This is a genomic window from Chryseobacterium tructae (assembly GCF_030409875.1).
Classification (GTDB): domain Bacteria; phylum Bacteroidota; class Bacteroidia; order Flavobacteriales; family Weeksellaceae; genus Chryseobacterium; species Chryseobacterium tructae.
In genome coordinates, this window is sequence record NZ_JAUFQR010000001.1 from 1,903,160 (window position 1) to 1,960,830 (window position 57,671).

The window sequence follows — 57,671 nt, forward strand, 5'->3', positions numbered from 1 at the left end:
CACCAGATAATCAGTAGCTCCTGTTTCGAATCCGTCCAAAGCAAAATCTCTGTGAGCCGTAATGAAAATAATAACCGGTGGATTTTCCAACGTCTTGACCAAATCCAAACCATTGATTTTTGGCATCTGAATATCACTAAAAATAATATCCACAGAATTATTTTGAAGAAACATAAGCGCTTCCACAGAATCTCCAAAAGAATCAGTTAATTCCAGGAATGGAATTTCCTTAACGAAATTCTCAATAATTTCTCTTCCAATCGGTTCGTCATCCAATACGACACAACGTAATTTTTCCATCGTTATAAGTTAATTTTTAGTTCAATTCTGAAGCTGTTTTCCAAAGTTTGGATATTCAGAATATGTTGGTTCGGGTAGAGTAGTTGTAATCTCTTTTTGATGTTTTTCAGCCCGATTCCCCCAAACTCTTTTTTGATTTCTGCTGGGTCAATATCATTTTCCAAAACAAAATAAAATAGGCCATTTCTGATTTCGATTTCTTGTTTGATGAACTGATTTTGAGAGCTTCGTAAACCATATTTAAAAGCATTTTCTATAAAAGTAAAAGTCATTAGAGGCGCAATATAAAGTCCGGAAATTTCATCTTCTCCAGAGATTTCCAACTGAATGTTTTTATCTTTTGGATAACGCATTTTTTCGAGTTCAAAATAATTTTTGATGAAATCGATTTCCTTTTCCAGCGCTACTTTTTCAGAATTAGATTCATAAAGGGTGTAGCTCATGATGTCGGAAAGGTTAAGGATCACTTCTGGTGCAAGGTCATCTTTCTTGACACTAAGACCATAAAGGTTATTCAACGTATTGAAGAGAAAATGCGGGTTCAATTGCGATTTCAGAAAGTCTTTTTCTATATTGATATTCTGGATTTCAACTTCTAATTTTTGTTGTTGTAATTCCGTAGTTCTGTTATAAATTTTGATGATTTCCAACAAAATCTTAACGAAGAAAAATGGCAGCATTGAAAAGATGACAAGAACTGAATTGGCGACAACTGCCTTTACATTTATGGCTTCCATCAAGCTTCTGGAACCATTTCGCTTGATGATGTCTTTATAAACCGGAAAATTGATTTCGAAGCCTAAATGATAGTAAATTTTAAATATAAAATGATTGACTGTCACCCAAATGTAAATCAAAACCGGTATACTAAGAATCAGTAAGACAACAGATACCTTTCTGTTTAACAGAAGTATTTTCGGAACTAATAAGTAAAAGAAGGCGTAGAAAACAACCATATTGTTTACTGCATTTCTTATGGTCAAAATAACGCTGTCAAAAACAGGCAATTTGAGTTCCCAATAATAATTAAGATATAGCAAAACCGAAAATACAAACCACATCAGAAAATGGAAAATTATTTTGGGACTTTTGTTATAGAATTTCTCAAAATCCACTAAGAAATTTTGATTAGCAATAATTTCGATCTGTTTCTGTTCTGTGTGCATTTTTCTTTTGTTGAAAGGCATTTCAAAAATAAGCTTTTGAGATTAGAATTAATAACCGGATTGAGATTATTCTACAAAATATCACCCACTTCAATTACATTAAAATTTTCATCATTTTCAAAAAATTCTTTGAAGATGGCAGCATGTCCGGTGCCGACCAGAACAAAAATATTCTTAGCTTTAGGTTCCAGCTGATTCTGAATATTAGCATACATGATCAGGTTTCTTTTGTACCAATCTGCAACCAGATTTGAACCGAAATATTTACCGTCAGAATTGATTTTGTTAGCCATAGAAATATAAAAACCTTTATTCCTAGCCAGATCTTCTTTTTCATTGAAGCAAATGAAAACATCCCTTAATGATTTTTTTTCCATACATCTATTACTTGATTGGGTCATTTTGGCTAGTTCTTTTTCAAAAAGTACCTTTGTTTCATTCTTTGAATACATTTCTTTCTTAAGGATATCCAATCTCATTTCTATAAGGCTGTCGATTGGGTAAATCTGTTTGATATGGGCTCTTTTTGCTAATCTGAAAGCCAGTTGAGAGGTTTCTCCTTCTATATAATATCGCTTATACCGTGGTTTTTTTACAGTGTCTGTAAACTTGCTGTATTGATTATTGAGATACAGTTGATACTGGTTGTTTAAATCATCTTTTTTATTAAAATTACTTTCCACAAATATCTGATCCGGTTTGAATTTTGAAATAATAGATTGAGTGATTTGATCCAGATCTTTCTGGTTTTCTGGAGTTAAAATATTGCGTTCAGCATTTTTGACGGCATCACTTCCCGGATTGTTAAAATGATAGGTTCCTAATAACAGAACATTGATTTTTTCCTGAGAAAAACTAAAGCTGAAAACGAATAAAACAATAAGTAGTGAAACTTTTTTGAGTGTGATAAGCATAATTATATATTTTTAAAATTAAAGAATTCTGATAATAGCGTTCATTAGGTTGATTACATTGTGACCCACAACAGGGTAGATAAGATTTCCGGCGAATTTTCTAAGAATTCCAACGCTTAAAGATGAGATCAAGGTGAGGTAAACAATCGTGATAATATCGAACTTGAATTGATGATCCGAAGTCAAAACAATGCCATGAGCAACTCCGAAAAGCACTGTCACAATAACAAATGACCAACCGAATTGGATTCCTTTGAAATTCCAATGGGGTAAAAAGACTTTGTCAAAAATCCATAGATAGATTCCACGGAATAATAATTCTTCCGTCAAACCTGGCATTGTGGCTTGAAAAACAAATGTTTCCCAATCAAATTCCCCGCCTTTTGGAAATAGAATGAGTTTGAAAATAAAATCGAAAATCAAGAATCCCAGAAAAACGAAAATTCCGTATTTGATTTGACTTTTTGAAGTAGTGGAAGTCGTGAATCCAATTTCTTTTCTGTCATTTTTATTCACGAAATTGATGACCGATAAAGACAAGATTAAACTTAGAAGTTTTCCAACCCAGGCGAACTTTAATCCTAAAAAAGGAGGAATCAATTCTTTGCTGAATATCTGTAAATAATTATCAGCTAAAAATAGAGCTAAGAATAACAAAAGAAATTTCAGGTTTCCTTTTTTAGATTTGAAGAAAGCTAGAATGAAAATTGGCGATATGAGCAGAAGCCAAATGAACGGAGTAAATAAAGACATAGTGATCGTTTTAATTTCTGATTCAAAAGTAGAATGGAGAGAAACGAATTCAAATCAAAATCGGTGAAAGAGAAATTTTATCGGTTAGAATTTTATTTTCTTCCGATGAAAGAAATTTTATTTTCTAATGATTCACATTTTCTCAGCAAGGATCAATGTTAGATTGTGATGACGTAAATAATAATGTAAACTGTGGTAACATTTTGTCTGCAAGCTATACTAGAGAAGCTTGGATCCATTGTCTATAAGGCAATAGGTTAGTCAAATAGTGTAAACTAAGACTAAAACAAACTATATTTTGGTATTTCAAGAACTGGAAATTGATTAAAAATATCTTTAAAAAAATAGCGCCACTTGTTTTAAAGTGGCGCTTTCTAGCTTTTTATAAAATTAAATTTCTGTCGATAATAGCTTAAAAAAATCTAAATACTCTCCTGCAAACTGAGTGCTTTTAGTTGTAGTTTTAAGATTTCTATCTTTTTTTGTATTACAAGATATTGACTAGTATATTCTTCAAAAATTTCTTCTACAGAAACATCCAACAATCTGGCAATATCTACCCATTCTTGATCTGAAATTTTAATTTTTCCTGTTTCTCTTTTTTGATATTGAGTCTGGCTTATTTTAAGGTAAGTTGCAATATCTGCCTGCGTCATTTTTTTTGCTTTTCTTACAGCAATTAGCTTTCTATTCATGGTTTCGTGAAAAGTTTAGTAAAACGAAAGTATACAATTTTTTTTAAACACAAAATAATAGGCTATAAAAAGCTATAATTTTTACTTTTTTGTGTGAATTATGTGTAATACATTTGAAAAATCTGATACGGAGAAATATCTTTTTGTATGTGTACAGTGCAGAAAGATAAACGCTGATCAGTAACCCATATCAGGGTTTGTATGACAAAATTATTATTAAAATCTTAAAAATTATTTTATGAAAAAGAAGTTAGAAAGCTTAAAGCTTAAAAAATTCAAAATGCAAACAGTAAAAGGAGGAGGAAGAGAACCAGAATTACCAGATGCTGAAGATTCTTATAAAGCTGAAAATAGCTATACCGGAACTCAGTATGTTAATGACACTGTTAAATATGACTAGAATCCAAGGTAAAAACTAAAATAGGCTATTTGTATTTTTATATACAAATAGCCTAATTTTAAGATTGACATTATGATAATTATTTTTAGTAAAAATTACGGTGAGAATACAACAGATAATGTTTTAAATTGGTTGTATCATCATAAACAAGACAATGAAGTAGTAGTTAGAATAAATGGTGATGATTTACTAAATAAAGACTTTTATATTGATATTTCCAATTCCGAATTTAATTTTAATAATCAAAAAATAGATAATCAAATTGTAAATACGATTTGGTTTAGACGCACTTTTGATGAAGATTTTTTAAATATTGAACCTAAAATTTTTAATGAATTTCATAATAATAAAACTCTTGAAAATCATTTATTCTCCGAATTAAGAACTATATATAATTTTCTAGAATCGTTTTTAGAAAGTTCAGTCTGGATCAATAAATACAGTCAAAGTTTAAATAAGTTGAAAACGCTTAAACTTGCTGAAAAACATGGTCTCAATATTCCAGAAACCTATATAACTAATAGAATAGAGATTATTAACAAATTAGCAATAGAAAAAAATCTAATTACAAAGCCTATAAGTGATGCTGTAATGCTTTTTGATAATGATTCTCATTATATGATGTATACAAGTGAAGTAAGTGAAATTAAAAATGAAGGCCACATTTTTCCTACCAAAGTTCAAAGTAAAATAGATAAAAAATTTGAACTTAGAATATTCTATATAGATGATGTTTTTTATTCTATGGCAATATTTTCTCAAAATGATAAGAAAACTAAGGTAGATTTTAGAAATTATAATTATAAGAAAAGTAACAGAAGTGTTCCCTATAAACTACCGATAAAGATAGAATCAAGTTTAAAAGAATTGGTTAAAGAATTAGATCTGAAAACTTGCTCGATAGATATGATCGTTTCAAAAGATGAAGAGTACTATTTTCTTGAAATAAATCCTGTAGGACAGTTTGGAATGGTTTCCCACCCATGTAATTATCATTTAGAAGAACAAATGTCATTATATATATTAAAAAATCATGAAAAAAATAACAACGAAATTAAAAAATAAAAAACTTCCTCTTTGTTATTGGAATATACAAAAAGAATTATCAGATAAAAAATTGGGTGATATACCGGCAATGATGTTTTCTAATTCAGATTTTTATCAGACAAGAGGTTATACTGTTGAAAGGTCTAGAATAGTTATCTCTAAAATTATCGGTTAATTGTGAAAAATAATATTTTTTTATTGCAAACTTTTTGTTTAAAAAACCAGTAACACAAAATTAATTTTAGAAAAGAAATATTGGAAGATATTTCAAAAGCCTATCCTTAAGATAATATGCTTATCTGATAGATAGACAACTATATGGATGAAAATATGAAATGAAAATTTGGCAAACAGCTATAATGTAAAGCTGATACAAAAAAATAAGGGTCATATCCAATAGAAGACATGAAAAATACAGATTCTATAAGATATGAATATTATTTGCCAAATAAAATATGTTAATACAATAAGATGACTTATTTCAATAGATTTGCTTGTTGCTTGGTGAGTTACGGGCATACAAGAAGCATAATTTGCGATACACAAAGAAATAATTACTACCTAATTCCAAATTCTCTCTATACTTTACTTATTGAAGAGTTCCCCAATTTTTCCATTGAAGAAATTTATGACAGTTATGGAAAAGAAAATGAAAAATACTTAAAAGATTATATAAATTTTTTATTAGCCAATGAAATAGGGTTTATAGATAGCAGAATCATAGAAGAACTCATTCCTCTAAACTTAAATTATAAGGTTGCTGAACCCATTTCCAGTATAATAATTGATGTAAGTAAAGAATCTTTTTTTCTTGAAGATTCCGTTCACATTGCACAATTTATCGATACCAATAGAGTAAAACAATTACAAATTAGATGTTATGATGTCATTGATTTAAATATGTTTTTTAAATTTTTGAATAATCTATCCAGAACTACTCTAAAAGGTATTGAAATCATTCTGCCTTATGGGATAAAATTAGGAAATAGGTTGCTCAATAAAAACATGATTAAGTCAAATGATAAAATTAATAGACTGATTTATTTTGGATGTGGTAAATATAAGCAGGAGAAATATATGAATAGAATCATAACTTATGTTGAAGATAAAATTATAAATCAAAAAAGTTGTGGATTGATTTCTTCAAAATATTTTAATTCTAATCTCGAAACATATACTTTATCCAATAGCCACAACTCCTGTCTCTACAAAAAAATTTCCATAGATTCTGAAGGTAACATTAGAAACTGCCCTTCCATGCCTCAAAGTTTCGGGAATATTAAAGATATTACCTTAGATGAAGCAGTATCCCATCCTGATTTCAAAAAATACTGGAACCTGACCAAAGACAACATAGAAGTTTGTAAAGATTGTGAATTTCGATATATCTGTACAGATTGTAGAGCTTATACGGAAAGAACTCATACTAATTCCGGAGGTTTAGATACTTCAAAACCTTTAAAATGCGGATATAACCCATACACCAGTGAATGGGAAGAATGGAGTACCAATCCTCTTAAAGAAAAAGCAATCAATTATTACGAAATGCAAGAATTGGTAAAGGAAATATAATACAACCATTGAGGGGAAAATTTCCCCATTTTACAACAATCCGATGCCAAAAAGTGCTGTTCTATTTGTTGATGTGGAAACAATCAATGCTCTATCATTGTATTTTTAAAAATCTTCTCTATGTCTAGGGCTATTTTTCTTGCCCCATAACTTGTTGAATAAATAGAGTTTGCTGTAAACACATCTCCCTGAACAATTGAACCGTTTGCATATAATGGAATATCATTTCTCAGACGATGAGTCCATTCATCAATTTGCACACCACCATTACCATTGAACGTAAGTAAGTTCTTCTTTGAAAGACTCGATAAAAGTACATCGTTCTCTGCGGATTGAAGTCCTGTTGCATTGACTACAACATCGTATTTATTTATATCAGCTGTCAAAAGCTCGCCTGAACTTAGCATCATTAATTGGTTATTGTGAAATAATTTCAAAACAGTGACAGCATTACCCAACGGCATCGAGTGAGCTATCCGGCCAAACCAGGGATTAACCTCTCTATTAAATCTTGTTTTATCTTCTGATGGTAATGATGGCCAGACATAATTGAGTCCGTCAATAAGATCCATCAATATATTTTCCCAGATGTTACGGTTTTCCTGGCAATTCCGGATATCCTGCTCCAGTTGTGTACCACCACTATTCCCATAAACAGCAATTATATCTCTTAATACCATTCCTTTTTTTGAAAGATAATCTTTAAACATCTCTAAAAAACAAGTTATTCGGGAGTAATTATTTGGAAGATTTTCAACAGCCTGTTGATATTGTTCTAAAAAAAAACGTTCACTTGGTTTTATCACATGATGTCGAACGGAAGGGAACAACTGGCTCTGGGAGTACACATCTATACGCCCTTTGTGGCCACTTTTTTCCAGATGAACCAATGTATCGACAGCGGATAACCGGCTGCCAAGTATCAGAACTGAAGACGTTTTGTCAATTTTGGTTAAGTTCGTGGCGGGGTAAGGTGAAATGATATTTTTGTGACGCACTATTACTGGAGGAGGAGAAAACTGCAAACCAGTAGTGATAATCACGCTATCATAGCAGATAGTCCGTTTATTGTAAGTAACACATAATTGTCCTGAATGATTTATGCTAATATCATTAACTGTCTCTTTATAAAAATTAACGTTGGCACCATTCTTTTTTGCAAGTGTAAATTCGGATTCTAAAAAATAAACAGCCAGGTCACGGGAAACCACATCACCCGGCTGAACCTGTACTTTCTTATTTTTATTTATATAATCAATAAATCCATCAGGGTTGTCCGGATCAATAAAACTAACCCCCACGCTTGTATTTAATAACATGTTCCCTGAGTGAGTGTTAAAAGATCTTCCACGAAATGGAGTTCCGAAGTCATAAAGATCTATAGATAAAAGTTTATCCTTTACTTTGTTACAAATAGCAGTAGCGGTAATAACACCAGCAGGGCCGGCACCAATGATTGCAATGTTCATATTAATAATTTTGTTTTTGATTTAGTCTATTAAAGATAAAGCTATATTTTTTAATTATAAATTATTTTATTGCGTGTTTAGTCAGATAATGGAATACGCATATGACACTGTGCCTACTGTTTTTTTACTGCCTCCAAAGCCATTTACATTTGATCAGTCTTGGCTTTCTGCTGTTAATGATTTCTTTTTTCTCCTTTACTTTCTTTCTTAGTTATAGTTTGGGGCGAAATATAAAACTGCGAACTGAACTGCCTGATCTTTCTTTGGACTTGAATCAAGCATTTTCAAAAATATTATTAAAGAAAAGTAACCGAAAAACTAATAAGAAAAATGAATTTCATTGATAAAAATGTTTCAGTTGAGCAAGCAATTATTCTTCTTGCCAAGAATGGAATTCAGGTAAATGAGAAGGAAGCTAAAATTATATTGGAATTACTATATTTAGTATCAAAAATTTATAATAAGCCAAAAGAGAAAAAACACTAGAACCTTAATGGGATTTCAAACCAAGCGTCAATGCCGAGGATATTTCTGCTATATTACTTTTAGACTATTTATTTCAGATTGATTAAGGGTTTTGTATCAAAGAAATCAAACCATAAACATTAAGGTGATAGACGAATTTGACAAAAATATTGAAGAGTATTTTAAGAAGAATGAAAATTTGACCGGATTACCTTCGGTAGCTTATTTTGCCCAGAAAAGTTTCCTTTCTCCCAACTATTTTGGGGACCTGATCAAGCATTTTACAGGAAAAGCACCTATTGATCACATTCATGACTATGTTATATTACAAGCAAAGGATAAATTAAAGGAAACCAATAATTCAATAAGTGAAATATCTTATAGTTTGGGATTTGATTATCCCAATTACTTTGCTCGCTTTTTCCGTAAAAAAAAACCGAGCTTTCACCCAAAATATTCAGAAATCAATCCATTATCAATGAAAGCAACTCATAATCTCATCATTTATTTTTCACACTCCGGCAATACACAAAGGATTGCGGAACTTATTGAAAACAATATAGGAGCTGATATGCTGGTTATAGAAGCTGTACAGCCTTATCCTGAAGGATTTCAGGCAGCAGTTGATGAAATGTCACGCCAAAACAAAGGAAAAATACTTCCGGATTTCAAACAAGTGAATATTGATCCCCAACAATATAATCGGATTTTTTTTGGATATCCTGTATGGGACAGCAGGCTTCCTCCTATAGTAAGAACATTTTTGAGAGACCATAATTTCAACGGATGTACAATTATTCCCTTCAATACCCATAAGGGATTTGGTACCGGGAAAAGTGTTAATGAAATTAAGGAATTTGCCGCAGGAGCAAAGGTTAAGGATGCGTTATCCATTAATGAAAAAGAGATTGAATCTGCAGCATCTATAGTAAAAACGTGGCTTAAAGAAATCAATAAATAAAAGACTATCCGGAATACCTTTTAAGTCAGATTTTTTTTAGAGATAAAAATGTTAAAGATTCTTAATCTGTAAAATGTCTCTTTTATTGAGTAAAATGTCTCCTTTTAAAAGACTCTTCTCTTTTTACCTTTGACCTATCAAAAAGAACAATAATTAGTATAATACATAAAATTTAGAAATCATGTCACAAGAAAAAATCACTATCAAAAATGGTAACGGGCAAGGAATTATCTTATCAGCAATAATCAACTTTCCTGAAGGATTTGATCAAAACAAAAAATACCCGGCAGTAGTAGTATCTCACCCAGGGGGAGGTGTTAAGGAGCAGACTGCAGGTTTATACGCAGGAAAACTAGCAGAAAATGGATTTGTTACCATTGCTTATGATGCCTCTTACCAGGGAGAAAGTACAGGAGAACCACGTCAGCTTGAAAATCCTTATGTAAGAACAGAAGATGTAAGTGCTGTCGTAGATTACCTGACAACACTTCCTTATATAGATACAGACAATATCGGAGCAATGGGTATTTGTGCAGGAGCAGGTTATACAGCCAATGCAGCGATCAATGATCATAGAATCAAAGCTGTAGGTATGGTAAGTGCTGTGAATATCGGGTCTATGTTCAGAAACGGTTGGGAAAACAACGTAAAAGATGCAGATGCACTTCCTTATCTTGTAGCAGGTTCCAATGCCAGAACTGCAGATGCAAAAGAAGGAATCCAGAGCATTCCTTTGGCACCAATGAAAGAAGAAGATGCTCCTAACGAAGAATTGAGAGAAGCATGGGAATATTACCATACAGACCGTTGTCAGTATCCTACAGCTCCAGGATTTGCTACAGCAAGAAGCTTAACTCAAATTATCTCTTATGATGCCTATAACAAAGCAGAGGCTTTCTTTACGCAACCTTTATTAGCTATTGTAGGAAGTGTAGCAGGAAGCGCATGGATGAGTGATGATTTACTTAAAATTGCAGCTACTGCTGATAAGAGAAAATATATTGTTGAAGGAGCCAATCACATGTCATTATACGACAGAGAAAATTATGTGAACGAAGCCGTTTCACAATTGGCGCCTTTCTTTACTGAAAAATTAGCTTAATAAGAAAAAATTCCGAGATTTTCTTACCAAATAAAGGTCTAGATTAAATAGTAACAAAATGTATCCCGCGTAGATACAGGTAGTCTAGCACTGAATCTAAAATTTTTTAAAAAAATAAAACATTATGAAAAAAGTAACTTTCAAAAACATAGCTTGGGATAATGCTGCAATACTGCAATTCCCGGCAGATTTCGATCAGAATAAAAAATATCCGACAATTGTAACCATGCACCCGATTGGTAGTTGTAAAGAACAGACAGCAGGAAATGTTTATGGGAAAGCACTAGCTGAAGCCGGTTTTGTTGTCTTGACATTTGATGCTTCCTTCCAGGGAGAGAGTGGAGGTGCGCCAAGATACATTGAGAATCCATTCCATCGTACAGATGATGTGCGCTACGCAATTGATTACTTAGAAACATTACCTTATGTAGATACCGATAAAATCGGAATTTTGGGAGTTTGTGGTGGCGGTGCTTATTCTTTGAACATTGCGATGACAGAACGCCGTATCAAAGCAGTAGTTTCCATTACAGGAGTCAACTTTGGACGTTTATTACGGGATGGTTTTGCAGGAGGAAGTCCGATGGAAGTATTGAATAATGTCGCTGGGCAACGTTCTACGGAAGCGAAAGGAGGAGATTTATTGACCATCAATATGTTACCGGAATCTGTTGAAGCAGGAAAAGCAGCTGGAATTGAAGACATAGATGTACTGGAAGCAACAGATTATTACAAAACGTCCAGAGGACAGACAACAGGTGGAGCCACCAGCGCCGTATACTCAAGGATGGGAGTAGGAATGGGATGGGATGCTTTTTACTTATCTGAAACCTTACTAACACAGCCTATTCTGGTAGTAATTGGTGACAAACCTGGTGGTTTCGGAGCTTATAGAGATGGATATGAAATCATTCGTCGTGCGGCATCTGATAAAAAAGAATTACTTGTTGTAGAAGGATATTCGCATTATGATCTTTATGACCAGCCTGAGCCCGTAAGACAGGCTTTGGAAAAAGCGATCCCTTTCTTTAAAGAAAATTTAGCATAAAAAGGGAAATGAAAACATTTTCAGAAGAAGAAATTGAAGAAATGGGTTTTATCCCGGCTCCCAATGAATATTTTACAGGTAAAGCCTGGTTGAAAAATTATGTTTTTCCGGATGATAAAACCGATGCTTATGTGGGAGAAGTATTGTTTGCGCCAGGTACCCGTAACAATTGGCATACCCATGGTAGCAATCAGATTTACTGATTCGTGAGGGAGTATGTTATTATCAGCAGGAAGGCAGTTCCGTTCAAAAAATTGAAGCCGGAGGTTTTATCAATATTTTACCAGGTATTAAGCATTGGCATGGAGCCTCACCAGATGGCTTTATGATCCATACTGCCATCGGAATCAATGCGGAAAAAGGTTTGGTAAACTGGATGGAACCAGTATCGGATGAAGATTATAATGAAAAGTAGAATTTTTCGCAATATACCGAGATCCGTTTGCGGTTAATTAGATTGATCTATAATGATGAAGAGGCTGTTTCAATATTGTTGAAACAGCCTTTTTACAAGCTGCTGTTTTTACAATAAGTAAAATGTATCCTTTTTAATGTAATCTGTTTCATGAACAATTATAGCTCTCCTGTTATTTTTGTCTAACAGAAAATAGAGTAAAATAATAAATAGTAATAAAAGATAAGACTGATGAAATCAAAAATAAAAGTAATCATAACAGGAGCTACCGGCATGGTAGGAGAAGGCATTTTACAGGAATGTATTTCCAATGATAAGGTAGAGAAAATTTTACTGATCAATCGTAAGTCAAGTGGTTATGCTCATACTAAGATTGAAGAAATCCTGCATGATAATCTAAGTGATATTTCTTTATTTTCCGATAAGGTAAAAGGGTATGATGCCTGTTATTTTTGTTTGGGAGTTTCAGCAGTAGGAATGACTGAAGAGGCTTATACGAAGGTGACCTACGATCTTACCATGGGATTTGCAGGAACATTGGCCAGAGTCAATCCTGGAATGACTTTCTGTTATGTTTCAGGCGGAGGTACAGACAGCAGCGAAAAAGGAAAGCAGATGTGGGCAAGGGTCAAAGGGAAAACGGAAAATAATCTGATGAAGTTGCCTCTGGATGTATATAATTTTCGTCCAGCATTTATGAAACCTTCTCCCGGAGCAAGAAATGTGAAAGGATTTTATAAGATTATTAATATGGTATTTCCCTTTTTAAGAATATTTAGTAAAACTTATTTTCTAACGCTCAAAGAAGTAGCAGAAGCAATGATCAATGTGTCATTAAACGGATATCAGAAACGTATTCTGGAAGTGAAAGACATTTCTGAGCTTGTAAAAGGATGATAATACTAAAATAAATACAATATGCACACAGGAAAACGTTACACCCCTCTTGAGTTTTTTACATGGAGCTTACGCGATACACTCTGGTTATTAGGTATTGCTACCGTTCCTACTGTTCTATATGCCTTAGGTTGGTACTTTCTTTCCTTACCATGGCAACCGATAGCTATCCTGGGGACAGCTTTGGCTTTTGTTGTAGGGTTTAAGAACAATGCCAGTTACGGTAGATTATGGGAAGCCAGACAAATCTATGGAGCTGTAATCAATGATAGCCGCAGCTTTGCATTTACACTTCGTGATGCTCTTAACGGAAAGAAAGATGAAACAGTCCGAAAAATGATTTACAGGCATTTGGCATGGCTTACAGCTCTTCGATTTCAGCTAAGGGAAAAACGTTCCTGGGAGAATACACAGAGAAGAACAAACCAGCAGTTTTTAAAAGGAAGATATGTCATTCCTGAATGGGAGGGTAAGTTGGATGATGAACTTTCCAAATATCTTTCAGAGGACGAACTAACCTATATTTTAGACAAAAAGAACAGAGCGACTCAACTTATTGCATTGCAATCGGAAGATCTTGGTAAGCTGAGAAAAGAAGGCGTAATTACTGATATCCAATGGGCTGAGCTTCAGCAAAGCCTCACCAGATTGATTGATGATCAGGGTAAGGCAGAAAGGATCAAGAATTTTCCGTACCCACGAAATTTTGCTTCAGTAACCACTTATCTCATGTTTGTTTTTATCTTTCTGTTGCCTTTCGGTTTGCTAAAGGAATATAGTGTACTGGGTAACGGAACTTTTTTGGAAGGATATACCATTTGGTTCAACATCCCTTTTTCAGCATTAGTGGCTTGGGCATTTCACATCTTAGATACGATTGGTGAAAGTTCCGTTAATCCATTTGAAGGAAGTGCAAATGATATTCCGATTACCCAGATCAGTCGGATGCTCGAAATAGATCTCAAAGATATGCTGGATGAAAAGGAACTTCCTAATCCCATTACACCCATTCATAATATTTTAATGTAATTCTTAATAGAATCATTTTTACTAAAATCATTTTATTTTTTAGATAAACAAATTACAGCACTATAAGATACCATCTATAGTGCTTTTTTGTGATGTTTATTGGACTTCGGCTGCATCTGGATTTAACGAGTTTTAATCCAAAAATCCGTAAAAAGTATCCTTAATAAGGTAATTTGTCTCCAATTTTTTGCTTCTGAGTCCGGTAAATTTGTTAACACAAACAAAATAACATTAAAATCATAAGAAATGAAATTATTACTTGAAAATAAAACCGCTGTTATTACAGGAGGGAGCAGTGGAATAGGTTTAGCAACAGCAAAATTATTCGCTCAGGAAGGAGCAAACGTAGTGCTGACAAGTATCAATAAAGAAGAACTGGAAAAGGTTGTGCAGGAGATAACAGAAACAGGAGGAAAAGCTATAGGGCTTGTTGCAGACTCAGCAGATCCTAAAGCACCTAAAGAAGTTTTTGCTAAGGCTATAGAAACATTTGGCCAGGTGGACATCATGGTCAATAATGCAGGATATGGTGATATGTACTCTATTGAAGAAACTACCGATGAACATTTTGAAAAGGTAGCCCAGATCAACTACTTTGGTATTTTCAGGTACTGCCGTGAAGCAGTCCAGCATTTTATGCCAAGAAATGAAGGGGTGATTGTTAATGTAACCTCAGTAAACGGCTCACTTCCTGTTTGTGGAGTAGCGTATACTTCCACAAAAGGAGCAGTTAATATCATGACAAAAAATATAGCAATTCGTTTTTCAGGAACGGGAATCCGTTGTAATGCAGTGGCTCCCGGGCATACAGATACCCCTATGGCTAGAGCATGGGCAGCAGGAGATTTAGCGGGCGGAGATAAAATGCTGAAGTATAACTCTCTGTATGTGAATACCGAGGTGCCGCCTACCCAACCTGACGACCAGGCCAATGCAATTCTATATCTTGCAAGTGATATGAGTAAAGCGGTAACAGGAAGGGTTCTTACAGTAGATAATGGAGCTTATATGTATTAAGTGTTTTTATTTTAAATATGAAGTATTGAGTTGATTGTAAAAATCTCTTCACATGGTGGAGGGGTTTTTACTTTTTTAAGATCAAACAGATACAGATATCAATAAGAAAAAATCCGTAAAAAGTATCCTTAATTAGGTAATCTGTTTCCCATTGAAAGGAATGGCGTGATGTAAATTTGTATAATAAAAATTTAAAAAAATGGCAACAAAAGTTTTAGTGCTGGGTGCAAGTGGAGCAATTGCACAGCACGTTATAGAAGATCTTAAAGATGATGAAAATATTGTACTGACCCTGTTTGCAAGAAATATCAATGGTTTACAGGAGCAAGCCCCTAATGCTGCAATTATTAAAGGAGACGTATTGAACAAAGAAGATTTGCAGGCGGCTCTAAAAGGGCAGGATATCGTTTACGCTAATCTCATAGGCCAGATAGATAAAATGGCTGGTGAAATTGTAAAAACAATGGAAGCAGAAAAAGTTCAACGGTTAATTTTTATTACTTCTTTGGGAATTTATCATGAAATTCCCGGAAAATTCGGGCAGTGGAATGATAGGATGATTGGTTCCGATCTGGTGCGTTACCGTCATGCAGCGGATATTATTGAAGGATCGGCATTAAATTATACGGTAATTCGTCCATCATGGCTTACCGATAAAAATGAAACAGATTTCGAGACTACTCAGAAAGGAGAGCCTTTTACCGGTACAGAAGTATCCCGTAAGGCAGTAGCAATGTATATCGTTAGCCTTCTGAAAAATCCGGGAAAAGATAATTATTCCAGTGTTGGTGTTCAAAAGCCCGGATCACAGGGTGATAAGCCCTCTTTCTATTAAAATTACCTGAGTTCAGAATAAAGATTTCTGAATTAATAAGGTTTGAAGCTAGGTGCAGGAAGCTGAAAATTAGGAAGGTCATAAAGAATAACGATTCATCTATTTTATCTGCATTAAACTAAAATGAATAATGTCGTCGGTTGTCTGTAATGATAGCTGAAAGTAACTTCCATCCTGTTGCCCTTAAATTCTTTCACCCGAACTCAAATTAAAATATCATAAAAATGACAAAGAAAATTATAATCATTGGTGCTAATGGAAGAATCTCAAAGCATTTAATTGACTTCTTAAAAGATACTGAAAAATACAAGCTGACTTTATTTTCCAGAAATACAAAAGAGTTGGCAGAACAAGCTCCTGAAGCAGATGTTATACAGGGAGATGTATTAAATAATGAGCAATTGGATGCGGCTGTTAAAGGTCAGGATATTGTATTTGTAAATGTTGATGGTCCTATGAATAAATTTGCAGATTTGATTGTAAGATCAATGGATAAAAATAATGTAAAACGGTTAATCTTTACAACTTCTCTAGGAATCTATAAAGAACTTCCGGGTAAGTTCGGAGAATGGAATGAGGCTATCATTGGAAAAGATTTGGTTCGCTATAAAGAAGCTGCCGATATAATTGAAGCATCAGATCTTGATTATACTATTGTGCGTCCAAGCTGGTTAACGGATAATGATGATGCGGATTTTGAAACAACGCAGAAAGGAGAACCATTTACCGGAACAGAAGTATCTAGAAAAGCTGTCGCAGCTTATATCATGAATATTATTGAGTCGGGAAAAGATATAAAAGCAAGCGTAGGTGTGAATAAGCCGGGTGTGTATGGTGATAAACCATCTTTTATTGATTTCAATATTTAAAATTTAAGAAAAAAAGAAAAATGAGTGATAAAAAAACAGCACTATTGGTAAATACACATTTAACCTACCCTAACTGGTCTGAAGGAGTACTAAACAGAGCTTTTCAGGATAAAGCAAAAGAATTTTTTATTTCCAATGGGTACCAAGTGCTTGAAACATATGTGGAAAATGGCTATGATCCCACTGAAGAAGTTGAAAAGCATCTTGTAGCTGAGATCGTTATATTGCAGACCCCTATCAATTGGTTTGGGGCACCATGGATCTACAAGAAATATGTAGATGAAGTATTTAATGCAGGTCTGTTTTCAAAGAAATTTCAGGAGGCAGATGGGCGAAGTCAAGAAGATCCGAACAAGCAGTATGGTACAGGGGGCAAAATGTATGGCAAAAAGTTTATGGTGTCTGCAACATGGAATGCTCCTAAAGAAGCATTTGGGAATCCTGAACAGGTTTTAATGCAGGGCAAGACAACCAGCGATTTAATGTTAAATTTAACCAGTTCATATCGTTTTGTGGGCTATGAGATCATGCCGGATTATGGAACATTTGATATATTCCGGGATCAGAAAATAGAATCAGATCTGGAAAAATATCCGGAATATCTGGCAGAAACATTTCAGATCACTGAAATAACTGCATAAATATGTTTTGAAAGGTTTGTATATCCTACTGCTTTACAAACCTTTTCAGTAATAAGGAAGGATTATGAATAAAAAATATAGTCTTAAAAAGATGCTTTGGATAGCTTTAGGTATTATTGTCGCAGGTGTTTTTGCATTTGCGATAGCAATTGTGGGTATTGACAGTTACCAATATCACCGAAATAAAAACATCATTAAGTCGCTGAGTCAGAATGGAGGTCGTCATGAGAATCTGGTTGTTTTCTTTTCACGTTCAGGAAATACAGAATTAATGGCAAGAAAGATCGCTGAAATTAAACACGCAGCAGTGGTACCTATCCAATCTGACAGAGATCATATCGGATTCACCGGATGGATTGAATCTTTACAGGATGCGAGGGAAACCGCCTCGGAAATTACCCCCGGTAAAATTGATGTATCAAAATATGATACAATCTATATTGGCTCTCCAATATGGCTGTACAGTCCGGCACCACAAATTTTTGAATTTGCCCGTAAAAATGATTTTTCAGGGAAGAGGGTGGTGTTATTCAATTCTATGAACAGTAAATTTGACCAAAAATATATTGATGCTTTTAAAACGATCATTGAAAAGAATGGGGGCACTTTTGCAAAACATATCTATATAATTAGAGGAAGAATGACCCAGCAGATGGCTGTGGAAGAATTTTTAAAGAAAACAGCTGAGTTGATGCACTAAGCAGGTCAAATATTATTATAGTATTTGATCTCAATCGTTGTTTATGGTCTAAGGAGATTATTGTTAAACTGGAATAAGTTTTGAGATAATATAAATAAAATATGCGCAAATTATCCTAAATTTGCGCATATTGTCGTTTGTGACCAATACGAGCATATCTTCAAACACTTTCATCGATGATTTGGTTCGATTGAGTCAAATTAAACAAGAATTACAAACTCTATTATCAAATAATTTCTTTTAGTTTTTGTATAAGGCTATTTAATTCTAAAATTTAGTAATAAACAGCAGTGGAATAGTAAGTCTTTAGTTGGTGTCAACTGTCTTTTACTGTTGAATTAAGATTTAGATTAGAAAATATAGTTTGGTATATTCAAATATATTGTTGTTTATTTTTGTTCCTAAATTATATATATTTCTATTACGCATTCTAGTTGCTTAAATCATAGGTTTTAAAACATTGAATTTGGAGGTCCAGAGGTCAACATCATCTAGATTTTATATTAAACTTAATTGAAGCCGGTGATAAAACAAAGAAGGAAGTAATAGAAGAGTATCGAATTCCTAAAACTACTCTATACAAATGGATCAACAAATACAAAAAATAAATATGTCGGCGGATTTCAGCCGGATCTATAATGATATTATCAAACTATATCCTGATAAAATGAATATTTGTGACCATCTGTTGAAAAAAAGAATTTATCAGCTCTTGATGTCATTCAGTTGAACAAACTCATATTTGGTGAGAACGATAAGAAATCTGAGTTGCTTAATAGACGACATCGATGTTATAAAGAGGCTGATATTCAATATGTTTTAGAAGAACAGAAAATACTTGGACTTAATGATACCCAAATTGCAAAACATTATAACATAAGCAGAGATACGATTGCCAAATGGAAGAAAATTTTTCGTAATAAAGTTGTGAACCTGCCTCTTTTATTCCCCATTGATTTGTCCAGATGACTTTATAATCTTCAAAAACAGCAACGCTTAACCCATTGAGCTTTTTTTGCTTCATTAATTTTTCTGCAGTGATTTTTAGGCTATCAAATTTTGAATTAGTCTGATTTTTAGATTCTTTTTTGTTCTGCCCGTATACTATTGTAAAAAAACATAGTAATAAAAGCATTATTATTCTTGGTTTCATAAATTTTCTAGCTTAAAAATAGTTTCTATTATAATTTTTGAAATACATCTTTTAACGAATGACATTATTGTTAATTAATTAGTATTCGTTAGGTCTTTTAAAAATGGAGACTTCAATATTGATTTTAAATTGAGTTTTGGAAACTTAATTAAATCAATTTCTATTCAATCCAAACTTCTTTGTTTTTAAAATCGATTGTAAAAATATATTTGTTAATGGCATCAAAATTCAGAACTCCATCATAAATTATATCTCTTACGGAAGGCTTTATTTTCAAACTTTTATCGCCCATTACAAATTCTGATTCAGAATTATTTTCAAAATTATCTTTTTGAAACTCCTTTTCTATGTTCCAAATTTTTGCACTTTCGTTCGATAAAAGCATTGGTCCACTGTTGCCAGAATCGAAAAGAAACCAATAGAGATTGTTTTGTTTTGGGATTGCGATGAATATATTTAATTCGCCTCCTTCCAAACCGTTGGCGAATCTTGTTGTTAAAAGTGATTTTCCTTTTATTGCTTTCTTTGCGGAAGTTTTATTTTCTATTATTATTATATTTTTAGAAAGTTCGATGGTTAGAATGGTTTGAGCAAAAGATTTGAGTGAGATAACACCATCAATTTTTGGAAATTCTTTGGGTAGAATACTCATTAAATCCCAAACACCAACAGTTTGATGGAAAATTTTTGTTTTGCCCATTGAAAGTAAAACACTGTCTGATTTTTGAGCTTTAATCATTTCTCCACTCATTCTGAATCCTGTTGTACTCCCATAGATTTTTTTCTTGATTGTATGAGCAATCTCTGGCGAAATAATTGTTTCTGAGCCCCCTGTATCAAACAGGAAATTATATTTTTTCCCTTCAATGAAAACATCGACCGTTTTCATATTTTCAATGTAAGGTTTAAGCTTAATCGTATCTTGTGCAAACACTTGAATTACAGTGCTTAAAAATAGAAAACTACATAACATTTTCTTTACAGTATCCATTATTTTGATTTTTATTTATTCTGAGATTGTAACCAAGTAAGCATTGTATCCATCCCAACTAAATTATTTTCTGCCAATAATTCTGTTGCTTTTTGAAGTTCTCCTTTTTATAATTGAAGAATGATATTTTCGCGTTGATTGCTGGATTTTTCAACTGTTTTGTTCATTGCCATATAAGCATATTCATAGCGTTGCGATTGGCGTTGCAAGGTTTTTATCATTTTTAAAAGTCTTTGATTTGGACAATTGGAAATCAATAATAAATGCCAGCTCTCGTCTAATTCAACTATTTCTTTAGGAGATTTAGAATTGATAATTTTTAGGTTAATTTCATTCAGTTCTTCCAAAACTTTTTTATCCGGAACTCCTGATAATTCTAAAGCAAACGATTCTAATCTCGCTCTCAAAGGATAAATTTCAAAAATATCAGCTTCTGAAAATTGTGACAACCGATAACCTTTTCTTGGTTCGGAAACAACAATTCCTTCCCATTCCAATTGTTGAAGCGCATCTCGAAGTGGCGTTCTACTAATGTTGAGCAATTCTGTCAACTGTACTTCCCGCATTGGTTCATTGGGCATTATTTTGCCTTCAATGATTAATTGCCACAATACTTTTATGATTTGACTTTTTAGAGATTCTTGTGTTATCATATTCATATTGCATATTGTATACAATATGCAAAAGTAATGATTTTAACTGATAACAAAGCTTTAATACAAAAAAAAATTAGATGTCAGCCAAAACCAAATTGTTTTTATAAAATTGAAGAACAGACTAAAAGCCTGTTCTTATTGATATTTATAAATAATTAAAATCATTAGTTATTTCTTCAAGACTTCCTCAATTTTCAAAAGCCTCTCTTTTGCATTTGTATTTTCAGGATTCAGTTCCAAAGATTTAAGATAATTTTGTTTGGAAAGCTCATATTCCTTATTATTAAAATAGGCTTCAGCTAAACTGTCATAAGGATTTGCTGAGTTGGGAAATTCGCAAACATAGAGTTGAAAAAGTTTGATGGATGAAGTTATTTTTCCACTTCTCATCAATTTATAACCTAACGTATTCAATTCAGATTCATCAGAAAAATTGTAAGAATCTGGTTTGTTTTTCTTTAATTCTTTGTAATAGGCAATTCCCGAATCGATGTTTTCAAAAGATTTTTTCTCGATTTCTCTTCCAATTAATTTCTTCCCAAAAGGTTTCAAATCATCTATCAGATTTTGAACAACATTGTATAAATTCCCGTAAGTATTTTCTCCACCCTGATTGGTGATTACAGAAATCCCGATGTTACAATCAGGGAAAACCCAAAACAGATTCTGTGTTCCAAAAGTACCACCGTGCTTTCTGGCATTTCGACCATTGTGATTGACGGTCACTTTATCCCAAAAATAAGCGTTCCAATAGTTTTTATTGTTGAGTAAATCTCTTTGTGATTCCTGAGCAAGCGGATTATTTTTATCCAGTTCAAATTTTAAAAAAGAATTTCATTATATTCATATATTGTTTTTGTTATCAGATACTTGAGCTATATTTAATGCCTAAAAAATATATAAACTTTTACCTATGATCGGCATAATTATCATTTTGTCTTTATCTTGGATTTTGCTATGGTTAATCGAAAAAAAACAGCTTACGGTTTTAGGACTAGCACTAACAAAGAACAGATCTAAAGATTTTTTTGTTGGACTCGTGATAGCTAGTTTTGTTTGTGCAGCTTATCATATTATGAATGTCTATCTGGTTGATAATTTTTGGATTTACAATAAACAGATGTCTATTCAGATACTTTTTAATAGTATATGGTGGATCTTAAAATCTGTCCTATTTGAGGAATTTGTTTTTCGAGGAGCATTGCTTTATATTGCAATAAATAGGATAGGGCCCAAATGGGCCTGCATATTATCAGCAGTTTTATTTGGTGTCTATCATTGGTTTTCATATGATTCTTTTGGAAGCCCACTAAAAATGCTTATAATTTTACTTATGACCGGTACGTTTGGATGGGTTCTCGCCTTTGCTTTTCATAACACAAGATCAATTTATCTGTCAATAGCGATTCATCTAGGCTGGAACCTTGTAAATATATTAGTTTTTTCAAATGGGTCGCTTGGTCCACAATTAATGATTAAAGCTAATGCTAATCATCAGGAAGGGTTAATGTCCTTATTCACGTTCCTATTCCAAATTTTTGCATTACCACTGGTAACATACTGGTATGTAAAAGTTTTTGCTAAAGAATAAAGGATTTTTAAGTCTTTAAAACATCAGATCATTGCAAATAACAAACCCAAAAATCAGAATGTTTGGATTTTGAAAAATTAATAATTTCTATCGTTTGTCAGAGGGCATTAATGGTAAAGAAAGAGAAATAAAATTGTAATCCCTTCCTTAAAAGAAATAATGTTAACTTTAAATTGAATAATAACTTTAATTAATTGCTGCCGGGTTTATCTCTTTTTAATTCTCTTTCAATCTCATTGACTTCCGGTAGTGGGAGGTCATAACTGCTATCCGTATATTGGATGATCCACTGATCAGTTATGTCGCCGACTTTATTGATGAAAAGGCTGTTACTTTCTGTCAGGAGTCTGAGGAACTGGTTGTAATAATTGTCTTTGCCTATCAATGGTGGATTAAGGATTGCTCTTTTGTCATCATTCACAATAATGTCATTGAAGTCGGTATTCATCAGAACGGTCTGAAAAAAGGATTCAGCAGGAAGCAGGGTGTGTAGATAATAATCTTCAAAATCCATTACTTTCTTATTATTGGTCAAAAAGGAGCATGTCTCCCGTGTAAAAATAAACCATTTGCCACCAATGTACGGAGTTACATTCTTCATAAAGGCTCTTTTGTAGATTAATGAGGATATCCTGTGTGTGAGTTCCGTAAAGTGATTCTGAATCCTCCGCAACGTATCGGGTCTATAAAACTTCTGATCGTAGTAGAAAATATAGTTTCTTCCAGTATTGAAGGTCAGAAACTGCCTGATGATTTGCTGGGACCTCAATGGAAGATCTTCGCCACTTAGGTTGATAAGATAATCCCATTTCTTGCTGGTATTGAGTAAGAATTCCATCGCGTTGAGCTCCGCCTGGATCATGCTGAAGCCTCCTGAGACGATATTCATACTTTCCAGAATGTAGACATTCGGATATTGAATGACATAATCCTGGATTGCTTCCGTTGTTTCGGAACTCGCTTTGCGGTCGATGTGTATTAAGTAAAATTGATCGCGGCAATATATTTTTTCAAGTAATGTCTTAAAGGCCTCAGGTCGCTGGTGTACCATAATGAAATAAGCGATACGAACCTGTGGTAAGGAATGCTCTTCGGAAGTTTGAGCTAATGTCTGTGGTATAGTTGGATGGGTCTGCATGCTTACGGAGTTTTTGATCATCCGCACTGTGCAAATAATTCTTCTGTGTGCGTAATCTACGAATAAAATAATGATAATCAACTATTTATATTTTTTAATTTAACTGAATATTTATATAGATTTGCAAAGTATTCATAAAGAAAGGTTCCTGCCTTCGCTTAACCGGTCCCATTACACCGATCGGTCTTGCTTCTACAGTTCCCCGTTTATAGATCCGATTTTTAATGATATTGAGAATGCTGATTCCTTTGATCTTAAAAAATGACCCGATATTGCAGGCGAAGATATTTAGAGATCTTAATGCATAGCATCAATGAGCCGAGCAAAGAATGATAGTTAGCTAACGGCAAATATTACAGTTTGTCCTACAGATCATAATTTTACCTCAAAAATGAGATCTGTAAAGTGTACAGATCCCATTATATTAATTTTTTAATTTTATTTACAATGCAAAAAGGCACCGTAAAATTTTTCAACGAAGCAAAAGGCTTCGGTTTCATTGCACCATCAGAAGGTGGCGCAGACATCTTTGTACATACCTCAGGACTTCAGTCAAGAGGCATCCGTGAGAACGACGAGGTTGTTTTCAACGTACAGAAAGGAGATAGAGGTTTAAACGCAATCAACGTTAAACTGGCATAATCTGATCGATATAGTAATCTATTATATTAATTATATTACAGCCTCCCGCATATTGCGAGAGGCTTTTTATCTTTTTAAGGAAAGCATACTGCTGCCATTGAACTATTAAATCAGAAAATATATGCAGATCATCAACAATTACGAAGAATATAAATCATTGGAGGGAGTCATGGTCGGAAATTCCCTATGGCATATGATTGATCAAAAACAGATCGACAGATTTGCAGATGTCACTTTGGATCACCAGTGGATTCATGTGGATAGCGAAAGGGCATCCATTGACAGTCCTTATGGATCAACCATCGCCCACGGATACCTTACCCTTGGGCTGATCCCATATCTGTGGAAGCAAATCGCATCAGTGCAGAATGTAAGCCTTGAGATCAATTACGGAATTGAAGACCTGAGATTCGGAATACCCGTGAAAGTAAATTCTGAAGTATCCTTGCAGGCAACGATCAGATCGGTCAATGACCTACGGGGAATCGTCAAGGTTATTGTCGGGGCAAGACTTGTGGTCAAGGATGAGTCGAAATCTGCCTACACGGGTAATGTTGTATTTCTTTATCAATTCAAATAGAGACCATTGTTTCTATCATAAAAACCCTCCAGGTAAAGGCTTATCTGCTAACTAGTCACATCTGTTTTTGGAAGGTGATGAGCTGCTATCACCCGAGAAATTAAATTGCGTTTTTCTTTATGAATCAAGATAAATACTTACGGTATTGGACGATTTTCGTGCCGGTTTTATCATGGCTCTTCTATTTTGGGAACTTCATCTTTTCATCAGGCTATTATTCGATCCTGTTAACTGCACTGTTACTGGGAAGCGTGCTCACGGCGGTTTATCACTCCGAAGTGCTTGCACACCATCTGGGTGAGCCTTTTGGCACCCTTCTTCTGGCGTTTGCCATAACAGTCATCGAGGTTGGGCTGATCATTTCCATCATGCTTGGAGCACAAGGTCTAGAGACCATCACCCTGGCAAGGGATACGGTCTTTGCGGCAGTTATGCTCATCCTTAATGGAATTATCGGTATCTGTATTGTTATTGGATCATTAAGATACAGGGAGCAATCCTTCACTTTGAAAGGCGTAAGTACGGCGCTTATCACTCTGACAGCAGTGGTTGTTTTTGTTTTAATATTACCAAACTATACGGTCAGTCACAAAGGAGGTGAGTATACTTCGTTTCAGCTTTTGTTTATTGCTTTGTTATGTCTGGCGCTGTATCTAGGATTTACAATGGTGCAGACGATAAGGCATCGGAGTTTTTTTATATCGCCCAGTGACAAAGCGAAGGAAAAAACTGTGGAATACGACGGTAAAATCAAAGTTTCCAGAAAGAATATGTATATCAGCAGTTTTATGCTGATCGTAAGTTTGGGCGTGGTTGTTCTGATGGCAAAGCTTCTGTCAAAAGATGTAGAATATCTTGTAGTGGCTGTGGGAGCACCAAGATCTGCAGTAGGTGTTATCATTGCAGGAATCGTACTCTTACCGGAAGCTCTTGCTGCAATCAGGGCGGCCAGAAATGATCGGATACAGACTTCCCTGAACCTGGCGTTTGGTTCTGCACTGGCGAGCATCGGACTGAGCATTCCTGCCATTGCGATCATATCGTTAATAAGTGGCATTCGGATGACATTGGGAATCGACTTCAAATCGACAGTTCTCCTGGGGCTATCACTATTTATCATCACGATTTCTCTGGCCACAGGAAAAACAAACATTATGCAGGGATTTGTGCTTATCGGTATATTTATGATCTACCTTTTTATTACGATTGTTCCCTAATTCTATTAATAAGATTGACAAATGATACTCTTATGGTGCAAATCATAAAGTGTAATAAACATTAAAAGCTATATTTATTAATAATTTAACAATATTATGATTGAGGAGGACTTCCTGAGATTGAATGAGGCTGAACTCAGGACATTTGCTGGGGGCTCTCTGCTTTTCAGCGGAGATGAGGAGGTTGGGCATTACTTTCAGATCGTAAGTGGGCTTATAACATTTGCCAAAGCCGATTCTGAAGGAAATAACATAATCGGTACCATTTGGGTAAAGCCAAGGGAAACTATGTCACATTAATTGAACTTTCATCTTCCTTTGATGTTGCCATTACAGACTGCATTGTTCTGCTAATGCCAAAAGAAAGTTTCATTGATATCATTACGTCCGAAAAAGTAATGATGATACATATCCCGAAATACCCTGCAGTTGTAAAATTGTATAGAAACAAATCGCATCGATTTTAATAAAATTCCCTCCGACAAGATCACAGAGCTCTTTCAGTTTTTAAAGTTTGAAGAGCCTGATCAAGAACTATTATCTTTGGAAATTAGTCTGGATCTTCACGAAATTGCAATGATGACCGGACTTAATGTGGAAATTTGTCATGCCATCATACAGAAAATGGAAGTAGGGGACTCGATCAATATAAGGAATGGAAAGATATATTTCTGAGCGCGGTAAATAAGATATTGCAACCTGATGACTTGAGACTTCGAACTTTAGCTAATAGATCATCAATATCAAACGGTTTAGATAAATGCATCCAGATTACAAAGTTTCCCAATTTCAAATGTTTTGGCTTATGTTATCAATGTTAGCGTATCTTTGAATACTTTAATTGATGACTTGGTTCGTTTGAGCTAATTAAAAAGTTCATTTTTACCACATGTTTATAACCTGCAACTTTATGCAATTTAGCTCTTTCAACTTAGTAGAAAACAAATTTAACCTACTTGGTATATATTTGACTTGATTTGTCGAATTCTTCTGATGGAAAAATTAAAGTCTTTACGAAAACTTCACTTAATTAATCTAACTGAATATGAAATAGTACAAATCCCAATAACGCACCTCCAAAAACAATGAATGCAGTATTGATGTTCTTAAATTTAAAAACAATGATGCCACTTATAATTGCAATTACAATGGTTCGCCAGTCAAAAATACTTTGCCTGCTCATTACAAGACATACAGATAATATAATGGCTACCTAAGCTACATTTACTGCATCAAGAAATATTGACAAACCTTTTGAGCTGTGTATTTTTTTACTAATGGATTGAGAAACGCACAAGTACAAATGAAGGAAAGAATATTGCTATTGTTGAAACAATAGAACCATATAATCCGTTAATCTGGTATCCTATAAAAGTGACTGATGAAAAAACAGGTCCGGGTGTGAATTGTTCCACTGTAATTGCATCAATAAGTTGTTTTCTTGTTAGCAAATCTGTTTGTACTAATTCCGTATCTAAAAAAGCAAAAGCACATACCCACTACCATAAAGGATGGCACCAATTTAAGAAATATAAAAAACAATTTAATATTGGAATAGGTTCAAGTCTGGTATAAGAATCAGAGGGATCTTAAAAGCAGTGAGTTATAAAGCTATTTCCTTCTCTTGTTTTGGAAAACACAATTCAAATTATTTTTTAATACATCGTTTAAGTAAAATACATTTTTTCATATTTTAAAAATTTATAGTTTATTAATACACTATTTTAATGTATTAAATATACTCCATACAACTACCTTTTTAAAATCAGGTTTTTATTTAATGCTGATTATAAGGTATTTTTTTTATTTTAATAAGTGCTTTGAACACTTAATTATAATTCGGGAGAATAAAAACAAAAAAATAAAAAGTATATTTATAAACTTTAATAAGTATATTTGTATACTAATTTATTTTATATGAATTTTGATCTTATAAAAGCAGTTGTTGAGCTTGTTCAGCAATTCATGGAACAGAATGAAGATAAAGTGCAATATAGTGACGATCTTCAGGGATTTACACAATGGATCAATGTTTCTTCGAAATCTTATTCTGGGCAGGAACATCCGGATTGGGTAGGAAAGGAATTAGGAAGAAGTTCTGATAGTATCATCAATACCTTATTGATAAGAATGGGAAGGTATGCAAAAACGTACTCACGTTCAATTGGTAATTCCGTTTTTTCAAGCCAAGATGATTTTATTTATCTGATAATCCTGAAAACCATGGGAGCTCTGACAAAAATGGAACTCATAAGATATAATGCTAGTGAGAAATCTTCCGGCATACTTATTATTAACCGCTTGATCCGTAATGGCTGGGCTGAACAGACCGTCTCCTATAAAGATAGAAGGATCAAACATATTCAGATAACTGAAAAAGGACTTTCTGTGCTGGATGAGCACATGGATGAAATCCGTAAAGCTTCAAGGGTGGTAGTGGGAAATCTGAACCATTCTGAACAAATGCTGCTTATTGCTATACTTTCTAAATTGGATGAATTTCATGATTCTTTTTACCGTATGAATATCGAAGCCAAAGATTTGCTGGATATTGTCTACAATAGACTGAATTGATAACTAAGAGAGTCTGTTAAAAACTATTAAATAAACAACAATGAATACTGGAAACTTAAGAAAGAAAATTGCGGTGATAGGTTCCGGATTTTCCGGAATCTCAGCGGCAGCTTATGCAGCAAAATCAGGTAATGAAGTACACGTATTTGAAAAGCACTCTCAACCAGGTGGGCGTGCAAGACAATTTAAAACAGATGAAGGATATGTTTTTGATATGGGGCCAAGCTGGTACTGGATGCCCGATATTATAGATGGGTTTTTTAGTGATTTTGGGTGTAAAGCATCCGATTTTTTTAATCTTGTTTCTTTGGATCCTCAGTTTGAAATGGTTTTTTCAGAAGAAAAAATTGCAGTTCCCAAGAAAAATGAAGACATCCGCAAGCTCTTTGAAAAAATAGAAACCGGTGCGGCTATGCAATACGACAAGTTTATGCAGTCTGCCCAATTTAAATATGAGGTAGGAATGAAAGAATTTGTAACAAAACCTTGTTATAACTGGTTGGAATTTGCTTCTTTAAAAATAGCGGAAAGTGCACTAAAGCTTGATCTTTTAAGCAATTTCAGAAAATATGTTTCAGGATATTTTACGGATCCCAAACTCAAATCTTTAATGGAATTTCCGGTTATATTTCTTGGAGCTTCCCCAAAGAATATTCCAGCCCTATACAGTCTTATGAATTACGGAGGCTATGTTTTGGGAACAAAATACCCAATGGGAGGGTTTTGTCAGCTTGTTCTCGCCATGAAGGAAGTAGCGGAAAAGCAGGGAGCAATCTTTCATTTTAATCACGAAGTACAAAAAATCAATACAGAAAACGGAAAGGTATCTTCCATAACAATTGATGGTGAAACATATGAGTTTGATGCCGTAATTGCTTCCTCAGATTATCATCATACGGAGACGTTACTCCCAAAATCTCTCAGAAACTATAACGAAAAATATTGGAAGACGAAAACCTTTGCTCCTTCATGTCTTATCTATTATCTTGGGATCAAAGGAAAAATTCCTCATATAAAGCATCATACTCTGTTTTTTGAAAACGAACTTGACAATCATATAGGCTGTATCTATGAAAATAAGCAATGGCCATCTGAGCCGCTTTTCTATACCTGTTGCCCATCTAAAACAGATCCGGAGGTAGCGCCTGAAGATTGTGAAAATCTCTTTTTGCTTTTACCCCTTGCTCCTGGAATACATGATGAAGAATCTATCAGAGAAAAATACCTGATGGAGATGCTTAAGCGAATTGAAAAGCATACCGGTGATACTGATCTTATTTCCAGAATAGAATACAAAAGAAGCTACTGTGTAAGTGATTTTATTTCCGATTATAATGCCTATGAAGGTAATGCCTACGGACTATCCAATACTTTATCACAGACAGCTGTCTTAAAACCCAAAATAAGAAACAGAAAGATCAGAAATCTTTTTTATACAGGGCAGTTAACCGTTCCCGGTCCTGGTGTTCCGCCATCGATAATTTCCGGAAAAATTGTAGCGACTGAAGTCAGTAAACTAAAAATAAAATAATATGAAAAAATTGTTTGATGAATTGTCTTACGAAGTGAGTAAGTACACTACGCAAAAATACAGTACCAGTTTTTCATTGGGAATACTGGCGTTGAAGCCTTCCATCAGACCTGCTGTTTATGCTGTTTACGGGTATGTGCGCCTGGCAGATGAAATTGTAGATAGCTTTCATGGCTATGATAAAGAGAAACTTCTGAAGAGATTAAAGTCTGAAACCTATCAGGCGCTTGAAGATGGTATATCACTAAATCCTATTTTGCATTCATTTCAGGAAACCGTTCGTAAGTATGATATAAACAGACAGCTCATTGATCAGTTCTTACACAGTATGGAAATGGATCTTCATAAAATTGATTATAACTCCGAATTGTATAAAGAGTACATCTATGGATCTGCGGAAGTTGTAGGACTGATGTGTCTGCAGATATTCACAGAAGGTGATAAACAGCAGTATAAGAAACTGAAACCCTTTGCCATGAAATTAGGATCTGCTTTTCAGAAAGTTAATTTTTTACGGGATCTGAAAGATGATTATCAAATTTTAGGAAGAACTTATTTTCCGTTCCTGAATATGTCAGTCTTTGATAATAACGTTAAAACGCTGATTGAAAAGGAAATTGAAGAAGAATTCAAAGAAGCGTTGCTGGGAATTAAAAAACTCCCGGGCTCATCCATTTTCGGAGTATACCTAGCCTACAGATATTACCTTTCCCTGTTTGAAAAAATAAAAAAAACAAGCTCCCAGAATATATTACAGCAAAGAATCAGAATTGCTAACTCACAAAAGCTGTTGGTTGCTTTCAAAAGCTATATTCGCTACAAATCAGCTTATTTCTGATTGTAGAATTCCGTTTAAAAATGATTTTTTGGAGCGTTTAACAATCAATAAAAAATAAATGATGTACAGATTATACAGAGAACAACAGCTGGGCTGCAATATTGAAACGGCATGGAAGTTTTTTTCATCCCCTCATAATTTATCAGAAATCACCCCAGAGAGTATGGGGTTTGTGGTTCTTTCTGATGTGAAGGATAAGCCTATTTTTAAAGGAATGGAAATAGATTATACAGTCTCTCCTTTATTGGGGATTCCCATGAGGTGGAAAACCATTATCAGACAGGTTGAAGATTATAAAAGTTTTACAGACTTTCAGAAAGAAGGTCCATATAAGCACTGGAATCATTTTCATGAATTTATTCCTAACGAGCATGGAGTACTCATGAAAGATACCTTAGACTATGAACTTCCAATGGGGATTTTAGGTAAAATAGCTCATCAGTTATTTGTAAAGGAAAAGCTTAAAAGTATTTTCGATTTCAGATACAGGGTTTTGAATAATCTTTTTAACGATAAACATAAAGAATCATGAATGTTCTGATCGTTTTGGGAGTTTTTGTTTCCATGGAAGGAGCTACATGGCTTATTCACCGGTATATTATGCATGGTTTCCTGTGGAGCCTGCACCGGGATCATCATGATCACAGCCATGACGGCCAATTAGAAAAAAATGATTGGTTCTTTTTCATTTTTGCAAGCCCGGCTATTGCCTTATTGTATCTGGGAGTACAACAGGATTTTAGTTATTGGTTTTTTATCGGTCTGGGAATAAGCCTTTACGGCATGGCCTATTTCTTTGTGCATGATATTTTTATTCATCAGAGGGCTAAGATTTTTACTAAAACAAAGAATCCGTACTTTCTTGCTATCAGACGTGCTCATAAGCAGCATCACAAACATCTGGGAAAAGAAGATGGAGAATGTTTCGGTTTTTTGTGGGTGCCTGTTAAATATTTTAAAATGTATTTCAATAAAAAATGATGCCTTATACTTACATACTGATTAACTTTTTCACCGTGATTATCTGCTTTTTGGCATCTTTTGACGGAAGAATACAGTTTAATAAACTTTTTGGAAAATTTTTGCTGTCATCCACCATTGTAGCCATTCCTTTTATTGCCTGGGATATTTGGTTCACAGCAAAAGGAGTATGGTGGTTTGATCTCAATTATACCTTAGGATTTAAAATAGCGGGACTTCCAGTAGAGGAATGGCTGTTTTTTTATTGTATTCCCTTCGCTTGTGTTTTTACTTATTATTGCCTTGAAAAGTATTTTAATCTGGGCTGGATGAGTGCTTTTAATAATCTCATTGTATTTACTTCTTTTATTGTTCTTTGTGTTGTAGGGCTACATTATTATGAAAGAATATATACTTTACTGACAGTAATTGTAACCATACTTACACTTGGTTATCTTCATTTTATCGCTAAAAAACAATGGTTAGGCAAAGCCAGCTTTGTATATCTGGTTCTGATGCCTGGTTTTTTTGCTGTGAATGGGATACTGACAGGCTCATTAATTTCTTCACCGGTTGTTAATTATAATCCTGATGATTTTTTAGGCATTAGAATGGGAACGATTCCTGTTGAAGATGCCGTCTATGGCTACAGCCAGTTTTTACTCAATATTTATTTCTTTAAAAAAATAACTAAAAATGAAAAATAGAACAATTCTTATAGTCATACTATGCTTCGTGTTTTTAAATAGTATGACTTCCTGTTCCTTTATGCCTGAGAAAGCTCAGCCTGTCAGACAATTTGATGTCAATCGGTATTTAGGTAAATGGTATGAAATAGCAAGATTCGATTATTATTTTGAAAAAGATTTTGATAATGCAATGGCTCAGTACAACCTTAATGCGGATGGAAGTGTAAAAGCTTTTGGTGAAATGACTTAAATGGCACTTATCAAAAAAAAATATTCATGATAAGCCAGTAGGTATACTTATTATTGCTAGACTACTTCGTCAGAAACTTGTAGAGCAGAAAGAATGTGACATGAACAAAAGAAGTAAGCTCATCCGTATTTCAGAAAAGGGACCGGTTGTTATTGAAAGACAAATGGAAAAAATTCGTCAGGCAACAAATATTGTTGCCGGAAACCTTACCCATAACATAAAGAAAAGATGGACCTTATCCGTATTCTAAATAAGCTCGATGCTTTTCATTATCCCATTTTTTCACGAAATATTCATTCTGATGAACTTATCAATACCGTATACGAAGAGTATGCATTCAAAAACTCATAACTTTATGCTATAAATTTTGATCGATTGTCAGTTTATGGCGTTTAGCCATTGTTTTGGCTTGTTGTATAATTATTTGATCAAGCTGAGGATGGCCTATAATAATTGTTTATGTATTGAATAACAGATAAAAATTGAAAACTACCAAGATCATAAAATATAATGAGTTATTCCGGTTGAATAATAACGAACCTTACGAAAGGAAATTCGTTTTTAATATGCTCACGAATACGGTGTATGGCCTCTGTGATCTCTTCTGTATCCAGATGATCTTCAAAATCGATGATCAGCATCAATACCACTTCTTCAGGTGACTGGTATGTAGAAAGAATATTTTTTGTTCTGACTACAGCACTATCTTTTTCAGCCAGTTTAGCAATCTTTTCTCTTGTTTCAGGTGCTATGCCTTCACCCATCAGAAGGCTCCTGCTTTCCCTGGCCAGAATAAGCGAGACAAAAACCAGCATTAACCCTACGATTACCGATGCCAGCCCATCCAATTCAGGAATTTGTAACCAGTGGCTGATCCCCATTAATATCATAACAACAAGCAGACCGGCTACTGCGGCACCATCTTCAAAAACTACAAGAAAGCTTCCCGGATCTTTGCTTTTGATGATCGCATCCCACCATCTCAACCCGTTACGGGTTTTGTTAAATTCTTTTACAGCGATAAACAAAGAGGTACCCTCGAAAATAAGGGAAAGTATCAATACAATATAATTCCAGAATGGATCTTTCATTACTTCGGGTTCCATAATATGTAAAATTCCCTGATAGATGGATAAAGCGCCCCCTAAACCAAATATAAGAATTGAAACCACGAAGGACCAGAAATAGAGCTCTTTGCCGTATCCAAATGGATGAGATTCATCTGCAGGCTTCTTGCTCCTTTTGATTCCATATAAAAGCAGCAGCTGATTCGCGGTATCAACTGTTGAATGAATTCCTTCGGATATCATGGAAGAACTATTGGTAAATGCCCCTGCAATAAACTTTGTGAGAGCGATCAGTAGGTTAGCGGCAAGTGCACTGTAAATTGATTTGCGATTATTGGCCATTAATGATGGATATTAATAAGAGAACAATAAAATTACTTCAATACATTAAAACAGATAGATTCCCTATATGAGCTGATGTACTTAAATCATTAATAAAATTATAGCTTTTGTCTCAAAATAAAAAATATATGAACAGATACTTAGAATTGAATTTTCGAATTAAAACAATTTTATATCTTCTACTATTATCTTATAGATCAACATATCGATCATTCTTAAGAGCTATTAAAAAAAATCAGTAAAAATCTTTTCGTGACTACGAAAAAGTAGTGATTTTATATGATTTCTATTGTTCAATTTTACATCACAAGCAATCATAAAAATCACAGTTATGAATATTGAAAGAACAGAATTTATAGCCTGGATGGAGAGAATTATGGAAAGATTTGACCTACTGAAAGAACAGATGCTTAAGAACCAATCCAGATTTATAGAAGTAGACGGAGAGCAGCTTCTGGATAACCAGGATGTTTTACAGCTTTTAAAAATAAGCTCCCGATCATTACAGCGTTACCGGACTGATAAAAAGCTGCCTTATTATACCATCAGCGGAAAGCTATACTATAAGCTTTCGGATGTCCATCAATTGATCAGAGAATGTTTAAACTCTTAACGATGATAGGACATCCACAGCCAAATCATTCATCACCTTTCCAATCTTTAGGATTCTCTTAATTGATCTATACATTGGTTCCATTAAATGAAATGCAATGGAAAATGAATTGATACCCCCTCAGGAACCCAATGAACTCAAACCAGAAACAGACACACTACTTGTCCTGAACATTCATACCAACCAGGTTGAAATGGTCAAAGGAATTGATCAAGATGGGAATCTGCAAAAGGTTACTCCACAAGAAAAAAAGGATAATGACCCGCTGATCAGAGTTGATAAACATGGAGATATTTTCTCCAACTTCTTTTCCAACTTTTACCGGCAGCTTAAAAACCCAATGCATTTCAACTTTTTCAAAGTTTCAGAATACGATGCTGTTAATATCGCTCAGGATCTTCAGAAGTATGTCGATCAGGCATCCCCCGAAGAAAAAGAAAAGCTGAAAGGCTATGAAGTTTTACCACAATATAACAATAATCCAAAAAATCAAAATACAATGGACAACAACACAGACAATCAGGAATATCGTTTTCAGCCTGAACAGATCGACTGGAAAACGATGGAGAAGTTCGGACTTAATCAGGAGAAGCTTGAAAAAATGAATGCCATGGATTCATTACTCAGAGGTTTTAAAACCAATACACTAATTCCCATCACTATTAATCTGGGAACGGCAGTAAGCAAAATGGATGTTCGATTATCTCTTCAAACAGGAAATACGGGACAGGTTGCTGTTCATCTGCATGGAATCCGAAAAGAACCTAGCCTCAATAATAAATTCTTAGGGCATCAGTTCAGTGATGAAGACAAAAAGAATCTTAGAGAGATCGGGAATATGGGCAGGATAGTAGATCTGGTCAATCCTAAAACCGATGAAATCATTCCATCTGTCATCAGCTGTGACCGTTTAACCAATGAATTGGTTGCCTATAGAGCGGAGTACATGAAAATTCCTGATGAAATCAAAGGAATACAACTTGATGAACATCAGAAACAAACCTTACTAGAAGGAGGACCATTGTATCTGGAAGGCATGACCTCTAAAAAAGGTGAACTTTTCGATGCTACCGTTCAGTTCAATGCGGATAAGCGGTATGTGGAATTTTTGTTCAACAATAGCCAGGCACCGCAACAAAGTCAACAACATTATTATAACCAACAGCAACCTCAACATACGGATAAAGAAGCACCCAAAGTATTCAGAGGAAAAGAACTGGACGATTCGCAATATGAAAAGTTCAAAGCCGGGCAAACCGTGTACGTTGACGGTCTTACCGATGTTAAAGGTAAAGCCTATCAAGGCTATATTACCTTCAATAAAGAAACCTTTAAAACCGATTTCTCCTTCAATCATCCTAATAAGCTCAAAGAAGAGGCAAAACCTACAGAAGATCATAAAACTCAAACTGCGGTTAACACCCAGGGTAAGACCAATGAAGCTACAAAAAATGTGAAGGAGCCTTTAGAATCAAAACAGCAGCAGCCTGTTAATAAGCAACAGGAGGATCAGCAAAAGAAGATTAGAAAACCAAGAGGGCAAAAACTATAATCAACATCTAAATCCATCATATGAAAGCAATCATCGCAGAAAAACCCAGTGTCGCAAGAGAAATCGCACAATTATTAGGAGCCCATGAAAAGAAAGATGGTTACCTATCCGGTAATGGATATTGTGTCACCTGGGCATTAGGACATCTGATCGCATTAGGAATGCCGGAGGATTATGGTATAAGAGGCTTTAACAAAGCCTCTTTGCCTATCTTTCCGAACCCTTTTATTCTAACTCCCAAAAAACTAAAGAAAACAAAAGGCTATGAGCCTGATCCTTCCGCTTTAAAACAACTCAACACAATAAAACAAGTCATCAGTCAATGCAATAGCATCATTGTAGCAACAGATGCAGGTAGGGAAGGTGAGCTTATCTTCCGCTATATCTATCACTTCATACAGTGCAATAAACCTTTTGAAAGACTCTGGATCAGTTCCCTGACCGAAAAAGCAATACAAGAAGGCTTCAAGAAGCTTCAGCCAGGCGATGCCTTTGACGGTTTGTATCAAGCAGCTAAAGCCAGAAGTGAAGCAGACTGGCTGGTAGGAATCAATGCTACCAAGGCATTAACCATCGCAGGAAACCAAGATGTTTATTCATTAGGCAGAGTGCAGACCCCAACTCTTGCTTTAATCTGTCAACGGTTTCTTAAGCATCAAAACTTTACCAAGCAAAAGTACTTTCAGATTCAGCTGAGTCACAGAAAGAGTATACAGACTTTACCAGCCTCTCACTATTACAATGGGAAGAAAAAAAGCAGGCAGAACAAATCCAAAAATCCATAGAGCGGGAGGGAAGAGCTGTTGTAGAGGGTGTATCCATTACAACAGTACAGGAACAGTCTCCGTTACTTTTCGATCTCACGGAATTACAGAAAGAAACCAACAGAAAACTGGGGCTTTCTGCCGATGAGGTTTTACAAATTGCCCAAAGCTTATATGAAAAGAAATTCATAACCTATTCCAGAACCGGTAGCAAGTATATTCCCAAAGACTTATGGCCTGAAATTCCTGAACTGGTCAGAATACTGAATCAAACCGAACCATTCAAAACAGCAATAGCCCATTTAAAATTTGGAAACTTCAACAAGAGAATAGTCAATGATTTAAAAGTTACCGATCATCACGGTTTGCTCATCACTACAAAAGTTCCATCCGCACTTACTGCAACGGAAAAAGCCATCTATGATATGATTGCTTACCGTTTATTGGAATCCCTATCCCATGCCTGTACAAAAGAAGTCAGTAATATCATACTAAAAGTTCATCATTATGAATTCCAGGTTAGAGGCACAAAAATACTCAATCAAGGCTGGCGAGCGATAAAAGGAATTCTTTCAGACAATGAAAATGACCATAATACTAGTGAAGCCCTTACTGAGCTTTCGGAATTCAAAACAGGAGATGAACTGAAGGTTTCAAAAACAGAATTACTGGAAAAAACAACGCAGCCTCCCAAACTTTATACAGAAGCTGATCTCTTATCAGCGATGGAAAATGCAGGCAGATCTATTGAAAACAAAAAAGAACAGAAAACACTATCCAATATCGGCATCGGAACCCCAGCAACGAGAGCTTCTATTATCGAAACCTTACTCAGCAGAAACTATATCATCAGAAAGAACAAAAGCCTACATCCCACCGATAAAGGCTTACAGGTTTATGAGCTTGTCAAAGACAAAAAAATAGCGAATGTCCAAATGACCGCAGAATGGGAAATGGCGCTTGATAAAATTGAAAAAGGTGAACTTAATAAAAATCAATTCATCAATAGCATCCAAGAATACACAACAGAAATCACCAACGAACTTTTATCGCTTAGTATTCCCCAAGAAAACATTTCACAACTAAAATGCCCCCAATGCCAACAACATACTCTTATTATCAAAGATAAAATTGTAAAATGTCCTGACGAACAGTGTAATTGGATTCTCTTCAGAACTATATGCGGACTACAACTCAGTATTAAAGATATTACTTTGTTATTAACTCAAAACAAAACATCATTAATCAAGAACATGAAAAGTAAAAACGGAAAGAAGTTTGATGCTTATATTGTTTTAAAAGATGATTTCACTACTGCATTTGGATTTAGAAAGAACTTCTAGCTAAATACAATTATAGTATAGGGTGTTAACTCATGAGAGCTAGTGTATCCATTTCCGATGATATCCGGAAATGGACTTTCCATTATAGATGGGTTATTTAAAAGGGAATATATGAATGTCCAAAAAATGCTTAATAATCTCAAAATTATTAAACATTTTTTGTCTACCATAGATAACAATCTCAATTCGTAAGAGTAGCCACCTAGTTCTGTACACTAACTACAGGTCTATGGGAAGAATTACTTTACCTAAAGGCAGTTGGATTGTATCCTGGGTTTTACAACTAGGATTTATAGGTTCAGTAACATTTCCAAAAAGCTATCATATCCTATCGCAATTATCAGCTAGCAACAATACTATAAATAATACTGGATTTACTACGAATAATGGACTTTATGGTACTTTGACCGGAAATATGGCTGACTCAAGTCAATTTTTTTTAGGGCAGATTAGAGGGTCTTCTTATATTACCGTAACTAATGCATCAGTAACTTTATATGTTATATCGAACGGTGTATATACTGGAAGCCTAGGTCCTTCTAATATTAAATTTCAGGCCAGTTATGGCAAAAAAATTCAATATCCGCAATACCTGTAAATTAAAAAAAAATCAAGTTTACATGTAATTATGGAAACAAAAGTGATATAATAATTTTTTTGCAACCTAATATATCGGTTGTATTAGATTTAGTTTTTTTAAAAACAACAAACTTGGAAAAATGTATTTTTTTCAATTGATTTTTGTTTGTTGCTCTAAATAAAGATTTTTACGAAATAATTGGTAGAAAAATTAGGAATAAATTTCTATACTTAAAAAAATAAATAATCCGTGTTGTGAAGTTCACAAGAACCTATACACCATTTTTATGATCAAGGATGAGATTTAAATGAAGTATTTAGACAATAAGTCTTTATATCGTTTCTAAAATATTTATAGGTTTTAGAATATAAAATAAAGTCCGCAGACAAGCTATATTAAATTCAAAAGAAAGTATTATTCATTTTGAGCTCTCATATTTAATAAGCAGTAATCTTAATGTCTTCAATGACGCTTCGTCATTGAATTTTATAGAAACATTTGAATTGAATTCTTGTAAGTGTTTGATTTTTAATAATTGTTAGATGTTGTTAGATGTTGTATTAGAATTAAGGAGATTATTTTTTTTGCTGATTGTGCCATAGAAAATAATTTTGCAAGACTTTAAGTGAAGAAGTAGGTATTTGAACTTAAATCTACTAATAAAGCTAGCTTAATGAGCTAAAAAATGTAGAAACAAAACACTAACAATAAAAAAATGATAATGAAATCTTTAAAATTTAAAAAAACACTGCTGACTACAGCAATCTTTGTTTCAGGTATATGCCTGTCACAACAGATTAAATTTAAAGAATATGATCTCCCCAATGGTCTTCATGTAATTCTTCACCAGGATAATACAGTACCGGTTGTAACAACGGCAGTAATGTATTATGTAGGAGCAAAGGATGAGGTAAAAGGAAAAACAGGATTCGCACACTTTTTTGAACATCTTTTATTTGAAGGAACAAATAATATTAAAAAAGGTGACTGGTTCAAAATTGTTCTTTCCAATGGAGGCCGAAATAATGCAAATACTAATTATGATCGTACCTATTATTATGAGACTTTTCCTTCTAATAATGAGCAATTAGGGCTTTGGATGGAAGCTGAAAGAATGCGTCATGCAGTAATTGATCAAACAGGAGTAAATACACAAAGAAATGTGGTAAAGGAGGAAAAGAAAGAACGTATTGATAATGTTCCATATGGAGGGAATGCTTATTTAACTGCTGTGAATCCACATATCTTTAATAGGCATCCCTATAGCGGGAGTATAATAGGGTCTATAGAAGATTTGAATTCAGCACAATTAGATGAATTTAAAACATTTTATAAGAAATACTATGTCCCGAACAATGCTACTTTAGTGGTTGCGGGAGACATTAAGCCTGAGCAGACGAAAAAATGGATTCAGCAATATTATGGAAGTATTCCAAAAGGAATTGTTACACCCAAAAATTTACCAGCAGAAGAGCCTATTGTTCAGGAAAAAGAAGTGACGGAGACGGATCAGAATATTGAGTTGCCAGCCTATATTTTTGCTTACAGGATACCTGGTAATAAGGAAAAAGATAGTTATATTCTTAAAATGCTTGCTTCTTATTTAGGTAGTGGGCCGTCTTCAGTACTCCAAAATAAATTAGCGAACAAGGATAAAAAAGTTTTAGATCTCAGTGTTGGACTACTTAGTATGGAAGATTATGGAGTTTTTAAAATTTTTGCTATTCCAAGAGGGGATGTTAAAAAGCAAATTTTAAAAGAAGATATCGATGCTGAAATCAAGAAACTCCAAACTACACTGATTTCTCAGGAAGAGTATCAGAAGCTTCAAAACGAATTTGAAAGTTATTTTGTAAAACAAAATTCAAATATTGAGAAAATTACAGAGTCATTAGCAACAAACTATGTACTAAAGGGAAATACCAATTTGATAAACAAGGAAATAGATATTTATAAATCAGTCACAAGAGAAGACTTGCAGCAGGCAGCGATCAAATATCTAAACCCTAACCAAAGAGTAGTCATTAATTATCTGCCTGCTACAAAGTAATTTTATCAACGGAAAGCTAAACAAAGATTATTAATAATATTTTTACCAATGAAAATACAATTAACCTATATAATAGTATCCTTATTTTTATTTGCAGGGTTGTTTACTGCTCAGAAAATAGATATTAATGTAATGCCTAAAGCTGGGCCAGTCCCAGTTGTCAACATAGGTAAACCAAAAACTTTTCAACTAAGTAATGGTCTTACCGTGATTGTGGTAGAAAATAATAAATTGCCCCAGGTAACTGCCAATTTATCTATAGACAGACCTCCATATTATGAAGGAAATATAGTTGGAGTTGAACATGTTGTGGCAGGACAGCTTAAGAATGGTACAGCCAATCTTAGTAAAGATGAATTTAACAAAAAAGTTGATTTCCTAGGAGCTGACCTTAGTTTTTCTTCGGAAGGTGTATCTGCAAGTTCACTTTCTAAATTCTTCCCTGAAATATTACAATTAATGGCTGAAGCGATTATTCATCCGAAATTTTCCGATGAGGAAATTCAGAATACCAAACAGCTATTGGTTAATATCTTAAAATCTAAAGAGAAAGATGCCACATTTATTCTGCAAAAAGCTTCACCGGCTTTACAATATGGGAAAAATACCTCCAGAGGACAAGTGATGACAGTGGAATCTGTGAATAGAATTCAGACCAAAGATGTTAAAGACAGCTATCAAAAGTATTATACTCCCAATCATGCATATTTGGTTATTGTTGGGGATATTAAATTTGATCATATAAAATCTTTAGTAAGCAAAACATTTAGTGGATGGAAAAAATCAAATATACCCTTTGTTGCTTTAGAGCCTGTATCGAATGTAACAAAAACAGAGATCAATGTTATTGACGTTCCTACAGCGGTGCAATCTGTTATTCGCATACAAAATATTCATTCATTGAAAATGAAAGATGCCAATTATTTTCCTGCAAGAACCGCATTATGTATTTTAGGTGAAGGTGTATCTTCAAGGCTTGATATGAATCTTCGGGAGAAAAATGGATTTACCTATGGATCATGGGCAGTGCTGAATATGGAGAAATACAGGCCTTTATTTATTACTGGTGCAAACGTAAGAAATGAAGTGACTGATAAGTCTGTTCGTGAATTTATGAATGAATTGAATTTGATTTCTATTGTAAAAGCTGAAGAGCTTGAAAACGCCAAGGCAAAATTGAAAGGGGACTTTATTATGTCTTTAGAAGATCCAAACACTCTTGCAAAATTAGCCTTAAATCAAAAAGTACAGGAGCTTGCTCCTGACTTTTATACCCATTATCTGAAATCTCTCGATAAAGTAACAGTTGCAGATATTTCTAGGGTGGCAAAAGATATCATTTTGCCTAATCAAAGTAGAATTATGATTGTGGGAAAGGTGTCAGATATTGCAGAAGGGTTAGAAAAGCTGGGGTATCCTGTAAAATACTATGATCAGAATGCTGATCTTATAAAAGAATAAAAGACAGATTATTTTTTAACCCTCATAAGTTTAAAACACCATATAGGAAAGTGTATATGAATTAATATTTAGTCTCCCCTATTTTTCACAAATGATAATAAAAATAATAATACAAATGATGAAAGGGGAGCCTTTTATTAATTTAATGTCTAATAAACATATTATAAATGGAAAAAGCTGTTATTTTCAAAGAACTGAATATTGGATTTCTAATTTACCAAAGAGTAAAAGATATGGAAATAGATGAGGTCCGTATTCTTAATTTTTTTAAATGTTCAAAAAAAGAGGCTGAAAAGATGTACAGTAGCAGATCTATAGACTCGGAGATTCTTTTGAAGTGGTCAAAGTTGTTGAATTATGATTTTTTTAGAATATATACCCAGCACCTTATATTGTATTCGCCGCCGATACCATCTAACAAAGACAAAATAAATAATACTGAAACTTCCATTTTACCTACATTCAGAAAAAATATTTACACAAAACAAGTAATAGATTTTATATTAAAGCTAATTGAAGACGGTGATAAAACAAAGAAGGAAGTAATAGAAGAATATCGAATTCCTAAAACTACTCTATACAAATGGATCAACAAATACAAAAAATAAATGTGCAACCAGATTTCAGCCGGATTTATAATGACATTATCAAACTGTTTCCTGATAAAAAAAATAGTTGTGATCATCTGTTGAAAAAAAGGAATTTATCAGCTCTTGAAATAATTCGGTTGAATAAACTCATATTTGGAGAGAATGATAAGGAATCTGAATTGTTTAATAGGCGACATCGATGTTATAAAGAGATTGATATTCAGTGTATTTTAGAAGAGAAGAAAAGACTTGCACTTAATAATACTCAGATCGCAAAACGTTATAACATAAGCAGAAATACAATTAACAAATGGAACAAAATTTCTCTTAATAGAGTTTAACTGCATCTACGGCTTATAGTAGCTTTCTTACGGCCATATGTTCAGATTACAGTAAAGAGATTTTCATATTACCCGGCTAAAAAACTTATATATATTATTAAATGAAAATAATGTTGGTATTCATTTGTTTAATTGCTTTTGAGATCGCATTTTCTCAACAGATAGTTAGGGGCATTATTGCAGATGAGAAGGGTGCTAATTTAAGTTCAGTCATGATCATTAATATATCTACGGATAAAAAGGTGTTTAGTAATTCATTGGGTGAATTTGCTATTGAGGTATCAAAAAATGATGAATTAAGATTCATTCTTGAAGGGTACGAAAGACTTTCCAAAAGAATTACTACAGGTGAAAGCAATTCTCTATTGTCAATTACTCTTTATAAATTTATTAAAGAAATTGAAGAAGTTAAGTTGTATAAAAGACTAACTGGTAATTTATCAAAAGATTCCAAAACCTTAAGTAAGGTAGACAAAAAAGATATTATTCAGAAAGCTATAGGTCTCACTCAGCCAGTGGGTAAAATGAGAGAAAAGCCAGCAGAAATCAAAAAAGTTTTGCTTCCAATTTTAACAGGTAATCTTGATATACAGGGGGTTTATGATCTTATCAGCGGTAAAGCCAGAAAACAAAAACAAGCCTATCGATATGATGACTTACAAGATGATATTACATGGATAAGAAGTAGAGTAGAAGATGATTATTTTGTGAAAACAGGAATTCCTAAAAATAGAATTTCAGAATTTTTAGAATTCTCTTTTTATGAAAAACCTCAATTGAGAGCCTATATCAAAGCTAAAAATCTATCGGGAGCAGTATTGGAATTGGAAGACTTATTTCCGCTATATCTTGATAGACTGAAAAATGGCTAAAATTTCATACAAATACTAAATAGTACTATTTTAAAAGGAAAAAAGTGGGACTAAAATAAATGTATAAATCATTTATTTCAGCCCCTTACCCTGTTGTATGGTTTATAGTTGCTCAAAATTTGCATAGATCCACTATTTTTGTAAAATATTAATTAATCAAAATAAAATACACGGACTATTTCCGTGCATTTTTTATAGGTAACATATACTATTTGGTAGAAATATACTTTATAGCGGCTTGCAATACCCTATCTGCAAATGTTTTTGGAGAATTTTTCATTTCTAGCAGTTCTGCATTTGAAGGTGGAGCAACATAAATATCCGGCTTGATGCCAATTCCTTCAATGACCTCGCCTTTTGCATCTTTATGGGCCATTACAGGCATATAAAAACTCAAATATCCTGCTACCTCGCCTTTAGCTCCTCCATTGAATTCATCTGACCCTGTTAAAGCGGCAAGCCCCCCTGCGCTATAATCTCCTATAGAAATAACATGAGGTCCCTGGCTTTTTAACATTAATGTTGATATTTCGGACATGCTTACGCTTCCTCTATCAGTTAAAATAACAGTTGGGATGTCGGAAGGAATTCCAAATTTATGGGGATTGACATGCATAGGTACCCATGGAGTATAATTAAACCTCCCATTACCTTCTTTTGTTCTTTGATAGCCGGCCAGAGCATTTTTAGTGATGAAACGATCGGTCCAGAATCTTGCATCCGCTATAGCACCACCTCCATTTGCTCTCAGATCAATGATGATCTTTTTAATTTCTCCTTTATGCAGTGCATTAAAAAATTGTTTGTAGAAAGGAGATTTATCAATTATTCTCTGTGCTGCGTCCTGAAATGAAGGTAGTCCATATGCCCATTTAGCATGATTATCCATCTGGCTTACAAACCAGGCTATGTATGCTTTGCTTTCAGAGGTTAATACATCAGCTGGATAAGTACTAGATTTGTTATAGGCGACTAATTTTTTTGAATCTTCTAGTGATTTTTTTGTAACATCTAGAAAAGCATCTGATATGACTTCAGTATCCTTAAATGTACTGATATAATTATTAAAGGATTTCACATCAGCAGAATTGGGGAAATTATTCCACTGATTTAATATGTCTATTGTGAAATTTTCAACTTTATTTCTTAAGGTTGCATCACTGATTGAATTTAGTTCTACTGAATTTTTGATGATATCCGGTGTTAAAACAAGTCCATTGCCAGAATCGGGTTTCAAATAAGCATCCAGGAGATTAATTTTAAGAGCAGCAGATAAACTAAACATATTAAAACTGAAATAATAAGTATCCGGGTTAGATTTTAAGCTTCCCATTTGGTAAGTGAAAGTCGATTGAGTTCCATCTGGATTGTTAAAGACCATGCTTTCACTTTTTGCATCAGGTCCAAGCTTGTCAGCCATATAGGTTGTTTTAACTTTAAAGTCGTACTGATTATTAACAGGACTCTTCATTCCCCCACTGAATCTAAACGTTCCTTCAACTCCTTTTGAATAAGGTAATTTTATACCAACTGCAAAGTGGCGGTCTATGATCGGATCTATGATATCAGTGAAATACTGTCTTGCTATTTTTTGATTTTCTATAATATCTTTATCATTACCTGTATTAAAAGTTTGTAATGCCTGAAACTTAGGATAGTATTCTCTGTAAACAGCATCCCAATCCATACCATCATTTCTTTTCTGCTCATAAAAATAATTATATTGTTGGTCCATTACTGTCCAAAATACCCTAAAAAGGTCTGCATAGGATTTTATATCATTGGCGGTATATCTTGTAGGTTCTGTTGTTGAAAGATCATCTTCTGCTACACAGGAATTAAAAGTGGTAGCCGCTGTAAGAATTCCAAAAATAAGAATTGCTTTTTTACTAAAGTTTCTTGTCATATTATGTTTATTTTTAATGTATTAATGAAGTAAGGAGCTCTAATTAAATTTATAAGCTACACCAAGGGAAATCATATAGGATCTCGTAGTCATTTTTTGATCTTTATCTGTTGGTGCTTTATTAATATCAGAAAGTCCATATTGGTAGTTGTAAGCGGCATGAAGATCAAACTTATTGAACGAGTACCCTAGTTGAGCCTGACCCTGCAGACCATAACCAAATCTGTTGAGCTGATTCTCATTCTTCTCAAAGTCATAAGTATCTGATACTTGTATGTAATTAAAATTGCCATTTTCCTGAAGTTCTCCTATAACAGGATATTGGCCCTCTCTTTTCATTTTAAGCCAGTATTCGGTATACATACCTCCAGCCAGTTTAATCCATACTCCCTGGCTTTTATTTGGATTATTAAGAATATATCCGCCTACCAGTAAGGGAAAACCCAGAAAGTCATTATTGTATTTTGTAAACCAACCAGAATGCCTTCCTGTTCTTTCAAATTGGTAATTTTTTTGCAGGTACGATATCCCTGTAGAAATAAAAAGAGATTTCCAAATCAGATATTCCCCCGAAAGATTTATTCCGAAGCCGTAGCGTGTTGTATATCTAGAATTCACCAGATTAGACAGATTAGCATTCATCGCAGTATAGGTATAACCTCCATCAACTGCGATTTTTAGCTTATTCTGAGCAGATACAGCTAAATTGATTGAAGAAAATAAGCAAAGGCATACAGCCCTACATAAAGTTTTTTTCATAGATTTTTTTTTAATGTGTTGTTAGAAAAAATATTTATAATAATTTATTTTTATAAGACGCACTCTAATTTATAATCAGTGAGTTGAATGATAACTTAAAGATATTTGATATTGATTATTAGGCTGTGAAGTACGATCTAATAATTCCTAATAGGAATTATTAGATTATCTAATGTTATTTTTAATATGCTGTTATTTAATTGTTTATAGTTGTTTGTTTCTTGATTGACTGTTGGTGTTCATCAAGAAACAAACAGGTGAATGAGGAAAGTGCCAATTATTAGCGGATTCAGTAAAGGTCCCTGAACACACATTATTATTTATTGAGGGGAGGGCTTGTGCTCTTATGGAGTGACAAAAACTTAGCATATAACGAGACTGATCTTAAATTAAAGGTAATTGGATAAGTACTTACTTGGCTAAAGATTTAAAATAGTTGAAAATCATCATGAATGTACTATTTTTCTAAAACTAATAAGATTTTTAGTTAGGCTCTATCAAATAGTGAGATAATGTAAGGTGGAGTATTAATAAATGGTATGTATGTTTTTTTTTTCAAGTTTTCTTTAGTTATACTTTTGGAGGGTTTTTCAGAATGTTTGTGTTTTTCCAGGCAAAGTGGTAAACTTTTTACGAATATTATTAATTACTTATCCAAAACCTTTGCCTGGTTTTAAAATAGCAAAAAAACTATGATACTTATTTAGCCCATACTGGAGTTATTATATATCCTTATGGTCAACAAAAGAAATAAGAATTTATATTACATACTCAAAATGAAAAAAATAATAGTAGGTGCTTTTTTTTTTAACAGCTTGTAGTTTAACAATTGCACAGCAGAAGTCAAATGGTAAAGAAGATACAGGGAGTGAAAGAGATTTAATGACATGGTATCATAAAGATTTTAAATCTTCAAAAGTATATGGTGTCAATACAGAAAATGCTTATAAATATTTAGAGTCTAAAGGGCTTAATCCAAAGGAAATTATTGTTGGAGTGTTAGATAGTGGAGTTCAGATTGACCATCCGGGCCTTGTTAAAAATGTGTGGACCAATCCTAATGAAGTTCCTGAAAATGGCAGAGATGATGATGGAAATGGTTTTGTAGATGATATCCACGGATGGAATTTTATTGGTGGAAAAAATCGAGATATTGATATAGACAATTTAGAAATAACGCGGGTTTTTAAAAAATATAAGCCCATATTTGAAGGTGAAGATTCTGTTATCAACAATAATAATCAATCTAAAATGCCGGAAGATTTTGCGATGTATAATAAAGCTAAAGACCTTTTCAATATTAAGAATTTTCGCGTAGTACAACATTTAAAAACCTACACACTCATTAAAGAACTTATTCCAAATATGGTTCGGTTATTAGATGGGAAACCTGTAACGGCTGAAAATATAAAAGAAATAAAACCTCCTGCAGATCAAAAGGACGCTATGGCATTGGATTACCTGACAAATTTTTCTAAGAATGCAAAAATTGAAAATTTATCACCAGAAGATTTTGAAAAAAAAGTAAGAAATTGGGTGAACGAAAGTATTGAAAGTATTTCTGCTCAGGAAAAACATTATGATATTAATTATGATCCGAGAGCTGAAATTGTTGGAGATAATTATGACGATTACTCTGAAAAATATTATGGGAACAACCATTATGAAGGACCTGATGCGCAACATGGTACCCATGTAGCCGGAATTATTGCAGGATCTCCGCAAGGGGAAGAAATTCAATATGGTATAGCTGAAAAAGTGGCTAAAATAATGACTGTTAGGATGGTTCCTAATGGAGATGAAAGAGATAAGGACGTAGCCAATGCTATTAAATATGCTGTAGATAATGGAGCTAAAATTTTAAATATGAGTTTCGGAAAACCAGTTTCTCCGGGAAAAGAAGTTGTATGGGATGCATTTAAATACGCCGAAAGTAAAGGAGTTCTTTTAGTAAAAGCTGCAGGAAACGAAAATGAAGATATTGGAATACACCCTGCATATCCAACAAATTTTAAGAATTTGACTGATACCATACCATTTGTAAATAATGTTATTGTTGTAGGGGCAAGTACCAATAGAAATAACGAGTTGAGAGCTAATTTCTCAAACTTTAATAGAAGCAGAGTTAATCTATTTGCACCCGGTGAAGAAATTTATTCAACAGTTCCCAAAAATAAATATGCCTATCTCCAGGGAACATCAATGGCATCTCCGGTAGTTGCAGGTGCGGCAGCCGTTTTATTGGCTTATATGCCGAATTTAAAGCCTCATCAGATCATAGAGGCTCTGGTAAAATCAGTTAATTCCAATATTGAAAATAATTTCGATAGTTTTTCTCAGGCAGGAGGGGTTATTGATCTGAAAAAAGCAGCAATGTATGCTTACACGAATTATTATAAAAATGTGGGACAAGATAAAAAAGTAAAAAAACAAAAATATAAGATTAAAAAAAAGTAATTATTTAAGTTGATATATTTTCCTTTCAGGCAAAGTAACAGAGTGCTTATTCAAAATACATTATTAATTCAATCCAAATCTTTGCCTGATTTTAGAATGTTACATACAATTAATGAAATGGAAACTATTTCGTTTTACAAAGTATGTAAATGTCATGATGATGAGACTATCTCAGAAGATAGCCTCTTTTTTATGACACATCATTAATGATTTGCAATTTTGCAGGCTACTGACTGAATATGATACAGTATTTCATAATCAAATCCATAGAGCTGATTATTTTTAATCGGTTTTTATATATTGTATTCATTTTTTATACTATTCAAAGTGTTTCTTAAAAATTATAATAGCATCATTGTAGATTTTAAAATAAACGATAACATAAGTGTAAATTATTACTATTTTTGTGATAAAGATCTATTTAATTACTTGGTGTATTAGGTTCTATAATGATTTTTTAATTTGAATTTTGATCTGATCTTACTTTTGGTTTGAAATTTCAGATCAAACTATCTATATAAATTAAATTTATAAAAACATGAGATTCTATTTCCTTATTTATCTTCTTATTCCCATTTTTTCTTTTACCCAAAATTTGCAGACCCAAATAGTAGAGGATAGGATTAAACAGCTTAAAGGGCGGGAGGCTACAAATGAATTTGAAGAAAAACAATTGATTATACTCTATAATGAGCTTTATGACATGTCCAAAGAAATAGGCCATAAGAAGGGAATGCTTATTTCATTAGTAAGTTTGGCTGTTACTTATATAAACAAAAACGATACTCATAAATGTTTAAAGGCTGTTGGTGAAGGAATTATTTTAGCTGAACAATTGAAGGATTATGTTAATTATACTCAACTGTTAGACTGTAAAGGCCAAGCTTTATTGCAGGCGGGAAATTATTCTGATTCCCGTACGTATTTTTCGAAGGCACTCAAAATGTCTGATATGATACGGGACAAAGATTCTATGAATGCTCTTAGATCAATGACCTTTAATGCTCTTGTATTATATTCAAGAGCATTAGATAAAGAGTTTAAAACTGCAGCTTATAAAGACTCAATACTGTTTTTTGGGAAACAGAGCTATAATGCAGCGATACAAATATCTGAAAAAATACTCCAAAGAAAATTTATTGCTGGCCAGTCTGCCCTATTGTTAGGGAATATATATATGGAAGAAGGGAATGCCACATATGGTGATAAATATTTTAATATAGGTGAAAAATTGTTTATGAATTATCACGATAAAAGGCCATTAGCATCTTATTATAATGACATTGGAGTTATAAAATTTAAAAATGGTTATGATGATCAGGCTTTAGAATATTATAATAAAGCATTGGACTTAGCCCAAAAGTTTAATGCTCCGGAAGTTAATATAGCCATCTTTGAAAACTTGGTAAAATATTATAAGAAAAAAGGAGATACTAAAAAAGAGCTTTACTATTTGGAGAGAAGTAAAGTGTTGACTGACAGTTTATCTGGAATCCATAAAAAAGCTTTGGTAATGCAAGGGAAGGAGGATATTAAGCTAATCAGTAAACAGAAGAAGTCAGGTGTCGGTTTTTTGCCCCTGTTTTTAATACTATCAATTGTTTTGATTTGTGCAATCTTTTTTTATATATACCGCAAAAATAAGGCTAAAAGCTCTATAGGAAAGTTTGATGCAATAGAGGACTATGGAAAAAAACAAATCGATGAAGATCAGATTGCATTGTTATTAATGTTAGCCAAAAGTAATGACAAACAGTTTCTAATTATGTTTCAGGAAATATTTACAGATTTACACAAGGAGCTTTTAAAATTTCCGGAGCTGACCTCTGCAGATTTGGAGATGTGCGCTTATCTTAAGCTTAATATTCAGACTAAAGAAATAGCTACTTATAAAAAAGTATCTATTGGTGCTGTGGATAATAGAAAATATAGGATAAGAAAAAAACTGAATTTATTACCTGAGACTGATCTCTATAAATGGATTAATACTATTAATTCCAAAGATCAGTAAATTTATAGTTCCCTGCTTAAACTTATTTTGAAGATTGGATATTATTACAAATAACAGAGCTTATATATGGGAATCTGTAAATGGGTTTTTATTTAAATAATTGAAAATCAGCATTTAGGTGCTTATGATTAAGTCTTGTGAGATGAGGTGTTAGATATTGTGGGGTGTTTTTTTATTACCAATGATTGTGTTCCATATACTTTTGTTAAAATTTTTAAAAGATGAAAAACAAAATTATATGTAACGTATTGTTAATAATGTCAATTTCTGCTTATTCTCAGGTTGGTATTAATACCAGTAATCCCAAAGCTTCATTGGACGTTGTGGCTAAACTTTCTGATCCAAACAGTCCAGATGGTTTTATCGCTCCTCGATTGACTGGGGATGAGCTTTTTGCAAAAAATGCGATTTATGGTATGGATCAGTTAGGAGCGATAATCTATGTCACTACGGCCCCAGCTGCAGCCAACCAAATTAATGATACTAAAGATGTAAAAACAATTGGTTATTATTATCATAACGGTACAAAATGGATGAAAATGGAAGGGTCAGGAGACCCAACTACAGATGCATTCGTAGATGATCCAGAAAATGGTATGGTAAAGATAGGAACAACCTCCCAAGGAACAGTTAGAAACCCACTTACAGATTTTGTAATTAAAGATAATGGAAACGTAGGGGTTGGAGTTTTAAACCCAAATACAAAATTGGATATTGAGGGTAATTTAAGAATTGGAAAAGTTAATTCAGCTAGTAGTTCTAATAATCTCAGTACATTGGTAAGAGATAATACCACTGGAGAAGTAAAATCTATAATTTCTTCGAGCGGAAATACATTTGCCTTCAATTATATGACATATAATTTATCAAATGTTAATAAAGACTGGGTTAATAATTTTGACACAAAAATTTCAACAGTTGATTATACATTAGTTATTGTTGGATATAGTTTTAATCAACAAGAGCTTATTTCATCTACAACATCTCTAGGAAAATCCTTTTATAATCCTGTTAATGTCTATGCTTTTCAATCAAATAATACATGGAGATTATCAGCAGATTATAATGGTGGAGCTAGCTCTAATAATGGAACTTGGACAATAAATTGTCTTATAATTAATAACTCTTCTATAAAATCATTACCTCAGGCCACTTTTAACTTAGGAGGAGCAAATACTGGAAGTGCCACAAATCAACCAGTAGGATTATAACTTAATTAGCCTCTCTATTTAGTGCGATTTTTCCTGAATAGGAGAGGATTTGAGATGTTATATTAAGAAATAGAAAATCTATACAATAATAAAAGGTATAGAATAATTTAAAATTAGGAAATAAAAAAATATATTTATTATGAAAACTTTAATATTATACCTTTTGATGGTATTATCAGTAGGCTGTGCTTCACAAAATACACAAAATACACAAAATGATTCAGATGAAAATGGTAGAAATCAGGAATTCATTCAGCAGAGATCGAATGAAGCGACTGGTAAAAACATTTACCAAGGTTCAGGAATAAAAATTTATCAAGGTAAGTAATTTAAAAATGAATGAGTTTTAAAATAAATATATTTTCCAACTCATTCATTTATCATCACAAAAAGAAAGGTTACCCTTTGTTTGGCTTTAAAACATAATTTAGTAGGAATTGGTGTGTATTTGCAGAGTTGGACTAATAGTGGTTACTGAATTTACTGTTGGAAATTTTAATTACAGCAAACAACGATCTTACCCTATCCAGAACCGATTAAATTTTCGTTTTGAGATGTTCACACTTGTGAAGATTCTAAAAATACAAATTGAAATAAAGGCTGTAAAGTATATTCTTTACAGCTTTTTGCAGTATAGAAGAGGTTTAGATAGACGTGAAGCCGAACTATTCTACATACATAATCTTTTTACTTCTCCTTTGTGCAGCAGATTCAGATTAAGAAACTGTTTATAGAAAAGATTCTCATCTATTATTTCCTTTGCTGCCTCCTAAAATAATAGCAATCTCCGTAACTCGATTGAACATGATCATTCATACATCGTATAAACGAAATGTTTCAGGCTTGATTCTCTAGAGTTAGTACATATCTGTACGATTGTCATAAGTATTTAATTTTTTACACTCTGTGATCTATGAAATGGGAGATTATATATCCATACTCTGGAATATAATAAGAAAATATGCTGGGAAGTTTTGCAATAAAAGTTGATTCCAGAAATTGTTTGGTAAAGTTAGGTTCAGAAACGAAATCAACAATTTTTATGGCTTACTTTTTAAATAGATCTGCAGATTAGGAAATACATGCAGATAAAATATTTGTTTAAGATATATAATTACAAGCACATTAGCCGTCAGAGATTGATTTTAACACCCTTGTAAAATGTTGATAATCTTAATTAATCCTAATATTTAGAAAGGTATTAGGCAATGTTAGGCTTGTATTAAGTATTGTTAGTTTTTTTTTTTTGAATCAAATTCACGAAATTGTATTTTTGATAAAAATTAATGCTAAAAATTACACAATTATCTGTTAAAATGATTTAAATATATTTAATCTTAAATAAATATGAGAAAAATAACATTATCCTTATTATTGATAACAGGGATCTGCATTCAGACTACGATGAGTGCACAAACCAAAGCTGCTAAAATAGCAATGAACAATACAGACAAAGGATTAGATCTTAGCTTAATGGATACTTCGGTACGCCCTCAGGATGATTTTTATAACTATGTGAATGGGACATGGATGAAAACAGCAAAAATTCCATCTGATAAAGCGACTTGGGGAAGCTTCAATAAATTAGCTGAGGATACAGATAACAATTCCATGACTATCCTGAACTCTATTTTGAAAGATAAGTTTGCAGACGGAAGTGAAGGAAAAAAAATTCAGGATCTATACGCTTCTTACATGAATATGCAAAAGAGAAATACTGACGGTATTAAACCCATTCAGGAAAATTTGAGTAAAATTGATGCTATCAAAAACATGATTGATCTTCAGAACTATATAGTTTCTGTAACAAAAGAAGGAGAAAACGTTTTCTACGGATGGGGAGTAGATGCTGACCTGAAAGATTCTAATATGAATGCTGTTTACCTAGGAGGTGCAGCTCTAGGATTAGGAAGAGACTACTACCAGAAAGTAAATGAAACAAATACAGAAACTATTGCTGAATATCACAAATATGTAGCTTCAATGTTGACGGAATTAGGGTATAAAAATGCAGATGCAGTAGCAAGAGGAATTATCGATTATGAAAAAAGTATTGCAAAAACATACCTGACAAATGAGCAGAGCCGTGACAATACCCTTCGGTATAATCCTCAAACAATGGCTGAACTTTCAGTTTTGGTAAAAGAAGTGGATATTCCTGCCTATCTTAAAAAAGTAGGGGTAAATACAGACAGAGTGATTATTGGAGAATTGAATTACTATAAAACTTTCAATAAACTGGTCAATGCTCAGAATCTTCCAATCATTAAGGATTATTTGAAATTCCACATGATTAACGGAAGCGCTTCTTACCTAAGTGAAAAATTAGGAGATATGAAGTTTGCATTCTATGGTAAATACCTAAGAGGCCAGCAGGAGCAAAGATCCTTGAACAAAAGAGGATTTGAATTAATCAACGATACTCTTGGAGAAGCTTTCGGTAAATTATATGTTGACAAATACTTCCCGGCTGAAGCTAAAGCCCAGATGGCAGAAATGATTGATTACTTAAAGAAAAGTTTTGCTGTTCACATTAATAACCTGACTTGGATGTCATCTACAACCAAAGAGAAAGCAAGACAGAAACTGAACAAATTCATAATAAAAGTAGCTTATCCGGACAAATGGAAAGATTATTCAAAACTAGATATCATTTCTGAAGCAAAAAGAGGTACATTATACAAAAACTTTCAAAATATCGCGGAGTGGCAATACAACAGGGAATTGGCTAAAATCGGAAAAACGGTTGATAAAACAGAGTGGGGCATGACACCACAGACTGTAAATGCTTATTACAACCCGGTATATAACGAAATCGTATTCCCAGCTGCAATCCTTCAGCCACCATTCTTCAATCCTAAAGCTGATGCAGCGGTGAATTTTGGAGGAATTGGTGCTGTTATCGGACACGAAATGAGCCATGGATTTGATGATTCAGGAGCACAGTTTGATGCAGAAGGTAATCTTGTAGATTGGTGGGCTCCTGAAGATAAGGCAAACTTCGAAAAAGCAACCAAAGCACTTGCCTCCCAGTACGACAAATACGAGCCGGTTAAAGGAACGTTTGTAAACGGTACTTTCACAAATGGAGAAAATATTGCTGACTTAGGAGGAGTGAACATGGCTTATGATGCTCTTCAGATGTATTTAAAAGATAAAGGAAACCCAGGGAAAATCAGTGGATTTACTCAGGATCAGAGATTTTTCCTAAGCTGGGCAACGGTCTGGAGAACGTTATCAAGTGAGAAATATATGATTGATCAGGTGAAAACTGACTCGCACTCTCCAGGATACTTCAGAAGTTTTGCTCCTCTAATCAACGTTGATGCTTTTTACAAAGCATTCGATGTGAAAAAAGGAGACAGATTATACAAAGCCCCAGAAGAAAGAATCAACATCTGGTAAAAATAATAACCGCCTAATAGCGGTTATTATTTCAATAATTACTTTTTTTTAATATAGTTCTTTAGATGTTCTCTTTAAGCAAGAGCTTTATTTACTTTTTTGTATTGGATGTGTGACCTATCGTTTCTTTATCACTTGTGGTTGTATAAAAGGTATACAATATTCATTTCTGGTTACTAGTATCTTTCTTTATTACTTTTTAAATACGCTAAATAAATGATGAAATTTTTACAATTGTATTTATTATTATTTTTTGTTTTTATATTTTCTCAGAGTCCGGGAGATGTAAAGGTGAAAGATCAATTAGGAAGCGAAAACTTGAATGTAAGCTATAGTAAAGATTTAGACGCCAAGGGCTGTCTGTCTCTTCATGTGCAATATCCTGTATTGAAAAGCACAAGCAGTTATGAAGTGGCTTAAGTTGCCTATAACTCACCAATTGGTCTAAATCAGGGAACTCCTGTTAATGCAAATTATGATGATTTATGTGCACTCAAACTGGATCTTCCTTTTAAGTTTTGTTTTTTTTTATCAGCACTTTGAGGCTGTTGTCATAGGTTCTAATGGAATGATTACTTTTAATACTGATTAGATAGGGAATATTAATTATCCTAATGTACAATGGCCGAATCCTGATCCGGGACTTGCTAAAAATTCTATTTTGGGGGGGTATCAAGACCTTGTTTTTTCTGCCGGCGATTCCTCTGAAATTTACTATTCCATAGTAGGAAATGCTCCGTACAGAAAATTTGTGATCAGTTTTTATGAAGGAAGGGTAGCAGGATGTACAGAGCGGTCTTCTTCGCAGATTGTTTTGCATGAAACCACGAATATTATTGAAGTTTTTGTAGATAAAAAAATGCTGCCCTGCTCAACCAGAAAATTTGAAAATGCACTGATTGGAATAATAAATGCAGACGGCACAGCAGGCTATTCTCCGGCTATGAGAAATACGGGGGTATGGCAGGCTTCACAGGAAGGCTGGAAGTAAAGTTATGCAAAGTTGAAACTTTGCACATGATAAGATTTAAGGACATAAGTAGAAACGACATTAACGAAAATAACTATCACACACTTGAATCTATAATAGCGAAGGCGGAAAATACTTTTGTTGAACTGCCACTACCACCACTAAGGGCTATTCTTGATGAAAGTTTTGATAAAGGATTTTTGAATATTAATAAAGAAGAGCATATAATGTTTTTTGGAGCAAATACTGAAGTAAAAGTAAATGTGCATGAT

At 33.6% G+C, this 57,671-nt stretch carries 60 protein-coding genes and 2 pseudogenes (2 of these 62 running past the window's edge); 48 read left to right on the forward strand and 14 right to left on the reverse strand.

Annotation, left to right across the window (positions count from 1 at the left end; all coding sequences use genetic code 11):
* The 5 genes from QWZ06_RS09355 to QWZ06_RS09375 form a co-directional block, all read right to left on the reverse strand.
* Nucleotides 1–300, reverse strand: the 5' portion of a protein-coding gene (locus tag QWZ06_RS09355; RefSeq protein WP_290297473.1) for a LytR/AlgR family response regulator transcription factor. It extends 408 nt beyond the left edge of the window; 300 of the gene's 708 nt are visible here — the first part of the coding sequence; it begins with the start codon at nucleotides 298–300; its stop codon lies beyond the left edge, outside the window.
* 2 nt (nucleotides 301–302) lie between these two features.
* On the reverse strand, nucleotides 303–1,466 hold the full coding sequence (locus QWZ06_RS09360) for a sensor histidine kinase (RefSeq protein ID WP_290297475.1): 1,164 nt from the start codon (nucleotides 1,464–1,466) through the stop codon (nucleotides 303–305).
* A gap of 71 nt (nucleotides 1,467–1,537) precedes the next feature.
* Complete coding sequence (locus QWZ06_RS09365; RefSeq protein ID WP_290297477.1) at nucleotides 1,538–2,380, reverse strand: DUF5694 domain-containing protein; 843 nt, start codon at nucleotides 2,378–2,380, stop codon at nucleotides 1,538–1,540.
* 18 nt (nucleotides 2,381–2,398) lie between these two features.
* Nucleotides 2,399–3,133 carry a CPBP family glutamic-type intramembrane protease gene (locus tag QWZ06_RS09370; RefSeq protein WP_290297479.1) on the reverse strand — a complete coding sequence of 245 codons (735 nt, stop codon included), beginning with the start codon at nucleotides 3,131–3,133 and terminating at the stop codon, nucleotides 2,399–2,401.
* Between the two features lie 422 nt (nucleotides 3,134–3,555).
* Nucleotides 3,556–3,828, reverse strand: coding sequence for a helix-turn-helix transcriptional regulator (locus QWZ06_RS09375; RefSeq protein ID WP_290297481.1), 273 nt, complete (start codon nucleotides 3,826–3,828; stop codon nucleotides 3,556–3,558).
* Nucleotides 3,829–4,066: 238 nt separating this feature from the next.
* On the opposite strand from QWZ06_RS09375, the gene QWZ06_RS09380 reads away from it, so the two are divergent.
* The 4 genes from QWZ06_RS09380 to gwsS all read left to right on the forward strand — a co-directional run bounded on the left by QWZ06_RS09380 (nucleotide 4,067) and on the right by gwsS (nucleotide 6,847).
* Nucleotides 4,067–4,228: a hypothetical protein gene (locus QWZ06_RS09380; protein ID WP_290297482.1), complete on the forward strand. Its 162-nt coding sequence runs from the start codon at nucleotides 4,067–4,069 to the stop codon at nucleotides 4,226–4,228.
* 72 nt (nucleotides 4,229–4,300) lie between these two features.
* Nucleotides 4,301–5,293, forward strand: a complete 993-nt coding sequence (gene gwsG, locus QWZ06_RS09385; RefSeq protein ID WP_290297484.1) for a grasp-with-spasm system ATP-grasp peptide maturase — start codon at nucleotides 4,301–4,303, stop codon at nucleotides 5,291–5,293.
* A complete protein-coding gene (locus tag QWZ06_RS09390) occupies nucleotides 5,262–5,450 on the forward strand; it encodes a hypothetical protein (protein ID WP_290297485.1) in 189 nt (62 codons plus the stop codon). Before gwsG ends, QWZ06_RS09390 begins: the two co-directional genes overlap by 32 nt.
* Before the next feature lie 296 nt (nucleotides 5,451–5,746).
* A complete protein-coding gene (gwsS, locus tag QWZ06_RS09395) occupies nucleotides 5,747–6,847 on the forward strand; it encodes a grasp-with-spasm system SPASM domain peptide maturase (protein WP_290297488.1) in 1,101 nt (366 codons plus the stop codon).
* An 83-nt stretch (nucleotides 6,848–6,930) separates the two neighbouring features.
* Here the strand turns inward: gwsS and QWZ06_RS09400 are convergent, their stop codons facing one another.
* Nucleotides 6,931–8,316 carry an FAD/NAD(P)-binding protein gene (locus QWZ06_RS09400; RefSeq protein ID WP_290297489.1) on the reverse strand — a complete coding sequence of 462 codons (1,386 nt, stop codon included), beginning with the start codon at nucleotides 8,314–8,316 and terminating at the stop codon, nucleotides 6,931–6,933.
* A gap of 330 nt (nucleotides 8,317–8,646) precedes the next feature.
* Between QWZ06_RS09400 and QWZ06_RS09405 the strand changes: the two genes are divergently transcribed.
* The 14 genes and pseudogenes from QWZ06_RS09405 to QWZ06_RS27780 all read left to right on the forward strand — a co-directional run bounded on the left by QWZ06_RS09405 (nucleotide 8,647) and on the right by QWZ06_RS27780 (nucleotide 19,264).
* Nucleotides 8,647–8,802, forward strand: a complete 156-nt coding sequence (locus tag QWZ06_RS09405) for a PTS sugar transporter subunit IIBC (protein WP_290297491.1) — start codon at nucleotides 8,647–8,649, stop codon at nucleotides 8,800–8,802.
* Nucleotides 8,803–8,926: 124 nt separating this feature from the next.
* Nucleotides 8,927–9,742 carry a flavodoxin gene (locus QWZ06_RS09410; protein ID WP_290297492.1) on the forward strand — a complete coding sequence of 272 codons (816 nt, stop codon included), beginning with the start codon at nucleotides 8,927–8,929 and terminating at the stop codon, nucleotides 9,740–9,742.
* A gap of 181 nt (nucleotides 9,743–9,923) precedes the next feature.
* The gene (locus tag QWZ06_RS09415; RefSeq protein ID WP_290297494.1) at nucleotides 9,924–10,844 is read left to right on the forward strand and encodes an alpha/beta hydrolase; all 921 of its coding nucleotides are present in this window, start codon (nucleotides 9,924–9,926) and stop codon (nucleotides 10,842–10,844) included.
* A 124-nt stretch (nucleotides 10,845–10,968) separates the two neighbouring features.
* On the forward strand, nucleotides 10,969–11,892 hold the full coding sequence (locus QWZ06_RS09420; protein WP_290297496.1) for an alpha/beta hydrolase: 924 nt from the start codon (nucleotides 10,969–10,971) through the stop codon (nucleotides 11,890–11,892).
* Between the two features lie 8 nt (nucleotides 11,893–11,900).
* On the forward strand, nucleotides 11,901–12,095 hold the full coding sequence (locus tag QWZ06_RS09425; RefSeq protein ID WP_290297498.1) for a cupin domain-containing protein: 195 nt from the start codon (nucleotides 11,901–11,903) through the stop codon (nucleotides 12,093–12,095).
* Nucleotides 12,096–12,538: 443 nt separating this feature from the next.
* A complete protein-coding gene (locus tag QWZ06_RS09430; RefSeq protein ID WP_290297500.1) occupies nucleotides 12,539–13,204 on the forward strand; it encodes an NAD-dependent epimerase/dehydratase family protein in 666 nt (221 codons plus the stop codon).
* Between the two features lie 21 nt (nucleotides 13,205–13,225).
* Nucleotides 13,226–14,233 (forward strand): bestrophin family protein, encoded by a 1,008-nt coding sequence (locus QWZ06_RS09435; RefSeq protein WP_290297502.1) that lies wholly within the window; start codon nucleotides 13,226–13,228, stop codon nucleotides 14,231–14,233.
* 246 nt (nucleotides 14,234–14,479) lie between these two features.
* Nucleotides 14,480–15,250: an SDR family NAD(P)-dependent oxidoreductase gene (locus QWZ06_RS09440; protein ID WP_290297503.1), complete on the forward strand. Its 771-nt coding sequence runs from the start codon at nucleotides 14,480–14,482 to the stop codon at nucleotides 15,248–15,250.
* Between the two features lie 199 nt (nucleotides 15,251–15,449).
* Nucleotides 15,450–16,085 (forward strand): NAD(P)H-binding protein, encoded by a 636-nt coding sequence (locus QWZ06_RS09445; RefSeq protein WP_290297504.1) that lies wholly within the window; start codon nucleotides 15,450–15,452, stop codon nucleotides 16,083–16,085.
* A gap of 224 nt (nucleotides 16,086–16,309) precedes the next feature.
* Nucleotides 16,310–16,954: an NAD(P)H-binding protein gene (locus QWZ06_RS09450; RefSeq protein ID WP_290297505.1), complete on the forward strand. Its 645-nt coding sequence runs from the start codon at nucleotides 16,310–16,312 to the stop codon at nucleotides 16,952–16,954.
* 20 nt (nucleotides 16,955–16,974) lie between these two features.
* Nucleotides 16,975–17,595 (forward strand): NAD(P)H-dependent oxidoreductase, encoded by a 621-nt coding sequence (locus QWZ06_RS09455; protein WP_290297506.1) that lies wholly within the window; start codon nucleotides 16,975–16,977, stop codon nucleotides 17,593–17,595.
* A 64-nt stretch (nucleotides 17,596–17,659) separates the two neighbouring features.
* The gene (locus QWZ06_RS09460) at nucleotides 17,660–18,295 is read left to right on the forward strand and encodes a flavodoxin family protein (RefSeq protein ID WP_290297507.1); all 636 of its coding nucleotides are present in this window, start codon (nucleotides 17,660–17,662) and stop codon (nucleotides 18,293–18,295) included.
* Nucleotides 18,296–18,786: 491 nt separating this feature from the next.
* A pseudogene (locus tag QWZ06_RS28160) lies at nucleotides 18,787–18,903 on the forward strand (transposase); the annotation flags it as partial.
* A 160-nt stretch (nucleotides 18,904–19,063) separates the two neighbouring features.
* Nucleotides 19,064–19,264, forward strand: coding sequence for a helix-turn-helix domain-containing protein (locus QWZ06_RS27780; RefSeq protein ID WP_353960009.1), 201 nt, complete (start codon nucleotides 19,064–19,066; stop codon nucleotides 19,262–19,264).
* Nucleotides 19,265–19,608: 344 nt separating this feature from the next.
* On the opposite strand, the gene QWZ06_RS09475 is transcribed toward QWZ06_RS27780, so the two are convergent.
* The 3 genes from QWZ06_RS09475 to QWZ06_RS09485 form a co-directional block, all read right to left on the reverse strand.
* Nucleotides 19,609–20,439 carry an aspartyl protease family protein gene (locus tag QWZ06_RS09475; RefSeq protein WP_353959947.1) on the reverse strand — a complete coding sequence of 277 codons (831 nt, stop codon included), beginning with the start codon at nucleotides 20,437–20,439 and terminating at the stop codon, nucleotides 19,609–19,611.
* 107 nt (nucleotides 20,440–20,546) lie between these two features.
* Nucleotides 20,547–21,098 carry a GntR family transcriptional regulator gene (locus QWZ06_RS09480; protein WP_290297510.1) on the reverse strand — a complete coding sequence of 184 codons (552 nt, stop codon included), beginning with the start codon at nucleotides 21,096–21,098 and terminating at the stop codon, nucleotides 20,547–20,549.
* A 165-nt stretch (nucleotides 21,099–21,263) separates the two neighbouring features.
* Nucleotides 21,264–21,821: a tetratricopeptide repeat protein gene (locus QWZ06_RS09485; RefSeq protein ID WP_290297511.1), complete on the reverse strand. Its 558-nt coding sequence runs from the start codon at nucleotides 21,819–21,821 to the stop codon at nucleotides 21,264–21,266.
* Nucleotides 21,822–22,008: 187 nt separating this feature from the next.
* Here QWZ06_RS09485 and QWZ06_RS09490 point away from each other — a divergent pair, with 187 nt between their 5' ends.
* A complete protein-coding gene (locus tag QWZ06_RS09490; protein WP_290297512.1) occupies nucleotides 22,009–22,686 on the forward strand; it encodes a CPBP family intramembrane glutamic endopeptidase in 678 nt (225 codons plus the stop codon).
* Nucleotides 22,687–22,876: 190 nt separating this feature from the next.
* Here QWZ06_RS09490 and QWZ06_RS09495 read toward each other — a convergent pair whose 3' ends face one another.
* The gene (locus QWZ06_RS09495) at nucleotides 22,877–23,824 is read right to left on the reverse strand and encodes a beta-1,6-N-acetylglucosaminyltransferase (RefSeq protein WP_290297513.1); all 948 of its coding nucleotides are present in this window, start codon (nucleotides 23,822–23,824) and stop codon (nucleotides 22,877–22,879) included.
* Between the two features lie 447 nt (nucleotides 23,825–24,271).
* Between QWZ06_RS09495 and QWZ06_RS09500 the strand changes: the two genes are divergently transcribed.
* From QWZ06_RS09500 to QWZ06_RS09520, 5 genes are all read left to right on the forward strand, one after another.
* Entirely contained in the window at nucleotides 24,272–24,466 is a 195-nt protein-coding gene (locus QWZ06_RS09500; protein WP_290297515.1) for a cold-shock protein, read from the forward strand.
* Between the two features lie 121 nt (nucleotides 24,467–24,587).
* Nucleotides 24,588–25,046 (forward strand): MaoC family dehydratase, encoded by a 459-nt coding sequence (locus QWZ06_RS09505; RefSeq protein ID WP_290297517.1) that lies wholly within the window; start codon nucleotides 24,588–24,590, stop codon nucleotides 25,044–25,046.
* 119 nt (nucleotides 25,047–25,165) lie between these two features.
* The gene (locus tag QWZ06_RS09510) at nucleotides 25,166–26,263 is read left to right on the forward strand and encodes a calcium:cation antiporter (RefSeq protein WP_290297518.1); all 1,098 of its coding nucleotides are present in this window, start codon (nucleotides 25,166–25,168) and stop codon (nucleotides 26,261–26,263) included.
* 266 nt (nucleotides 26,264–26,529) lie between these two features.
* Nucleotides 26,530–26,730, forward strand: a complete 201-nt coding sequence (locus QWZ06_RS09515) for a hypothetical protein (protein ID WP_290297519.1) — start codon at nucleotides 26,530–26,532, stop codon at nucleotides 26,728–26,730.
* 76 nt (nucleotides 26,731–26,806) lie between these two features.
* Nucleotides 26,807–26,938 (forward strand): hypothetical protein, encoded by a 132-nt coding sequence (locus tag QWZ06_RS09520; RefSeq protein ID WP_290297520.1) that lies wholly within the window; start codon nucleotides 26,807–26,809, stop codon nucleotides 26,936–26,938.
* Between the two features lie 599 nt (nucleotides 26,939–27,537).
* On the opposite strand, the gene QWZ06_RS28165 is transcribed toward QWZ06_RS09520, so the two are convergent.
* Nucleotides 27,538–27,714 carry a chromate transporter gene (locus QWZ06_RS28165; protein WP_435384114.1) on the reverse strand — a complete coding sequence of 59 codons (177 nt, stop codon included), beginning with the start codon at nucleotides 27,712–27,714 and terminating at the stop codon, nucleotides 27,538–27,540.
* 466 nt (nucleotides 27,715–28,180) lie between these two features.
* Between QWZ06_RS28165 and QWZ06_RS09530 the strand changes: the two genes are divergently transcribed.
* The 8 genes from QWZ06_RS09530 to QWZ06_RS09565 all read left to right on the forward strand — a co-directional run bounded on the left by QWZ06_RS09530 (nucleotide 28,181) and on the right by QWZ06_RS09565 (nucleotide 33,355).
* Nucleotides 28,181–28,837, forward strand: coding sequence for a MarR family winged helix-turn-helix transcriptional regulator (locus tag QWZ06_RS09530; protein ID WP_290297521.1), 657 nt, complete (start codon nucleotides 28,181–28,183; stop codon nucleotides 28,835–28,837).
* A gap of 40 nt (nucleotides 28,838–28,877) precedes the next feature.
* Complete coding sequence (gene crtID / locus QWZ06_RS09535; protein WP_290297522.1) at nucleotides 28,878–30,368, forward strand: bifunctional phytoene desaturase/3,4-desaturase; 1,491 nt, start codon at nucleotides 28,878–28,880, stop codon at nucleotides 30,366–30,368.
* A 1-nt stretch (nucleotide 30,369) separates the two neighbouring features.
* The gene (locus QWZ06_RS09540; protein WP_290297524.1) at nucleotides 30,370–31,206 is read left to right on the forward strand and encodes a phytoene/squalene synthase family protein; all 837 of its coding nucleotides are present in this window, start codon (nucleotides 30,370–30,372) and stop codon (nucleotides 31,204–31,206) included.
* Between the two features lie 58 nt (nucleotides 31,207–31,264).
* Nucleotides 31,265–31,738: an SRPBCC family protein gene (locus QWZ06_RS09545; protein ID WP_290297525.1), complete on the forward strand. Its 474-nt coding sequence runs from the start codon at nucleotides 31,265–31,267 to the stop codon at nucleotides 31,736–31,738.
* Nucleotides 31,735–32,187 carry a sterol desaturase family protein gene (locus tag QWZ06_RS09550; RefSeq protein WP_290297528.1) on the forward strand — a complete coding sequence of 151 codons (453 nt, stop codon included), beginning with the start codon at nucleotides 31,735–31,737 and terminating at the stop codon, nucleotides 32,185–32,187. Before QWZ06_RS09545 ends, QWZ06_RS09550 begins: the two co-directional genes overlap by 4 nt.
* Complete coding sequence (locus QWZ06_RS09555; RefSeq protein WP_290301324.1) at nucleotides 32,187–32,873, forward strand: lycopene cyclase domain-containing protein; 687 nt, start codon at nucleotides 32,187–32,189, stop codon at nucleotides 32,871–32,873. The genes QWZ06_RS09550 and QWZ06_RS09555 overlap by 1 nt, the downstream gene beginning before the upstream one ends.
* The gene (locus QWZ06_RS09560) at nucleotides 32,863–33,105 is read left to right on the forward strand and encodes a lipocalin family protein (protein WP_290297529.1); all 243 of its coding nucleotides are present in this window, start codon (nucleotides 32,863–32,865) and stop codon (nucleotides 33,103–33,105) included. The genes QWZ06_RS09555 and QWZ06_RS09560 overlap by 11 nt, the downstream gene beginning before the upstream one ends.
* Before the next feature lie 100 nt (nucleotides 33,106–33,205).
* Entirely contained in the window at nucleotides 33,206–33,355 is a 150-nt protein-coding gene (locus QWZ06_RS09565; RefSeq protein ID WP_290297530.1) for a hypothetical protein, read from the forward strand.
* Nucleotides 33,356–33,620: 265 nt separating this feature from the next.
* On the opposite strand, the gene QWZ06_RS09570 is transcribed toward QWZ06_RS09565, so the two are convergent.
* On the reverse strand, nucleotides 33,621–34,514 hold the full coding sequence (locus QWZ06_RS09570) for a cation diffusion facilitator family transporter (protein WP_290297532.1): 894 nt from the start codon (nucleotides 34,512–34,514) through the stop codon (nucleotides 33,621–33,623).
* A 331-nt stretch (nucleotides 34,515–34,845) separates the two neighbouring features.
* Between QWZ06_RS09570 and QWZ06_RS09575 the strand changes: the two genes are divergently transcribed.
* From QWZ06_RS09575 to QWZ06_RS09610, 8 genes and pseudogenes are all read left to right on the forward strand, one after another.
* Nucleotides 34,846–35,127: a helix-turn-helix domain-containing protein gene (locus QWZ06_RS09575; RefSeq protein ID WP_002980966.1), complete on the forward strand. Its 282-nt coding sequence runs from the start codon at nucleotides 34,846–34,848 to the stop codon at nucleotides 35,125–35,127.
* Between the two features lie 97 nt (nucleotides 35,128–35,224).
* Nucleotides 35,225–36,679 carry a DUF3945 domain-containing protein gene (locus QWZ06_RS09580; protein WP_290297536.1) on the forward strand — a complete coding sequence of 485 codons (1,455 nt, stop codon included), beginning with the start codon at nucleotides 35,225–35,227 and terminating at the stop codon, nucleotides 36,677–36,679.
* 20 nt (nucleotides 36,680–36,699) lie between these two features.
* A pseudogene (locus QWZ06_RS09585) lies at nucleotides 36,700–38,786 on the forward strand (type IA DNA topoisomerase).
* A 229-nt stretch (nucleotides 38,787–39,015) separates the two neighbouring features.
* Complete coding sequence (locus QWZ06_RS09590; protein WP_290297537.1) at nucleotides 39,016–39,384, forward strand: hypothetical protein; 369 nt, start codon at nucleotides 39,016–39,018, stop codon at nucleotides 39,382–39,384.
* 703 nt (nucleotides 39,385–40,087) lie between these two features.
* Complete coding sequence (locus QWZ06_RS09595) at nucleotides 40,088–41,416, forward strand: M16 family metallopeptidase (protein WP_290297538.1); 1,329 nt, start codon at nucleotides 40,088–40,090, stop codon at nucleotides 41,414–41,416.
* 48 nt (nucleotides 41,417–41,464) lie between these two features.
* The gene (locus tag QWZ06_RS09600; RefSeq protein ID WP_290297539.1) at nucleotides 41,465–42,877 is read left to right on the forward strand and encodes a M16 family metallopeptidase; all 1,413 of its coding nucleotides are present in this window, start codon (nucleotides 41,465–41,467) and stop codon (nucleotides 42,875–42,877) included.
* 167 nt (nucleotides 42,878–43,044) lie between these two features.
* Nucleotides 43,045–43,485: a transposase gene (locus QWZ06_RS09605; RefSeq protein ID WP_290297540.1), complete on the forward strand. Its 441-nt coding sequence runs from the start codon at nucleotides 43,045–43,047 to the stop codon at nucleotides 43,483–43,485.
* Nucleotides 43,486–43,918: 433 nt separating this feature from the next.
* Entirely contained in the window at nucleotides 43,919–44,680 is a 762-nt protein-coding gene (locus QWZ06_RS09610) for a carboxypeptidase regulatory-like domain-containing protein (RefSeq protein ID WP_290297541.1), read from the forward strand.
* Nucleotides 44,681–44,888: 208 nt separating this feature from the next.
* On the opposite strand, the gene QWZ06_RS09615 is transcribed toward QWZ06_RS09610, so the two are convergent.
* Nucleotides 44,889–46,586, reverse strand: a complete 1,698-nt coding sequence (locus tag QWZ06_RS09615) for a S41 family peptidase (RefSeq protein ID WP_290297544.1) — start codon at nucleotides 46,584–46,586, stop codon at nucleotides 44,889–44,891.
* Nucleotides 46,587–46,625: 39 nt separating this feature from the next.
* Nucleotides 46,626–47,345 (reverse strand): outer membrane beta-barrel protein, encoded by a 720-nt coding sequence (locus tag QWZ06_RS09620; RefSeq protein ID WP_290297545.1) that lies wholly within the window; start codon nucleotides 47,343–47,345, stop codon nucleotides 46,626–46,628.
* 795 nt (nucleotides 47,346–48,140) lie between these two features.
* On the opposite strand from QWZ06_RS09620, the gene QWZ06_RS09625 reads away from it, so the two are divergent.
* The 8 genes from QWZ06_RS09625 to QWZ06_RS09660 form a co-directional block, all read left to right on the forward strand.
* Nucleotides 48,141–49,802: a S8 family serine peptidase gene (locus QWZ06_RS09625; RefSeq protein ID WP_378170191.1), complete on the forward strand. Its 1,662-nt coding sequence runs from the start codon at nucleotides 48,141–48,143 to the stop codon at nucleotides 49,800–49,802.
* A 703-nt stretch (nucleotides 49,803–50,505) separates the two neighbouring features.
* Nucleotides 50,506–51,813: a tetratricopeptide repeat protein gene (locus QWZ06_RS09630; RefSeq protein WP_290297546.1), complete on the forward strand. Its 1,308-nt coding sequence runs from the start codon at nucleotides 50,506–50,508 to the stop codon at nucleotides 51,811–51,813.
* A 221-nt stretch (nucleotides 51,814–52,034) separates the two neighbouring features.
* A complete protein-coding gene (locus QWZ06_RS09635) occupies nucleotides 52,035–53,024 on the forward strand; it encodes a phage tail-like protein (protein WP_290297547.1) in 990 nt (329 codons plus the stop codon).
* 139 nt (nucleotides 53,025–53,163) lie between these two features.
* On the forward strand, nucleotides 53,164–53,352 hold the full coding sequence (locus QWZ06_RS09640) for a hypothetical protein (protein WP_290297549.1): 189 nt from the start codon (nucleotides 53,164–53,166) through the stop codon (nucleotides 53,350–53,352).
* Between the two features lie 1,019 nt (nucleotides 53,353–54,371).
* Nucleotides 54,372–56,429, forward strand: a complete 2,058-nt coding sequence (locus QWZ06_RS09645; RefSeq protein ID WP_378170192.1) for a M13 family metallopeptidase — start codon at nucleotides 54,372–54,374, stop codon at nucleotides 56,427–56,429.
* Nucleotides 56,430–56,645: 216 nt separating this feature from the next.
* Nucleotides 56,646–56,849 carry a hypothetical protein gene (locus QWZ06_RS09650; RefSeq protein ID WP_290297550.1) on the forward strand — a complete coding sequence of 68 codons (204 nt, stop codon included), beginning with the start codon at nucleotides 56,646–56,648 and terminating at the stop codon, nucleotides 56,847–56,849.
* Nucleotides 56,850–57,090: 241 nt separating this feature from the next.
* Nucleotides 57,091–57,420, forward strand: coding sequence for a hypothetical protein (locus QWZ06_RS09655; protein WP_290297552.1), 330 nt, complete (start codon nucleotides 57,091–57,093; stop codon nucleotides 57,418–57,420).
* Nucleotides 57,390–57,671 carry the 5' portion of a hypothetical protein gene (locus tag QWZ06_RS09660; RefSeq protein WP_290297553.1) on the forward strand. Its footprint extends 165 nt past the window's final position, so only the first 282 of its 447 coding nucleotides appear in the window; it begins with the start codon at nucleotides 57,390–57,392; its stop codon lies off the right edge, out of view. Before QWZ06_RS09655 ends, QWZ06_RS09660 begins: the two co-directional genes overlap by 31 nt.

Excerpts from the sequence above, each read along its gene's own strand:
- QWZ06_RS09440 (WP_290297503.1), top strand. The coding sequence starts at position 14,480 with ATGAAATTATTACTTGAAAATAAAACCGCTGTTATTACAGGAGGGAGC.
- QWZ06_RS09445 (WP_290297504.1), top strand. The coding sequence starts at position 15,450 with ATGGCAACAAAAGTTTTAGTGCTGGGTGCAAGTGGAGCAATTGCACAG.
- gwsS (WP_290297488.1), top strand. The coding sequence starts at position 5,747 with ATGACTTATTTCAATAGATTTGCTTGTTGCTTGGTGAGTTACGGGCAT.
- QWZ06_RS09615 (WP_290297544.1), bottom strand. The coding sequence starts at position 46,586 with ATGACAAGAAACTTTAGTAAAAAAGCAATTCTTATTTTTGGAATTCTT.
- QWZ06_RS09555 (WP_290301324.1), top strand. The coding sequence starts at position 32,187 with ATGCCTTATACTTACATACTGATTAACTTTTTCACCGTGATTATCTGC.
- QWZ06_RS09610 (WP_290297541.1), top strand. The coding sequence starts at position 43,919 with ATGTTGGTATTCATTTGTTTAATTGCTTTTGAGATCGCATTTTCTCAA.
- QWZ06_RS09575 (WP_002980966.1), top strand. The coding sequence starts at position 34,846 with ATGAATATTGAAAGAACAGAATTTATAGCCTGGATGGAGAGAATTATG.
- QWZ06_RS09560 (WP_290297529.1), top strand. The coding sequence starts at position 32,863 with ATGAAAAATAGAACAATTCTTATAGTCATACTATGCTTCGTGTTTTTA.
- QWZ06_RS09550 (WP_290297528.1), top strand. The coding sequence starts at position 31,735 with ATGAATGTTCTGATCGTTTTGGGAGTTTTTGTTTCCATGGAAGGAGCT.
- crtID (WP_290297522.1), top strand. The coding sequence starts at position 28,878 with ATGAATACTGGAAACTTAAGAAAGAAAATTGCGGTGATAGGTTCCGGA.
- QWZ06_RS09510 (WP_290297518.1), top strand. The coding sequence starts at position 25,166 with ATGAATCAAGATAAATACTTACGGTATTGGACGATTTTCGTGCCGGTT.
- QWZ06_RS09460 (WP_290297507.1), top strand. The coding sequence starts at position 17,660 with ATGAATAAAAAATATAGTCTTAAAAAGATGCTTTGGATAGCTTTAGGT.
- QWZ06_RS09530 (WP_290297521.1), top strand. The coding sequence starts at position 28,181 with ATGAATTTTGATCTTATAAAAGCAGTTGTTGAGCTTGTTCAGCAATTC.
- QWZ06_RS09570 (WP_290297532.1), bottom strand. The coding sequence starts at position 34,514 with ATGGCCAATAATCGCAAATCAATTTACAGTGCACTTGCCGCTAACCTA.
- QWZ06_RS09370 (WP_290297479.1), bottom strand. The coding sequence starts at position 3,133 with ATGTCTTTATTTACTCCGTTCATTTGGCTTCTGCTCATATCGCCAATT.
- QWZ06_RS09580 (WP_290297536.1), top strand. The coding sequence starts at position 35,225 with ATGGAAAATGAATTGATACCCCCTCAGGAACCCAATGAACTCAAACCA.
- QWZ06_RS09475 (WP_353959947.1), bottom strand. The coding sequence starts at position 20,439 with ATGGATACTGTAAAGAAAATGTTATGTAGTTTTCTATTTTTAAGCACT.
- QWZ06_RS09405 (WP_290297491.1), top strand. The coding sequence starts at position 8,647 with ATGAATTTCATTGATAAAAATGTTTCAGTTGAGCAAGCAATTATTCTT.
- QWZ06_RS09595 (WP_290297538.1), top strand. The coding sequence starts at position 40,088 with ATGAAATCTTTAAAATTTAAAAAAACACTGCTGACTACAGCAATCTTT.
- QWZ06_RS09605 (WP_290297540.1), top strand. The coding sequence starts at position 43,045 with ATGGAAAAAGCTGTTATTTTCAAAGAACTGAATATTGGATTTCTAATT.
- QWZ06_RS09600 (WP_290297539.1), top strand. The coding sequence starts at position 41,465 with ATGAAAATACAATTAACCTATATAATAGTATCCTTATTTTTATTTGCA.
- QWZ06_RS09455 (WP_290297506.1), top strand. The coding sequence starts at position 16,975 with ATGAGTGATAAAAAAACAGCACTATTGGTAAATACACATTTAACCTAC.
- QWZ06_RS09430 (WP_290297500.1), top strand. The coding sequence starts at position 12,539 with ATGAAATCAAAAATAAAAGTAATCATAACAGGAGCTACCGGCATGGTA.
- QWZ06_RS09590 (WP_290297537.1), top strand. The coding sequence starts at position 39,016 with ATGGGAAGAATTACTTTACCTAAAGGCAGTTGGATTGTATCCTGGGTT.
- QWZ06_RS09495 (WP_290297513.1), bottom strand. The coding sequence starts at position 23,824 with ATGCAGACCCATCCAACTATACCACAGACATTAGCTCAAACTTCCGAA.
- QWZ06_RS09545 (WP_290297525.1), top strand. The coding sequence starts at position 31,265 with ATGATGTACAGATTATACAGAGAACAACAGCTGGGCTGCAATATTGAA.
- QWZ06_RS09450 (WP_290297505.1), top strand. The coding sequence starts at position 16,310 with ATGACAAAGAAAATTATAATCATTGGTGCTAATGGAAGAATCTCAAAG.
- QWZ06_RS09620 (WP_290297545.1), bottom strand. The coding sequence starts at position 47,345 with ATGAAAAAAACTTTATGTAGGGCTGTATGCCTTTGCTTATTTTCTTCA.
- QWZ06_RS09565 (WP_290297530.1), top strand. The coding sequence starts at position 33,206 with ATGAACAAAAGAAGTAAGCTCATCCGTATTTCAGAAAAGGGACCGGTT.
- QWZ06_RS09645 (WP_378170192.1), top strand. The coding sequence starts at position 54,372 with ATGAGAAAAATAACATTATCCTTATTATTGATAACAGGGATCTGCATT.
- QWZ06_RS09540 (WP_290297524.1), top strand. The coding sequence starts at position 30,370 with ATGAAAAAATTGTTTGATGAATTGTCTTACGAAGTGAGTAAGTACACT.
- QWZ06_RS09375 (WP_290297481.1), bottom strand. The coding sequence starts at position 3,828 with ATGAATAGAAAGCTAATTGCTGTAAGAAAAGCAAAAAAAATGACGCAG.
- QWZ06_RS09480 (WP_290297510.1), bottom strand. The coding sequence starts at position 21,098 with ATGAATATGATAACACAAGAATCTCTAAAAAGTCAAATCATAAAAGTA.
- QWZ06_RS09650 (WP_290297550.1), top strand. The coding sequence starts at position 56,646 with ATGATGAAATTTTTACAATTGTATTTATTATTATTTTTTGTTTTTATA.
- QWZ06_RS09635 (WP_290297547.1), top strand. The coding sequence starts at position 52,035 with ATGAAAAACAAAATTATATGTAACGTATTGTTAATAATGTCAATTTCT.
- QWZ06_RS09360 (WP_290297475.1), bottom strand. The coding sequence starts at position 1,466 with ATGCACACAGAACAGAAACAGATCGAAATTATTGCTAATCAAAATTTC.
- QWZ06_RS09500 (WP_290297515.1), top strand. The coding sequence starts at position 24,272 with ATGCAAAAAGGCACCGTAAAATTTTTCAACGAAGCAAAAGGCTTCGGT.
- QWZ06_RS09400 (WP_290297489.1), bottom strand. The coding sequence starts at position 8,316 with ATGAACATTGCAATCATTGGTGCCGGCCCTGCTGGTGTTATTACCGCT.
- QWZ06_RS09435 (WP_290297502.1), top strand. The coding sequence starts at position 13,226 with ATGCACACAGGAAAACGTTACACCCCTCTTGAGTTTTTTACATGGAGC.
- QWZ06_RS09490 (WP_290297512.1), top strand. The coding sequence starts at position 22,009 with ATGATCGGCATAATTATCATTTTGTCTTTATCTTGGATTTTGCTATGG.
- QWZ06_RS09425 (WP_290297498.1), top strand. The coding sequence starts at position 11,901 with ATGAAAACATTTTCAGAAGAAGAAATTGAAGAAATGGGTTTTATCCCG.
- gwsG (WP_290297484.1), top strand. The coding sequence starts at position 4,301 with ATGATAATTATTTTTAGTAAAAATTACGGTGAGAATACAACAGATAAT.
- QWZ06_RS09505 (WP_290297517.1), top strand. The coding sequence starts at position 24,588 with ATGCAGATCATCAACAATTACGAAGAATATAAATCATTGGAGGGAGTC.
- QWZ06_RS09640 (WP_290297549.1), top strand. The coding sequence starts at position 53,164 with ATGAAAACTTTAATATTATACCTTTTGATGGTATTATCAGTAGGCTGT.
- QWZ06_RS09630 (WP_290297546.1), top strand. The coding sequence starts at position 50,506 with ATGTCCAAAGAAATAGGCCATAAGAAGGGAATGCTTATTTCATTAGTA.
- QWZ06_RS09380 (WP_290297482.1), top strand. The coding sequence starts at position 4,067 with ATGAAAAAGAAGTTAGAAAGCTTAAAGCTTAAAAAATTCAAAATGCAA.
- QWZ06_RS09390 (WP_290297485.1), top strand. The coding sequence starts at position 5,262 with ATGAAAAAAATAACAACGAAATTAAAAAATAAAAAACTTCCTCTTTGT.
- QWZ06_RS09365 (WP_290297477.1), bottom strand. The coding sequence starts at position 2,380 with ATGCTTATCACACTCAAAAAAGTTTCACTACTTATTGTTTTATTCGTT.
- QWZ06_RS09420 (WP_290297496.1), top strand. The coding sequence starts at position 10,969 with ATGAAAAAAGTAACTTTCAAAAACATAGCTTGGGATAATGCTGCAATA.
- QWZ06_RS09415 (WP_290297494.1), top strand. The coding sequence starts at position 9,924 with ATGTCACAAGAAAAAATCACTATCAAAAATGGTAACGGGCAAGGAATT.